The 57,671-nt window shown below is 42.2% G+C and carries 48 protein-coding genes (2 of these 48 running past the window's edge); 17 read left to right on the top strand and 31 right to left on the bottom strand.

Annotation, left to right across the window (positions count from 1 at the left end):
- From tilS to rpsB, 17 genes are all read right to left on the bottom strand, one after another.
- On the bottom strand, positions 1-633 hold the 5' portion of the coding sequence (gene tilS, locus H5123_RS11600) for a tRNA lysidine(34) synthetase TilS (RefSeq protein WP_182698052.1). The gene continues 819 nt to the left of window position 1, outside the view; 633 of the gene's 1,452 nt are visible here — the first part of the coding sequence; its start codon is at positions 631-633; its stop codon lies beyond the left edge, outside the window.
- A 9-nt stretch (positions 634-642) separates the two neighbouring features.
- Positions 643-4,116, bottom strand: coding sequence for a DNA polymerase III subunit alpha (gene dnaE, locus H5123_RS11595; protein ID WP_124016998.1), 3,474 nt, complete (start codon positions 4,114-4,116; stop codon positions 643-645).
- Positions 4,117-4,225: 109 nt separating this feature from the next.
- Positions 4,226-4,873 carry a ribonuclease HII gene (gene rnhB, locus H5123_RS11590; protein ID WP_404948308.1) on the bottom strand — a complete coding sequence of 216 codons (648 nt, stop codon included), beginning with the start codon at positions 4,871-4,873 and terminating at the stop codon, positions 4,226-4,228.
- An 18-nt stretch (positions 4,874-4,891) separates the two neighbouring features.
- Complete coding sequence (gene lpxB, locus H5123_RS11585) at positions 4,892-6,040, bottom strand: lipid-A-disaccharide synthase (protein ID WP_124016997.1); 1,149 nt, start codon at positions 6,038-6,040, stop codon at positions 4,892-4,894.
- A gap of 9 nt (positions 6,041-6,049) precedes the next feature.
- Entirely contained in the window at positions 6,050-6,820 is a 771-nt protein-coding gene (gene lpxA / locus H5123_RS11580; RefSeq protein ID WP_124016996.1) for an acyl-ACP--UDP-N-acetylglucosamine O-acyltransferase, read from the bottom strand.
- Positions 6,817-7,278 carry a 3-hydroxyacyl-ACP dehydratase FabZ gene (fabZ, locus tag H5123_RS11575; protein ID WP_124016995.1) on the bottom strand — a complete coding sequence of 154 codons (462 nt, stop codon included), beginning with the start codon at positions 7,276-7,278 and terminating at the stop codon, positions 6,817-6,819. The genes lpxA and fabZ overlap by 4 nt, the downstream gene beginning before the upstream one ends.
- 31 nt (positions 7,279-7,309) lie before the next feature.
- Positions 7,310-8,335, bottom strand: a complete 1,026-nt coding sequence (lpxD, locus tag H5123_RS11570) for a UDP-3-O-(3-hydroxymyristoyl)glucosamine N-acyltransferase (RefSeq protein WP_124016994.1) — start codon at positions 8,333-8,335, stop codon at positions 7,310-7,312.
- Between the two features lie 5 nt (positions 8,336-8,340).
- Positions 8,341-8,838 (bottom strand): OmpH family outer membrane protein, encoded by a 498-nt coding sequence (locus H5123_RS11565; RefSeq protein WP_124017027.1) that lies wholly within the window; start codon positions 8,836-8,838, stop codon positions 8,341-8,343.
- A gap of 65 nt (positions 8,839-8,903) precedes the next feature.
- Entirely contained in the window at positions 8,904-11,387 is a 2,484-nt protein-coding gene (gene bamA / locus H5123_RS11560; protein WP_182698051.1) for an outer membrane protein assembly factor BamA, read from the bottom strand.
- 31 nt (positions 11,388-11,418) lie between these two features.
- The gene (rseP, locus tag H5123_RS11555) at positions 11,419-12,789 is read right to left on the bottom strand and encodes a sigma E protease regulator RseP (RefSeq protein ID WP_182698050.1); all 1,371 of its coding nucleotides are present in this window, start codon (positions 12,787-12,789) and stop codon (positions 11,419-11,421) included.
- 12 nt (positions 12,790-12,801) lie between these two features.
- Positions 12,802-13,992 (bottom strand): 1-deoxy-D-xylulose-5-phosphate reductoisomerase, encoded by a 1,191-nt coding sequence (ispC, locus tag H5123_RS11550; protein WP_182698049.1) that lies wholly within the window; start codon positions 13,990-13,992, stop codon positions 12,802-12,804.
- A gap of 5 nt (positions 13,993-13,997) precedes the next feature.
- Complete coding sequence (locus H5123_RS11545; RefSeq protein WP_182698048.1) at positions 13,998-14,855, bottom strand: phosphatidate cytidylyltransferase; 858 nt, start codon at positions 14,853-14,855, stop codon at positions 13,998-14,000.
- 19 nt (positions 14,856-14,874) lie between these two features.
- Positions 14,875-15,699 (bottom strand): polyprenyl diphosphate synthase, encoded by an 825-nt coding sequence (uppS, locus tag H5123_RS11540; protein WP_124016990.1) that lies wholly within the window; start codon positions 15,697-15,699, stop codon positions 14,875-14,877.
- 81 nt (positions 15,700-15,780) lie between these two features.
- Positions 15,781-16,323, bottom strand: coding sequence for a ribosome recycling factor (gene frr, locus H5123_RS11535; RefSeq protein ID WP_220487623.1), 543 nt, complete (start codon positions 16,321-16,323; stop codon positions 15,781-15,783).
- 134 nt (positions 16,324-16,457) lie between these two features.
- Positions 16,458-17,195 (bottom strand): UMP kinase, encoded by a 738-nt coding sequence (gene pyrH, locus H5123_RS11530; protein WP_124016988.1) that lies wholly within the window; start codon positions 17,193-17,195, stop codon positions 16,458-16,460.
- 68 nt (positions 17,196-17,263) lie between these two features.
- Positions 17,264-18,115 carry a translation elongation factor Ts gene (gene tsf, locus H5123_RS11525; RefSeq protein WP_124016987.1) on the bottom strand — a complete coding sequence of 284 codons (852 nt, stop codon included), beginning with the start codon at positions 18,113-18,115 and terminating at the stop codon, positions 17,264-17,266.
- 117 nt (positions 18,116-18,232) lie between these two features.
- The gene (gene rpsB / locus H5123_RS11520) at positions 18,233-18,961 is read right to left on the bottom strand and encodes a 30S ribosomal protein S2 (protein WP_124016986.1); all 729 of its coding nucleotides are present in this window, start codon (positions 18,959-18,961) and stop codon (positions 18,233-18,235) included.
- A 350-nt stretch (positions 18,962-19,311) separates the two neighbouring features.
- Here rpsB and map point away from each other — a divergent pair, with 350 nt between their 5' ends.
- From map to dapD, 3 genes are read left to right on the top strand one after another with little or no spacing between them, the layout of a single operon-like run.
- Complete coding sequence (gene map / locus H5123_RS11515; RefSeq protein ID WP_124016985.1) at positions 19,312-20,109, top strand: type I methionyl aminopeptidase; 798 nt, start codon at positions 19,312-19,314, stop codon at positions 20,107-20,109.
- Between the two features lie 23 nt (positions 20,110-20,132).
- Entirely contained in the window at positions 20,133-22,706 is a 2,574-nt protein-coding gene (glnD, locus tag H5123_RS11510; RefSeq protein WP_182698047.1) for a bifunctional uridylyltransferase/uridylyl-removing protein GlnD, read from the top strand.
- Between the two features lie 53 nt (positions 22,707-22,759).
- Positions 22,760-23,584: a 2,3,4,5-tetrahydropyridine-2,6-dicarboxylate N-succinyltransferase gene (gene dapD, locus H5123_RS11505; protein ID WP_124016983.1), complete on the top strand. Its 825-nt coding sequence runs from the start codon at positions 22,760-22,762 to the stop codon at positions 23,582-23,584.
- Positions 23,585-23,751: 167 nt separating this feature from the next.
- On the opposite strand, the gene H5123_RS11500 is transcribed toward dapD, so the two are convergent.
- The 4 genes from H5123_RS11500 to H5123_RS11485 all read right to left on the bottom strand — a co-directional run bounded on the left by H5123_RS11500 (position 23,752) and on the right by H5123_RS11485 (position 28,956).
- Positions 23,752-25,650, bottom strand: coding sequence for an HD domain-containing phosphohydrolase (locus H5123_RS11500; RefSeq protein WP_182698046.1), 1,899 nt, complete (start codon positions 25,648-25,650; stop codon positions 23,752-23,754).
- A gap of 362 nt (positions 25,651-26,012) precedes the next feature.
- Positions 26,013-26,885: a formyltetrahydrofolate deformylase gene (gene purU / locus H5123_RS11495; RefSeq protein ID WP_182698045.1), complete on the bottom strand. Its 873-nt coding sequence runs from the start codon at positions 26,883-26,885 to the stop codon at positions 26,013-26,015.
- Between the two features lie 176 nt (positions 26,886-27,061).
- Entirely contained in the window at positions 27,062-28,540 is a 1,479-nt protein-coding gene (locus tag H5123_RS11490) for a PTS transporter subunit EIIC (protein ID WP_182698044.1), read from the bottom strand.
- Positions 28,492-28,956 (bottom strand): flavodoxin, encoded by a 465-nt coding sequence (locus tag H5123_RS11485; protein ID WP_182698043.1) that lies wholly within the window; start codon positions 28,954-28,956, stop codon positions 28,492-28,494. Before H5123_RS11485 ends, H5123_RS11490 begins: the two co-directional genes overlap by 49 nt.
- Before the next feature lie 171 nt (positions 28,957-29,127).
- Between H5123_RS11485 and H5123_RS11480 the strand changes: the two genes are divergently transcribed.
- Positions 29,128-29,289 (top strand): hypothetical protein, encoded by a 162-nt coding sequence (locus H5123_RS11480; protein ID WP_165870116.1) that lies wholly within the window; start codon positions 29,128-29,130, stop codon positions 29,287-29,289.
- Between the two features lie 17 nt (positions 29,290-29,306).
- On the opposite strand, the gene truC is transcribed toward H5123_RS11480, so the two are convergent.
- Positions 29,307-30,107: a tRNA pseudouridine(65) synthase TruC gene (gene truC, locus H5123_RS11475; RefSeq protein ID WP_371697199.1), complete on the bottom strand. Its 801-nt coding sequence runs from the start codon at positions 30,105-30,107 to the stop codon at positions 29,307-29,309.
- 170 nt (positions 30,108-30,277) lie between these two features.
- The gene (locus H5123_RS11470) at positions 30,278-30,640 is read right to left on the bottom strand and encodes a YqcC family protein (protein ID WP_124016978.1); all 363 of its coding nucleotides are present in this window, start codon (positions 30,638-30,640) and stop codon (positions 30,278-30,280) included.
- Positions 30,641-30,689: 49 nt separating this feature from the next.
- On the opposite strand from H5123_RS11470, the gene H5123_RS11465 reads away from it, so the two are divergent.
- Both H5123_RS11465 and H5123_RS11460 read left to right on the top strand, forming a co-directional pair.
- Positions 30,690-31,703, top strand: a complete 1,014-nt coding sequence (locus H5123_RS11465; protein WP_182698042.1) for a DUF3549 family protein — start codon at positions 30,690-30,692, stop codon at positions 31,701-31,703.
- The gene (locus tag H5123_RS11460) at positions 31,700-32,086 is read left to right on the top strand and encodes a DUF3301 domain-containing protein (protein WP_124016976.1); all 387 of its coding nucleotides are present in this window, start codon (positions 31,700-31,702) and stop codon (positions 32,084-32,086) included. The genes H5123_RS11465 and H5123_RS11460 overlap by 4 nt, the downstream gene beginning before the upstream one ends.
- 119 nt (positions 32,087-32,205) lie before the next feature.
- Here the strand turns inward: H5123_RS11460 and H5123_RS11455 are convergent, their stop codons facing one another.
- Positions 32,206-32,913 carry a hypothetical protein gene (locus H5123_RS11455; RefSeq protein ID WP_124016975.1) on the bottom strand — a complete coding sequence of 236 codons (708 nt, stop codon included), beginning with the start codon at positions 32,911-32,913 and terminating at the stop codon, positions 32,206-32,208.
- Positions 32,914-34,324: 1,411 nt separating this feature from the next.
- On the opposite strand from H5123_RS11455, the gene focA reads away from it, so the two are divergent.
- The gene (gene focA / locus H5123_RS11450) at positions 34,325-35,905 is read left to right on the top strand and encodes a formate transporter FocA (RefSeq protein WP_182698041.1); all 1,581 of its coding nucleotides are present in this window, start codon (positions 34,325-34,327) and stop codon (positions 35,903-35,905) included.
- Between the two features lie 363 nt (positions 35,906-36,268).
- On the opposite strand, the gene H5123_RS11445 is transcribed toward focA, so the two are convergent.
- Positions 36,269-36,727 (bottom strand): LuxR C-terminal-related transcriptional regulator, encoded by a 459-nt coding sequence (locus H5123_RS11445; protein ID WP_182698040.1) that lies wholly within the window; start codon positions 36,725-36,727, stop codon positions 36,269-36,271.
- A 332-nt stretch (positions 36,728-37,059) separates the two neighbouring features.
- Here H5123_RS11445 and H5123_RS11440 point away from each other — a divergent pair, with 332 nt between their 5' ends.
- Positions 37,060-37,689, top strand: a complete 630-nt coding sequence (locus H5123_RS11440) for a heme-binding beta-barrel domain-containing protein (protein ID WP_124016972.1) — start codon at positions 37,060-37,062, stop codon at positions 37,687-37,689.
- Positions 37,690-38,219: 530 nt separating this feature from the next.
- On the opposite strand, the gene msrA is transcribed toward H5123_RS11440, so the two are convergent.
- From msrA to H5123_RS11425, 3 genes are all read right to left on the bottom strand, one after another.
- Positions 38,220-38,813, bottom strand: coding sequence for a peptide-methionine (S)-S-oxide reductase MsrA (gene msrA, locus H5123_RS11435; protein WP_182698039.1), 594 nt, complete (start codon positions 38,811-38,813; stop codon positions 38,220-38,222).
- A gap of 1,114 nt (positions 38,814-39,927) precedes the next feature.
- The gene (locus tag H5123_RS11430) at positions 39,928-40,245 is read right to left on the bottom strand and encodes a DUF962 domain-containing protein (RefSeq protein ID WP_182698038.1); all 318 of its coding nucleotides are present in this window, start codon (positions 40,243-40,245) and stop codon (positions 39,928-39,930) included.
- Positions 40,246-40,313: 68 nt separating this feature from the next.
- Positions 40,314-40,943, bottom strand: a complete 630-nt coding sequence (locus H5123_RS11425) for a GNAT family N-acetyltransferase (RefSeq protein ID WP_182698037.1) — start codon at positions 40,941-40,943, stop codon at positions 40,314-40,316.
- A gap of 177 nt (positions 40,944-41,120) precedes the next feature.
- On the opposite strand from H5123_RS11425, the gene H5123_RS11420 reads away from it, so the two are divergent.
- A complete protein-coding gene (locus H5123_RS11420; protein WP_124016968.1) occupies positions 41,121-41,357 on the top strand; it encodes a DUF2789 domain-containing protein in 237 nt (78 codons plus the stop codon).
- Positions 41,358-41,392: 35 nt separating this feature from the next.
- Here H5123_RS11420 and H5123_RS11415 read toward each other — a convergent pair whose 3' ends face one another.
- Complete coding sequence (locus H5123_RS11415; protein ID WP_124016967.1) at positions 41,393-41,776, bottom strand: DUF3192 domain-containing protein; 384 nt, start codon at positions 41,774-41,776, stop codon at positions 41,393-41,395.
- Positions 41,777-41,935: 159 nt separating this feature from the next.
- On the opposite strand from H5123_RS11415, the gene H5123_RS11410 reads away from it, so the two are divergent.
- Genes H5123_RS11410 through H5123_RS11400 form a run of 3 tightly spaced genes read left to right on the top strand, consistent with a single transcriptional unit; the run spans position 41,936 to position 45,783 of the window.
- Positions 41,936-42,301, top strand: coding sequence for a hypothetical protein (locus H5123_RS11410; protein ID WP_182698036.1), 366 nt, complete (start codon positions 41,936-41,938; stop codon positions 42,299-42,301).
- Positions 42,302-43,075, top strand: coding sequence for a Zn-ribbon-containing protein (locus H5123_RS11405; RefSeq protein WP_124016965.1), 774 nt, complete (start codon positions 42,302-42,304; stop codon positions 43,073-43,075). It abuts the gene before it with no gap.
- Between the two features lie 14 nt (positions 43,076-43,089).
- Positions 43,090-45,783 carry a DEAD/DEAH box helicase gene (locus H5123_RS11400; RefSeq protein WP_182698035.1) on the top strand — a complete coding sequence of 898 codons (2,694 nt, stop codon included), beginning with the start codon at positions 43,090-43,092 and terminating at the stop codon, positions 45,781-45,783.
- Between the two features lie 95 nt (positions 45,784-45,878).
- Here H5123_RS11400 and syd read toward each other — a convergent pair whose 3' ends face one another.
- Positions 45,879-46,529, bottom strand: coding sequence for a SecY-interacting protein (syd, locus tag H5123_RS11395; protein WP_182698034.1), 651 nt, complete (start codon positions 46,527-46,529; stop codon positions 45,879-45,881).
- A 54-nt stretch (positions 46,530-46,583) separates the two neighbouring features.
- On the opposite strand from syd, the gene queF reads away from it, so the two are divergent.
- The gene (queF, locus tag H5123_RS11390; protein ID WP_182698033.1) at positions 46,584-47,441 is read left to right on the top strand and encodes an NADPH-dependent 7-cyano-7-deazaguanine reductase QueF; all 858 of its coding nucleotides are present in this window, start codon (positions 46,584-46,586) and stop codon (positions 47,439-47,441) included.
- A gap of 383 nt (positions 47,442-47,824) precedes the next feature.
- Positions 47,825-49,348: a S10 family peptidase gene (locus tag H5123_RS11385; RefSeq protein WP_182698032.1), complete on the top strand. Its 1,524-nt coding sequence runs from the start codon at positions 47,825-47,827 to the stop codon at positions 49,346-49,348.
- Here the strand turns inward: H5123_RS11385 and H5123_RS20785 are convergent.
- Positions 49,345-50,205, bottom strand: coding sequence for a 4'-phosphopantetheinyl transferase superfamily protein (locus tag H5123_RS20785; RefSeq protein WP_310736139.1), 861 nt, complete (start codon positions 50,203-50,205; stop codon positions 49,345-49,347). The genes H5123_RS11385 and H5123_RS20785 overlap by 4 nt on opposite strands.
- Before the next feature lie 294 nt (positions 50,206-50,499).
- Here H5123_RS20785 and H5123_RS11375 point away from each other — a divergent pair, with 294 nt between their 5' ends.
- The 3 genes from H5123_RS11375 to H5123_RS11365 form a co-directional block, all read left to right on the top strand.
- Positions 50,500-50,637 carry a hypothetical protein gene (locus H5123_RS11375; protein ID WP_165870115.1) on the top strand — a complete coding sequence of 46 codons (138 nt, stop codon included), beginning with the start codon at positions 50,500-50,502 and terminating at the stop codon, positions 50,635-50,637.
- A 369-nt stretch (positions 50,638-51,006) separates the two neighbouring features.
- Positions 51,007-51,888: a helix-turn-helix domain-containing protein gene (locus tag H5123_RS11370; RefSeq protein ID WP_124016959.1), complete on the top strand. Its 882-nt coding sequence runs from the start codon at positions 51,007-51,009 to the stop codon at positions 51,886-51,888.
- Positions 51,872-57,671: the 5' portion of a type I polyketide synthase gene (locus H5123_RS11365; protein ID WP_182698031.1), read on the top strand. The gene runs 2,054 nt beyond the window's last position; the window shows 5,800 of its 7,854 coding nt (coding positions 1-5,800); it begins with the start codon at positions 51,872-51,874; its stop codon lies off the right edge, out of view. Before H5123_RS11370 ends, H5123_RS11365 begins: the two co-directional genes overlap by 17 nt.

Below are 57,671 nucleotides of genomic sequence, written 5' to 3'. Positions count from 1 at the left end.
ACTGTCGTCTTGATTACTTTCATCTTCAATATGAGTTAAACGCTGTTGCAGTGCAAATTGCTCTATTTGCTCTCGGCTGACATCTAATAGTGGCCTAACCAACCAAGCGTGATGATAAGCTTGTATGGCGCCCATCGCACCAAGCCCTTTAGGCCCTTGGCCACGCTTTAATGCCAGCAATAACGTTTCAAGTTGATCATCCTGGTGATGGGCAGTGAGTAAGATATCCCCCGGATTAAGGTAGCGGTCAAACGCTTGATAACGGGCGTCACGCGCTTGTGCCTCAAGGCTTTGCCTTGGACCTTTGTCAACATTAACGCGCTCAATTTGCACGGGTAATTGGTAATAACCCGCGCGCGTTATACAGTGTTGCACCCAAGTGTCGGCATTGGGACTGAGCCCATGATGAACATGGATAAGTAAACACGCAATATGTGGGTATTTTTGGGCGAACGCACTCAAACCATAAGCTAATACTTCAGAATCAACTCCACCACTGTAAGCCAGCACTAACTTAGGTGTGCGCTCATGTTGCAAACTCGTCTGTTGATAAAGTGGCATTACCGCTTGTTCAAGCAAACTAAGCAATTGTTGGCCGCTGAGTTGAGCTAAAGTCGAGTGTTTCACTGTCATGGTATGTACCTAGAAAACAATTTTAACATTGGTTGACCCGAGCATACTTTCGAGTGCTAACATCAACTCATCACTGGGATTAACTCGCCATTCATCACCTAAAGTAATTTTACCGCTAGCATGGTCTTGTGCATAATTAATGGTCACCGGAACCACACCATTTCGCCAAGGGGTTAAGGTTTGTTCAAAGGTTTCCAGCCATGCTTGGGTAACATCGTTGCCATGAACATTTATTGCAACCGCTTTAGCAAAATGACTACGAGCTTCACCAATTTCGATAATATTACGGGCGTTCATCCGGTTACCACCAGAGAAATCATCAAAACTGACATCACCTTCGCAAATTAAAATACGATCTTTTTCAAGCATGTGGCCAAACTTTTCAAACGGTTCGGTAAACAGCATGACTTCTAAACGGGCACTTTTGTCATCTAAGGTGACTAGGCCCATTTTAGAGCCACGCTTGGTGATCATTACCCGCGTAGCGACCACTAGACCAGCAACTTTAACGGTTTTACCACGTTCTGTTGGGTGAATGTCTTTTAAGCGACCGTTAGTGTATTGCTTCAACTCTTTTAAATACTGGTTAATCGGGTGGCCCGTTAGATACAAACCTAATGTTTCACGCTCCCCTTCAAGCCAAATTTTGTCTGGCCAAGGGGTACACTGAACAAAGTTTTGCTTACTGTCTTCTGGCTCAGAGTTGAGTAAACCAAACATATCATGCTGGCCAATGGCTTCGGCTTTAGCATGTTGCGCGGCAGCACTAATAGCCTCTGGCAAAGTGGCCATCATTGATGCGCGATGCGGACCTAAGGTATCTAGTGCACCCGCAAGGATCAGTTTTTCAATCACTCGTTTGTTGAGTTTTTTCAAATCAACACGGGCACAGAAATCAAATAAGTCGATAAATGGGCCGTCTTTTCGGGCCTCTAAAATGGACTCAACCGGACCTTCACCTACGCCTTTAATCGCGCCGATACCGTAAACAATATTTAAGTCGTCATCGACGGTAAATTTAAATTGGCCTTTGTTCACATCGGGCGGAATTAACGGTAAGCCCATGCGCTCACATTCATCCACTAAGGTGACAATTTTATCAGTGTTATCCATGTCGGCAGACATTACTGCCGCCATAAACTGCGCCGGAAAATGGGTTTTTAGCCACAGGGTTTGGTACGAGACGAGTGCATAAGCGGCTGAGTGAGATTTGTTAAACCCGTAACCGGCAAACTTTTCCACCAAGTCAAAGATCTTCATCGACAAATCGCCATCGATACCGTTGTTAATCGCCCCTTCTTTAAACGTGCCGCGCTGCTTGGCCATTTCTTCGGGTTTTTTCTTACCCATGGCACGACGGAGCATATCCGCACCACCTAGGGTATAACCCGACAATACTTGCGCAATCTGCATCACCTGCTCTTGATACAAGATAATGCCGTAAGTTGGTGACAATAATTCTTTTAACGATTCATGCTGATATTCGGCATCTGGGTATGAGACTTCTTCACGCCCATGCTTACGTTCAATAAAGTTATCCACCATGCCTGATTGCAAAGGGCCTGGGCGGAATAACGCTACAAGCGCAATCATGTCTTCAAAACAGTCTGGTTGCAGACGTTTGATCAAATCTTTCATGCCGCGAGATTCGAGCTGGAATACCGCAGTAGTCTCATAACGTTGCAGTAATCTAAAGCAAGCAGGATCGGCAAGTGGAATGGCTTCAATCAGTACCGGCTCTTTACCTTCTTTGGCTAGGCGCGGATTAATCATCTGCAATGCCCAATCAATGATCGTTAAGGTACGTAAACCCAAGAAGTCGAACTTAACTAAACCCGCGGTTTCAACATCGTTTTTATCAAATTGCGTAACCGGGTTTAGACCTTCTGCATCGCAATACAGTGGCGCGAAATCGGTAATCCGAGTGGGCGCAATAACCACACCACCGGCATGTTTACCCGCGTTACGCGTCACACCTTCTAGGCGCCGACACATGTCGATGAGCTCTTTAACATCTTCGTCGCTGTCATAGGCTTCTGGTAGCGATGGCTCAACTTCAAACGCTTTAGCTAACGTCATTCCAGGCTCTGCTGGGATCATTTTAGTGAGACGTTCAACAAAGCCGTATGGATGACCTAAAACACGGCCAACGTCGCGCACAACCGCTTTAGCCGCCATGGTACCAAAGGTAATAATTTGCGATACCGCTTCTCGGCCGTACAGCTCTGCTACGTGATCAATGACCTCATCGCGTCGGTCCATGCAAAAGTCGACGTCGAAATCGGGCATGGATACGCGTTCAGGGTTCAAGAAACGTTCGAACAGTAAGTCGTACTCGAGTGGATCTAAGTCGGTAATTTTAAGTGCGTATGCCACTAATGAACCGGCACCTGAACCACGACCTGGGCCAACCGGAATACCGTTATCTTTACCCCATTGGATAAACTCCATCACGATAAGGAAGTAGCCAGGAAACCCCATCTGGTTAATGACTTTCAGCTCAATCGCAAGGCGTTCGTCATACTCGCCACGCTTTTCGATACGAACTTGTGGGTCGGGGAATAAAAACGCCAGACGCTCTTCGAGGCCTTTTTCGGAGGCCGCGACTAAGAAGTCTTCAATCGATAAATCACCGGTGGGGAAATTAGGTAAAAAGTATTCATGCAAGCGGATGGTGACATTACAACGTTTAGCAATTTCAACACTGTTTTGAATCGCCGACGGAATATCACTAAACAGCGCAAGCATTTCGTCTTCGGTGCGCAGATATTGTTGATCGCTGTAGGTTTTAGGGCGACGGGGGTCAACTAAAGTATAACCATCATGGATCGCAACACGGATCTCATGCGCTTCAAAGTCGTCTTGTTTTAAAAATACCACTTGGTTAGTGGCCACAACGGGTAAACCTTTAATTGACGCTAGCTCAACCGCCATGTGTAAATAGCGTTCTTCATGTGCCCGGCCGGTGCGGATAAGTTCGAGGTAATAGCGGTCTTCAAAGTGTTGTTGATAAAAAGCGATCAGTGACTCAACTTGATTTTGATTGCCCTTTAATAAGGCTTTACCCACATCACCGTCTTTGGCGCCTGAAAGAATGATCAAGCCGCTGTTATATTTGATCAGCCAGTCTTGATCAATCACTACGCGGTTATCGATATGCCCACGAAGATAAGCTTCGCTGATTAATTGGGTTAGATTTTGATAACCGTCATTGTTCATCGCAATAATGGTTAACGCACAAAACTCTTTTTCAAAACCAGGAGTTTGTACCCAAAAATCGGCACCAATAATAGGTTTAATCCCGACGCCATGACAGGCACCGTAAAACTTGACCAAACCACAAAAGTTGTTTTGATCAGTTAACGCTATGGCTGCCATGCCCTGACTTTCAGCAGCAGCAATAATAGGTTTAACTTTGGCAACGCCATCTGACATTGAATAATCACTGTGGACGCGCAAATGAACAAAACGAGGATCGGACATAGATTATTTTTCTTCGAAAAAGATGAATGAAACAACACGAAAATGCGGAATTTAGACTACCAAACTAAGTGATTTTATCCAATGATAAACTCACTTAGTTTGGTGATTATCACAATGGATCCTGAAGTAAAATACGCTCAGCAACAGGTTTAAAACTTTTACGATGTTCAGGTAACACGCCATATAATGCCAAGGCTTCAAAATGTGCTTTGGTTGGGTAACCTTTGTGTTTAGCAAAGCTATACTGGGGATACTGGCTGTCTAAGGCATCCATCTCGGCATCACGAGTCACTTTAGCAATAATAGATGCTGCGCTGATAGCGGCAACCAGCCCATCACCTTTGATGATAGCATGGCTGGTAATACCAAAATGAGGCACACGATTACCATCAACTAATACTCGCTCAGGTAAAATGGCTAAACCTGCCACAGCGCGTTGCATCGCCAGCATAGTGGCATGCAAAATATTAAGCTCATCGATTTCAAGTGGACTGGCACGGCCAATACTGACACTTAACGCGTTATCCATAATCTGTTGATATAAAGCGTTACGGCGCTTCTCACTGAGTTTCTTAGAATCATTAAGGCCAACAATTGGTTTACTCGGGTCTAAGATCACCGCGGCGGTGACCACATCACCAATCAATGGACCACGGCCGACTTCATCAACACCGGCAACCACACCTTGTGAAATCATGGCGACGTGTTCTGGGGTAATATTTTTAATCACCACAGGAAGAGAATCAAGAGATGTCATCTGTTTTATCCTGTAAACCTAAGACGCATGTAACAATGCCACTACAGCATCTGCAGCTCGTTCGCTGGCGTTACATTTAAGTAAACCATGTAATTGCTCAAAACGGGCATTTAGCGGTGCAAAATCTTGATTGAGTTGGTTAATTACCGCGTCTGCAATTAACTGAGGCTGGCAATTTGCTTGCATGAGCTCAGGCACTATGGTCTCGTTTGCTAACAGATTAGGCAACGAATAGTTCTTAATTTTCATCATCCGAATCGCAATGGCATAAGTAATAGGGCTAACACGATAAGACACCACCATTGGGCGTTTTACCAGCATTGCCTCTAAAGTTGCAGTGCCTGACGCTAACAAAATACAATCAGCAGCAGCCATCACCTCACGAGATTGACCTTCAATAAGAGTGACCTCTAAATCGGGCGCAAACTCCTCAAGCGCAGTTAGAAATTGTTGCCGGCGAGCATCATTAACCACAGGCGTGACAAATTTGATGTCCGGATAAGCTTGTTTAACCAACTGGGCTGCTTTGATAAAAGGTTCAGCTAATTGCTTTAACTCACCGCCACGAGACCCTGGTAATACCGCCAAGTATTCAGCATCGGCATCTAATCCTAATAATTGACGCGCTGCCTGCTTGTCGCTGTACATAGGTATATCATCAGCAAGTGTATGGCCGACAAAGGTACAGGGTACTTGATACTGGTCGTAAAAGGCTTTCTCAAATGGCAGTAACGACAACACCATATTAGTGGCTTTGGCAATTTTGAAAATACGCTTTGGACGCCAAGCCCAGACCGACGGGCTAACATAATGGACCGTTTTTATTCCTTTAGCTTTTAACTTAAGCTCTAAGCCAATGTTAAAGTCAGGTGCATCAATACCGATAAAGCAATCTGGAGCTAATTCAGTAATCTGTTTGACTAAACTGGAACGAATATGCATAAGCCGCGGTAAACACGAAAGCACCTCAACTAACCCCATCACTGAAAGCTCTTCCATTGAGAATAAACTTTCAAATCCTAGGGCTTGCATGCGCGGGCCACCAATACCGATAAATCGCGCATCAGGGTAGCGTTGTTTGAGTGAATGAACTAAACCGGCACCTAAAATATCGCCGGAGATTTCTCCGGCGACAATGGCAAATACTTTTGAAGAAGAGTTGGTCATCGTTTCCGTCTATCGAATAATGCCACGAGCAGAGTGGTTTACGAAATCTACTAACATTTTTACATTGGCGTCATTTTTAGCAGACTCAGCCAGTTCAGCATTGGCTTCTTCAATGGTTAAGCTTTTACGAAATATCGCTTTATACGCATTCAAGATTGCACGCTGGCTTTCTTTAGTAAAACCACGGCGTTTTAAACCTTCTAAATTTAATCCACGTGGTGCAGCAGGGGATCCCGAAGCCATCACAAATGGAGGTACATCTTTTAAAATCAGCGAAGCACCGGCAGTGAATGCATGGTCACCAATATGAACAAACTGATGTACACCTGTCATGCCACCTAAAATAACCCAATCACCAACATGCACATGGCCAGCGATAGATGCATTGTTAGCCATAATGACGTTATTACCTACAACACAGTCATGGGCGATGTGAACATAAGCCATAAATAGATTATTTGAACCTATGCGTGTTTCACCATGATCTTGGGTAGTACCTCGGTGAATAGTGACTGACTCACGGATAATATTATTGTCACCAATAATTAACCGAGTTTGCTCACCGGCATACTTTTTATCTTGGCACTCTTCACCGACCGAAGAGAATTGGAAAATACGGTTACCTTTACCAATAACCGTTGGACCTTTAACCACAACATGCGAGCTTATCCATGTGTCGTCGCCAATTTCAACATTTTCACCGATATAAGTCCAAGGACCAATAGTGACATTATGGCCAATTTTGGCTGTTGGGTGAACAAATGCTAATTTATCTATCACTTTTCAATCTCTCTACGTGCACACATGATTTCAGCGGAACAAACCAGTTCACCATCAACCAGGGCTTCACCAATAAACACACCAATGCCACGACGCTCTTTAATCATTTTAACGTGAAAATGTATTTGATCGCCTGGTACAACTACACGTCTAAAACGCGCTTTATCAATACCGGCGAAATAATACAATACGTCAGGAGACGGCTCTGTACTCATGGTTTTAAATGCAAGTAAGCCTGTGGCTTGTGCCATAGCTTCTAAAATTAGTACACCTGGCATCACAGGTTGTATTGGAAAATGTCCCTGAAAAAATGGTTCATTAATAGTGACATTTTTAATCGCATGTAGTTGCTCACCTACAGTAAAGTCTAATACACGATCGATTAACAAAAATGGATATCTATGGGGTAGATATTTAAGTATCTCTTGAATATCCATGGTGTTTAATTGGTTTGACACACTACATTCCTTTAATAAGGCAGAATTACAATTATTCTGTGCCCTTAGCACTTTTCTCGAGATTTTTCACTCGACTAAATAAATCATCTAGTTGGCGGAAACGCACAGTATTTCGACGCCAAAGTTTGTTTTCCATGGCAACTGTAGCAGATGAATACACGCCTTTCTCGCGAATAATACTCGTTATATTGGTACCGCCAGAGACATGGACACCATCCACAATACTAAGGTGTCCTGCAACAGCACTACCACCACCAATAATGCAGTATTTACCGATAGTAGAACTACCTGCAATGATGGAACCACCCGCCATCGCGGTATTTTGTCCAATAACAACATTATGGGCAATTTGAACTTGATTGTCGATAATCACACCATCATGAATCTCGGTATGCGACAGCGCGCCACGGTCAATACTGGTACATGCGCCAATTTCCACATGATTGCCAATACGTACACCACCTGTTTGAGGGATTTTAATCCAATTACCACGTTCATTGGCATAACCAAAACCATCAGAACCAATAACAGAGCCTGAATGAACGATACAGTGGTGACCAATATGCACATCATGATAAATCGTTACATTCGCCCAAAGACGTGTATCTGAACCAATAATACTGGTTTCACCGATCACACAACCTGGACCAATCTGAACATTTTCACCTAAAATAACATTGGCACCAATCACCGCATTTGCACCAATAGCAACACCGTCACCAATAATGGCTGAGGCTTCTATTTGGGCTGAAGGATGGATACCAAGGCTTTCTTTTGGTGTGGTATCAAGTAATTGCGCCACGCGAGCGAACCCAACATAAGGGTCACTGACAATTAGGGCATTACCTTGATAATTGCTTGCTTCTTTTTCGCTAAGTAAAACCGCGCTAGCTTGAGTTGCCTCAAGCATTGCACGGTATTTACTATTGGCTAAAAAAGAGAGTTGGCCTTGGACTGCATGTTCAAGAGTAGCCACACTGGTAATTTCCAGCGTATCGTCACCTTTGACTGTTGCACCCAATAATTGGCTAAGCTCTTTTAAAGTCACTTTTTGCATACTTATTATTTGCCTTTGCTTAAGGCTTCTACCACTTTGCTGCTGATATCAGCTTCTGGCTTAACAAAAATTACCGCGCCACGTTGAAGAACCATGTCGTAGTTTTCTTTACCAGCAATGGTATTAATTGCTTTTTGCACTTGAACTAATAGCTTGTTCTGCTCTTCACCTTGACGGCGACGCATGTCTTCGTCTAAAGCTTTGCCTTTCAGTTGGAATTCAGATTTCAATGATTCCATTTTACGGACTAATTCAGTTTTTTGTGTGTCGCTCATTAACGCGCCATCACGTTGTTGCTTTTCAACCATAGAACGCATGTCTTCTTGCATTTTTTGGACTTCAGCAACACGATCACCAAACTCAGCTTTTAACGATTTAGAAATTTGTTCGCGCTGTGGCAACTGCTCGAACACTTGACCCATATCCACTACAGCAAGCTTTTCTGCTTGAACTAGCATAGGGGTAGCAAACAATGCCAATGTAATTAATGCGCGATTTACCATCTTTTTCAAAGTAGACTCCTTGTTGAACTTGTTGTTGTCAGCAAAACTTGCCGAGTGTATTTGTTTTAGAACGTTTTGCCAATATTGAACGAGAAAATCTCTGTCTCATCATCTTCGTATTCTTTCAGCGGCCAAGCTAAACTGAATACCATAGGACCCATTGGCGATAGCCACTGAACGCTCATACCCCATGAGGCACGTAAACGAGCTGGATCACTGTAATCTTCTAACTTAGAGAACTGATCCGCAGGCAGATTTCGATAAGATTCATAATCAAACTCTGTATCCCATACGTTACCGGCATCCACAAAGAAACTGGTCCGCACTGAGTTGGTGTAAGCTTCATCAAGGAATGGCGTCGGAACGATCATTTCAAAGCTTGCGGTTGCAATAGCATTACCACCAATTGAGCGACCTGAACTGACCTGAATCGTATTTGGGTCACCAGGTAAGCTACAACCATCACCAGAAACATCAGGCGCACATTGCTCACTACCACGGTATAAATAGAACGAGCGTGGACCGACAGAATTTGACTTGAAGCCACGTAACGAACTGCTACCACCTGAATAGTAGTTTTCCCAGAACGGTAAGATTTGGTCATTGTCGTTATATTGACCATAACCGTTTGAGTAACCTAAACGGGCGCGAGCCAATAATACAAACCCATGCTGAGGTGTCAGCGGGAAGTAGAAATTGGTATCAAAATCCGTTTTAAAGTACTGCAAGTCAGAACCCGGAACCGTCATTTTACCGCTTAAACGTTGCGATGAACCATCTGTAGGGAACGTACCACGGTTAAGTGTGCTGCGGTACCAACCAGCATTCAATTCAAAGTTATCAAAACTTAAGTCTGAATTTGGATCGTCCGTTTCACGATACACATTGTAGAAACGCAATGCTTGTTCATAAGCAGAGATTTCTGAAATGGTATTATGACGATAACCAATACCACCGTTCAAACGGTTATATTCGTTGATCGGGAAGCCTGAGTTTAACGCCACACCATAAGATTTATTCTTATAGCGTTCAAGGTTAGCCTGGTTAGCATCAAACTCGTTCCAGTAAACGCTACCACCTAAACTAACACCATCTTTGGTGAAATAAGGGTCAGTGAAAGACAAGTTAGCGCTACGGGAATATTTATTAGTGTTAATACTAATACCCGCTTGGTTACCGGTGCCAAGGAAGTTGTTTTGCTCAACGCCAAACTGCAAACTCACGCCAGATTCAGTACCATAACCGACACCCGCGTTAAACGAACCCGACGGCTGTTCTTTCACAGTTACTGCAACATCAACTAAATCGTCACTGCCCGGCACTTGAATCGTTTCTGCATCAACTGTTTCAAAATAACCTAAACGGTTAAGGCGAAGTTTAGACTGCTCAATTTGGGCTGAGTTTAACCATGCCCCTTCCATTTGACGAAGTTCACGACGCATAACTTCATCTTTGGTAACCGTGTTACCGGTGAAGTTAATTGAGCGAACATAGACGCGTTTACCCGGTTTAACATTAATGTTAAGCACCACTTCTTTGGTGTCATCATTAATTTCAGGGTAAGTTTTCACTTCCGGATAAGCATAACCGAAACGGCCCAGGTATTTACTGTACATTTCTTCGGTGAATGTGACATCGGCACCGTTGTACATATTACCCGCTTTGATAGGTAAAATAGATTTCATTAACTCTTCGCGGCCCATAAGGTCACCAATTAAGTTAACTTCTTTTACTTTATACTTTTCACCTTCATTAACATTGATAGTGATGTACAAACCTTTACGGTCCGGTGTCATCGCCACTTGTGTTGAGGTGACTTCAAAACGAATATAACCTTGGTTATGGTAATAGGTTTTGATGGTTTCTAAGTCGGCTTGTAGCTTTTGCTTTTGGTAGCGACGCTCACCAAACAAATCCCACCAAGCCACATAATCTTTGAGTTCCAGCATACTGATGATCTCAGAATCTGAGAACACAGTATTACCTACTACGTTGATTTGACGGATTTCAGCCGCTAACCCTTCGGTAAATTTAAACTTAAGTTCAACACGGTTACGCGGCAAGTTGATGATTTGCGCTTCAACTTTCGCCCCATACTTACCCACACCGTAATAGAAATCTTGCAGGCCTTTTTCAATGCCTGTCAACATGGTTCTATCAAGTGACTCGCCCGCTTTAACACCAGAACCGTCAAGACTTTCTTGTAACTGTTCGTCTTTAATATCTTTATTACCTTCAAACGAGATAATACTGATAGTTGGACGCTCTTTAACCGTTACAAAAAGTATACCGTCTTCGTGACTGACACTGATGTTTTCAAAATTGGTTGAACCGTATAGGCTCTTAATCGCTTGCTGTAATTTAACTTCATCTACCGTGTCACCTACTTTCACAGGTAAACTCAATAGTGCTGCACCGAGAGCAACTCGTTGCAAACCTTCTACTTGGATGTCGGTCACTTCAAAAGGTTGGAAAGACTCTGCCCAACCATTCCCTGAAAAAGACGCGCCGACGAATAACATCGAGGCAAAAATTTTATTAAATCTCATAGAGCACTTCTAATTATTAGTCTGTCCTTGCTCAGAGTCGGGCAAAATCATTGAATAAGGCTACGCCCATCAACATTAGCAGCAAAGCTGCGCCAAACCTGAAACCTATTTCCTGAACCTTTTCGGGTACAGGCTTACCAGTAATCACTTCAATAAAGTAATACAGCAAGTGTCCACCATCGAGCACTGGCAAAGGCATTAAGTTAATAATGCCTAAGTTAACGCTGATGAGCGCGATAAATCCTAGAAAGTACACTAAACCGTAACTCGCACTGGCGCCTGCGCCCTGTGCAATAGAAATAGGACCACTAAGATTTTTCACCGACACATCGCCGGTAAATAATTTTCCAATCATCTTGAAGCTGACCACAACAAGTTGCGATGTTTTATCAGCTGCAGCGACAACAGAATCTACTATGCCATACTCAAGTTCAAAGCGCATATTATCAGGCCATGGAGCTTGAGTTGGGCTAATTCCGACAATCCCGATAGTCTTACCTTCAGGATCTTGTTGTGCTTTTGGCACAACATCAACATTGATAAGTTCGCCTTGGCGCAGCAATGTCATATTAATATTTTTGTTAGCAGAGCTTTGTATCACATCAACAAACGCATTCCAATTGCTGTATTGTGTACCGTTAATGTTGACCAGTTTATCGCCAGCAATAATGCCTGCTTGCTCAGCTGCGCTGTCTTTGCTCACTGCAGCTATAGTTGGATCAATACCTGGGCGAAAAATGCCTAATCCAAGAGCTGTAATCGGTGATTCTTTTTCAGGATCAAATACCCAGTTACGCGTATCGAGCTTGAACGTGCGAACTGGCATGTCCATCCCAGATAACTCAGGTAGTGACGCCAAGGTTAATTCAATACTGTCATCACCAATATGCCCCACTAGGGCCAAGTTAACCTCTTCCCAAGTGCGCACTTTTTGTCCTGACACCGCGATAATCTGTTGCGGCTCAACCAATTGAATAACACTGGCAGGACTGTCTAATTTAGTAGTATCAATCACAGGCTTAATCGACGGAGTGCCAATAAGGTACATGAGATACAAGGCTGCAAAAGCAAAAATAAAGTTAGCGATAGGGCCGGCTGACACAATCGCAATCCGTTGCCATACAGTTTTACGGTTAAACGCTTGATCAACTAACTCGGCGGGGACCTCTTCAACACGCTCATCGAGCATTTTGACATAGCCACCCAGTGGTATCATCGCAACCACATATTCAGTTCCGTCTTTACCGACTTTTCGCCAAATTGCTTTACCAAAGCCAATAGAGAAGCGCTCTACTTTGACACCACAGCGACGGGCAACCCAAAAGTGTCCGTACTCATGCGCGGTAATCAAAATACCTAATGCAACAATAAAAGAGCCTAGGCTCCACAAAAAATCTATCATTATTTCCCTGAACTAATTAAGTGCTTTAATGGCAGACATTGCTGTCGCACGGGTTTGAGCATCAAGCTGTAATATATCGTCAATACTCGCTAAGCGCGTCTGTTGTACCAGTTCTAAACAGCGAGCATTTACATTGGCAATATCAGTGAAGCGCATCTGGCCTTTTAAAAACGCATCAACAGCGACTTCATTCGCTGCGTTCAGCACAGTAGTGGCTTCTTGCCCTTGCTCGCAAGCCTGCATCGCTAAGCGTAAACAGGGAAAACGGTCAAAGTCAGGTTCACAAAAGCTTAATTGTCCGACTTTGAAAAAATCCAAAGGTTCAACGCCAGCGTCAATTCTTTGCGGATAGCTCATACAATGAGCAATCGGCGTACGCATATCGGGGTTGCCCATTTGCGCAATAACAGAGCCATCTCGGTATTGCACCATAGAATGAATGAGACTTTGAGGATGAATCACCACTTTCAGTTGCTCAGCTTGAGTATTAAACAACCAGCGAGCTTCAATAAACTCTAAGCCTTTGTTCATCATAGTGGCGGAATCAACAGAGATTTTAGGGCCCATAGACCAGTTGGGGTGATTACACGCCTGAGTCGGCGTCATCGCACTTAACGTGGTTAAATCGGTGTTTAGAAATGGCCCACCGGAACCTGTTAATAAAATATGAGCAATACCTGAAGCGGCTAAATCACAGTAACCTAATTGGGCTTGAACTTGTGTGGGTAAACACTGGAAAATCGCATTGTGTTCGCTGTCGACAGGTAACACAATTGCGCCCGATGTTTTTGCCGTGTGCATAAATAACTCACCCGACATCACTAAGGCTTCTTTGTTGGCTAACAACACCCTTTTGCCAGCTTTAACAGCATCAAATGTTGGCACTAAACCCGCCGCACCAACAATGGCCGCCATCACGGTATCGGTTCGACTGTCGGTCACTAAAGCGTTTAACGCCTCAGCACCGGTTGTCACTTGAGTAATACTGTTGCTCGGCAATAACGACTTAAGCTCCATAGCGGCGCGCTCATCGACCATGTGAGCATATTCAGGTTGATGACTGATACACAAGGCCAGCATGTTATGCACGCTGGTATTAGCCACTAATCCATAGACATGAAAATCAGCAGGATTGTTTGCCACCACACTTAAGGTGCTTGCACCAATCGAGCCTGTCGCCCCTAAAATCACCATATTTTGCATTGGCATCACATCCACATAGTTATGTAGATAAACGTAAATACAGGTAATGCAGCCGTTAGACTGTCGATGCGATCTAAAATCCCACCGTGTCCGGGTAAAATGGTGCCAGAGTCTTTGATATTGGCTGCACGTTTAAACATACTTTCAGACAAGTCACCAAATGCAGATGCAAGTGCTGTAATTAAGGTAACTACAACAAGTAAACCCAGTTCTTGCTCTGGGGCAACATACATAATACCCGCGACCACAACCATAGTGGTCACCAAGCCACCAACTAAACCCTCAAGGGTTTTAGCAGGACTGACACTTGGCATTAATTTACGCTTACCTAACTTACGGCCAGCGAAATAAGCTCCAGTATCGGTAGCCCACACCACTAACATGACGATAAACACTAAAGCACCGCCATAATACGGATGCACATTGCTGCTTAACGATTTGAGGGCAATCAATGAAGCAAAGCACGGAATAAGCGTTAACTGACCAAACATGGATTTCAGCATTGGGCTGTCTTTCCATATTTTAGCGCTTTTGGGGAAACTGAACACCAATGCACTGCTCACTATCCACCAAAATACCCCGATGGTGATAATGGCGAGGTACATAGGGTGTAATTGCCCTTTAAACCACAACACATCAATTGGTACCGCCAAATTAAGCGCGATAAGTAACAAGCCCAGTGTTGCAGTAAAAGACCACTGCGTAACGTTACAGCTTGGGTCAATAAAACTGCCCCACTCTTTTGCTGCAATTAAAAACACTGGGACTAACACCCAAGCAAAAATATTTGCTGGGAGTAAAAATATTGCCCCGAGTACAATTGGGATTAACCACAATGCTGTTATTATTCGTTGTTTTAGCAAAAACTAATCCTCTTAATATTTATATTGCGCGTATCTCTTCAATTTGACTCCCGGTCAAACCAAAACGGCGCTGCCGACTGGCAAAAATGGCAATAGCATCGCGAAATGCTCGCTCATCAAAATCAGGCCATAAGGTGTCAGTAAACACCAATTCGGCATAAGCGGCCTGCCATAAAACAAAATTACTAATGCGGTAATCACCGCCAGTACGGATCATTAAATCAACTTCGCTCTGATTTTGCATGCACAAATGTTCATTTAAGGCCTCTTCGGTCATCTGACTGCTGCTGATTTCACCACTTTCCACTTTTTCGGCTAATTTCTGTGCAGCTTGTAAGATATCCCAACGGCCACCATAGTTCGCCGCCACATTTAATATCAATCCAGTATTGTTTGTGGTTTTCTCTTGGGCTGCGGCAATTTGTTTCTGCAAACGAGTCGAGAAGCGACTCGTATCACCAATAATATTGAGCCTAACTTGGTTTTTGTCGAGCAATTTTAATTCACGATGTAACACGGTAAAAAACAGTTCCATCAACAAACTGACTTCTTTATCTGGTCGGCGCCAATTTTCACTGGAGAAGGCAAACAAGGTTAATGATTCAATACCCAGTTGACTTGCTGTGCTAACTGCACGGCGCACCGCTTTAACACCTGCTTTGTGACCAAAAACCCGAGCTTTACCCTGCAGTTGCGCCCAGCGGCCATTACCATCCATAATAATCGCAACATGCTTGGGCAGAGATTGTTTTACTACATCAGATAATTGTCCCGGCAAAACTTGCGAAGTCATATGCTCCGAATCGGCTTTAGGGTCTGATCCAAACTCAACTGTAGACGACATCTACGACAATCCTTTATAAAAACAAACGCCGTGTAGTATACCCTTACACGGCGTGTTAACTCTAGCGTCTAAATTGACAGATTATACTTCCATCAACTCTTTTTCTTTCGCTGCTAAGATCTGATCAATATTTTTGATTGATGCATCAGTATGCTTTTGCACCTCATCTTCACTACGACGGACATCATCTTCTGTGCATTCTTTGGCTTTTTCAAGCTTCTTAACTTCACTAATAGCATCACGACGAACGTTGCGAATTGCAATTCGGCCGTTTTCAGCTTCGTTACGAACCACTTTGATGAAGTCTTTACGACGTTCTTCAGTTAACGAAGGTAATGGAATACGCAAAGTAGCACCCGCTGTCATTGGGTTTAAGCCCAAGTCAGAGCTCATAATAGCTTTCTCTACCGCTTGAACCATAGTTCTATCGAACACACTAACCGTTAAGGTACGAGAATCTTCTACGCCTACGTTTGCCACTTGCTTAAGCGGTGACATAGAGCCGTAACAAGACACTTGGATAGAATCTAATAAACTTGGGTGTGCGCGACCGGTGCGAACTTTCGCCATTTGATTTTTAGTCGCATCTACACATTTACCCATGCGCTCTTGCGCATCTAACATAATAGTATCAATCACAATAGTTTCCTTTTTGTCACAAATTCACGTGTGTTTGAGCATTAGCCTAAGAATGACACATGCAATAAAACCGCTCAAACAGTTAAATGATATAATGTAAATATTTTCTGTGTCTGTGATTAAGCAGATTGTTTACTGCTAATAATCGTACCTTCTCTCTCACCCATAATCACGCGGCGAAGTGCTCCTGGCTTATTCATATTGAATACCAGAATAGGCATATTATGATCACGAGCCATAGTAAATGCAGCAAGATCCATTACTTTAAATTCTGATTCAAGAACTTCAGCATAACTAAGTGCGTCATATTTAACCGCTTCAGGATCTTTCATTGGGTCAGCAGAGTATACACCATCGACTTTAGTGCCTTTTAATACCACTTCAGCTTCAATCTCAATACCACGTAAACAGGCTGCAGAATCAGTTGTACAAAAAGGATTACCCGTACCCGCAGCAAAAATCACTACTCGGCCAGACTTTAATAAACTAATTGCTTCTGTCCAGGTGTAATCATCACACACACCTTTAAGCGGGATAGCAGACATAAGACGAGCATTAACATATGCACGGTGCAAGGCATCACGCATGGCTAAGCCATTCATTACGGTTGCTAACATACCCATGTGATCGCCCACCACGCGGTTCATACCAGCTTTTGCTAAGCCTTCACCACGAAACAGATTACCACCACCAATAACCACGCCAACTTGGATACCAAGTTCAACAAGCTCTTTCACTTCTTGAGCCATACGATCAAGTACTTTAGGGTCAATGCCGAAGCCTTCTTCACCCATTAATGCTTCACCGCTTAATTTAAGCAGAATGCGTCTAAACGCTGGTTTTGGATTGGTGCTCATAATTTTCATCCTGATCATAACAAAACCGCAGCGGTTGCTGCGGTCTTAGGGTATTTAGATAAAAGCGATTACGCTTTTTTAGTAGCAGCAATTTGCGCAGCTACTTCAGCAGCAAAATCTTCTGCCTTCTTCTCGATACCTTCACCAACTTCTAAACGTACGAAGTTAGTTACTGTTGCGCCTTTAGATTTCAGTACTTCGCCAACAGTTTTCTTTGGTTCCATGATGAAAGCTTGACCAGTAAGAGAGATCTCACCAGTGAACTTCTTCATACGACCAACAACCATCTTCTCAGCGATATCAGCAGGCTTGCCTTCATTCATCGCGATTTCGATTTGAAGTGCTTGCTCTCTTTCTACAAGTTCAGCAGGAACATCTTCAGGGTTGACGAAATCTGGCTTAGAAGCAGCAACATGCATTGCGATGTGCTTCAATGTTTCTTCATCAGCTTCACCGGCTACAACAACACCAATGCGCTCACCGTGGCGGTAAGAAGCTAGGTTTGCACCGTCGATGTACTCAACGCGACGAACGTTGATGTTTTCGCCGATTTTAGTCACTAGAGCAACACGAGTTTCTTCAAACTGTGTTTTTAACTCTTCAATAGTCACTTTAGATGCAGCAGCAACGTCTAACACTGCATTAGCAAATGCTAAGAAGTTTGAATCTTTTGCAACGAAGTCAGTTTGGCAGTTAACTTCTAATAGTGCAGCGAAACCTTCGCCATTCTTGATTAGAATTGTACCGTCAGCAGCGATGTTACCTGCTTTTTTAGCAGCCTTCGCAGCGCCGCTTTTACGCATGTTATCAATCGCTAGTTCGATGTCACCGTCAGTTTCAGTCAGTGCATTCTTACAGTCCATCATGCCAGCGCCAGTGCGGTCACGAAGTTCTTTAACTTGGGCAGCAGTAATCGCCATTGTTAAATCCTCTAATTTAATTCGTCTAATATTGCATTTATAAAACAGGGGCCAATAGGCCCCTGTTCACCAATTATCTTATTGGCAAATAAGGGGGATGCTAAGCATCACGCCTTATTAAACAGCTTCTACGAAACCGTCTTGCTCTGCTTGAACAGCTAAATCTTGACCACGGCCAGCGTTAGCAGCTGCAGCAACAGAAGAAGTGTACAAACGGATAGCACGCATAGCGTCATCGTTACCAGGAACGATATAGTTAACACCGTCTGGTGCAGAGTTGGTATCAACAACTGCAACAACTGGGATACCTAGGTTGTTAGCTTCTTTAATAGCAATATGCTCATGGTCAGCACCGATAACGAATAATACGTCAGGTAAACCGCCCATGTTTTTAATTCCGCCTAAAGACTTTTCTAATTTGTCTAATTCGCGTGAACGCATTAACGCTTCTTTCTTAGTTAACTTGTCGAAAGTACCGTCTACAGACTGGCTTTCTAGCTCTTTAAGACGCTTGATTGACTGACGAACAGTTTTCCAGTTGGTTAACATGCCGCCTAACCAACGGTGATCAACATAATACTGATCACAAGAAAGTGCAGATGCTTTGATGGCTTCGCCAGCAGCGCGCTTAGTACCTACGAATAATACTTTACCTTTCTTAGAAGCAATGTTGCTAATGAAAGCTAGAGCTTCGTTGAACATTGGTACTGTATGCTCAAGGTTAATGATGTGTACACCATTACGAGCACCGAAGATGAAAGGCTTCATCTTTGGGTTCCAGTAACGAGTTTGGTGACCGAAGTGAACACCAGCTTGTAGCATTTCGCGCATTGTAACAGTAGTCATTGTATATACCTTAATGTAAGGGGTTAGACCTCCACGCATCCCATGTTTTCGACTTTCTAACTTCCGTTAAGAATGAGAAAGCACCCCGAAAAATGTGTCGATACGTGTGTGATTTAGTATTTAAGTTAATTGCCATGTATAATAGCCGCCATATTTTACGATTTGCCGAACATGATGTACATCTCGCTTAAAAAGCGTCGATTGACATTATATTTACTCGAACCGTACAACAACGAACTTACACATAACGGCGCGCTTTATACCATAAACGGCAAGTAAATACAAATTTTTGCCGTAAAATCCTTGGATAAAACATGCCTATTTTGACCGTCAAAAGATAGAGAGTTTTCATGAGTATAGTGATCAAAAATGCAGACGAAATAGAAAAAATGCGCGCAGCGGGTAAATTAGCAGCGCAAGTCTTAGAAATAGTCGCTCCATATGTTAAGGCTGGAGTCACCACAAATGAATTAAATGACATTTGTGCTAAATATACCGAAGAGCAAGGTGCTATCTCTGCACCACTGAATTATCACGGATTTCCAAAGTCTATTTGTACCTCGGTAAACGAAGTCGTCTGCCACGGTATTCCTTCTGACTATGTGTTAAAAGAAGGCGACATGATTAACCTCGATATTACGGTTATTAAAGACGGTTATCATGGTGATACCTCTAAAATGTTTCTGATTGGTGAAGTGTCAGCAAAAGACAAACGTTTAAGTCGCATTGCCCAAGAAAGCTTATATTTAGCCATTCGCAAAGTGCGCCCTGGGTTAAAATTAGGCGAAATTGGCACGACTATCGAAAAATTCATCAAAACAAGCAAAACAGGGCTTGATAAGTATTCCATCGTGCAAGATTATTGTGGTCATGGTATTGGCACTGGATTCCACGAAGAGCCTCAAGTTGTTCATTATAAAAATAATGATAAAACCGTGCTAAGACCAGGGATGTGCTTTACGATTGAACCGATGATCAATGCAGGTCGTCATACCACCGTATTGAATAAAAGTGATAATTGGACCGTCACCACCTCAGATAGTAAAAATTCGGCACAGTGGGAACACACGCTTTTAGTGACCCAAACAGGTGTAGAGGTGTTAACTTTGCGTGAAGAAGAAGACTTTCCTCGTATTATTAATCACTAAAAATTAAAAGAGTAAGGACATCAATGAATACTGCGCTGGCCGCCAAAAACACATTAATTGACCTAAACCAGCGCTTAGTTGAGCAGTACACTGCAAAACACCCAATTGCTGATATTGTTAAACACCGTAGTCAATTTGTTGATGCTTTACTCATACAAACTTGGCAAGATTTTGGCCTCAATAATGGCCACATTGCCTTGGTTGCTGTTGGCGGTTATGGTCGCGGCGAGCTGCACCCTCATTCAGACGTAGACTTACTGTTTTTGGTCGACGATGAACCATTATCGCCAGAAACTGAAACTCTGCTGAGTCAATTTATTACCTACCTTTGGGATACAGGGCTTGAAATAGGCCACAGTGTTCGCACCATAGCGCAAACCATTGAACAAGGTAAGTCAGACATCACCATTGCCACGAATCTGATTGAAGCCAGATTACTTACCGGCAGTGAATTTCTGTTTGACGTATTATATGACGCCATTCGTCAACAAGACTTTTGGCCCTCATATGACTTTTATAACGCCAAAAAAGACGAACAATCGGCACGCCACAGCAAAGCCAGTGCCTTTGATTTAGAACCTAACATCAAAACCTGCCCTGGCGGATTACGCGATATTCAGACCATAGCCTGGGTCGCGATGCGCCACTTTGACGCAGCGACATTAGAAGAACTGGTCGAATACGACTTTTTGTCACCGGCAGAGTTAGCCGAACTCATTGAGTGCCAAAATTTTCTGTGGGAAATTCGCTTTGCCCTGCACATCACAGCTAATCGCAACGAAAACCGCCTACTCTTCGACTTGCAACGCCAAATAGCCAGTTTATTAGGTTACGAAGATGCCACTCAATTAGCTGTTGAGCAAATGATGAAACGCTATTATCGCACGGTGCGCCGCGTGATGGAGCTCAATCAAATGCTGTTGCAATTGTTTAAGCGCGCGACTTTGGGCCATACAAAAGCGCTTGAGATACAGCCTATTAGCGATGTTTACCAACGTCGCGGGCGTTACATCGAAGTATTGAATGATGATTTATTTAGTCTCCACAACGAAGAGATATTACGCTTATTTCTGTTGGTGGCTAAAAACTCTAATATTCAAGAAATCTACGCGCCCACTCTCAGGTTATTACGCAATGCCCGTAGAGCCTTAACGACACCGTTACAAGAAAACCCTGCCTGTCGCAAAGTGTTTATGGAGATCTTAAAACATCCTCGCGGCATAGCGGCATTTTCATTAATGCATCGACACGGCATTTTATCGTCTTACCTACCTGCTTGGCGCAAAATTGAAGGCCAGATGCAGTTTGATTTATTTCATGCCTATACCGTTGATGAACACACCCACAGATTACTGCTCAATATTGAACGTTTTTCACAAGCAGAACAAAAAGATGAATTCCCACTGGGTGCCATCTTAATTAATCAATTGCCGAAAAAAGGCTTATTGGTGCTCGGGGCCATTTTTCATGATATCGCCAAAGGCCGCGGCGGTGATCACAGTAAACTGGGCTCCAAAGATGCAATCGATTTTTGCAAATTGCATGGCATGAATGATCACGACGGACGTTTAGTGGCATGGTTAGTTGAAAATCATCTAGTAATGTCGATCACTGCGCAACGAAGAGATATTTCAGATCCAGAGGTCATAGCACTGTTTGCTGAAAAAGTACGCGATGCCGCACATTTAAGTTATTTATACTGCCTTACCGTTGCCGACATTTGCGCCACCAATGAAAAAACGTGGAATAATTGGAAAGGATCATTGCTGCGGGATTTGTATTTTGCCACCCAACGGGTATTAGCTCGGGGTAAAGAAAAACCTATCGACGTAAAAGCGCGAGTCCAAGAGATCCAAGCCAAAGCGAAAAAAGAACTGATCCGCCGCGGATTGAAAGAAAAAGATATGGATACGCTGTGGTCACGGTTTAAGTCGGAGTATTTTTTACGTCATCAACCAACCCAAGTTGCTTGGCATGCAGAAGCGATTTTAAAACATCATCACGATGATCCATTAGTGTTAATGTCAAAACATACTACTCGTGGTGGCACTGAACTGTTCGTCTACAGTAAAGATAAACCAAAACTTTTTGCTACTGTAATGACCGTTTTAGACAATAAAAACATTAATGTTCATGACGCCAACATCATGACATCAAAAGATAATTATGCACTCGACACCTTTGTTATTTTAGAACAAGATGGCGAACCTATTGTGCAATTATCTCGCATTCAAAGTATCCGCAAGGCGCTCGAAAAAGCCCTAGCCAGTGAAAACCCTAAATTACCAAAATTTAGAAAATTAGCGCGGATCATGAAACCTTTTAATGTTGCGACTCATGTGAGTTTCTTACCCAGTGCCCGTCATGGTACAAGTATGATGGAATTAATTACCTTAGATACGCCAGGTCTGCTGGCCAAAGTCGGTGATACCTTTTATCGTTGTAACGTTACACTGTTAGCGGCAAAAATTACCACTATCGGTGAACGTGCAGAAGACTTCTTTATTTTACAAAACCAAAATGCGACAGCCCTAGATGAGCAACAGCAGCAACAATTATCTGATGCGCTTACACTGGCGCTAAAATCATCTAACTAATTTTTTTAACCTTAATTTTTACGCTACTAATCATTTAATACCGGGAGAAAACAATGGAGGCTTTACGCCAACGCATTGAAGCAGCATTCGAAACACGTCAAGACATCTCACCTTCAAGTGTTGAACCTAGTGTTCGCGCCGATGTGGAGACAGTGATCAGTATGCTCGATAAAGGCCAAGCACGTGTTGCAGAGAAAATTGATGGCGAATGGCATGTGCATCAATGGCTTAAAAAAGCGGTGCTACTGTCTTTCCGCATTTTTGATAATGGCGTGATTGAAGGTGGCGACACTAAGTATTTCGACAAAGTCCCACAAAAATTTGCCGATTATGATCAAGCTCGTTTTCAAGCTGAAGGTATTCGCGTTGTGCCACCAGCCACCGTTCGTAAAGGGTCATTTATCGGTAAAAATACCGTATTAATGCCATCTTACGTTAACTTAGGTGCCTATGTTGATGAAGGCACTATGGTTGATACATGGGCAACGGTAGGTTCGTGTGCGCAGATAGGTAAGAACGTTCATCTATCAGGTGGTGTGGGTATTGGTGGCGTATTAGAGCCATTACAAGCCGGACCAACCATTATTGAAGATAACTGCTTTATTGGTGCTCGCAGCGAAATCGTTGAGGGTGTGGTGGTTGAAGAAGGCAGTGTGATTTCAATGGGCGTTTACATTGGCCAAAGCACACGGATTTTCGACCGTGAAACCGGTGAAGTACATTATGGTCGAGTGCCAGCAGGTTCGGTTGTAGTATCAGGTAATTTACCATCAGCTTGCGGCACATACAGTTTATATGCAGCCATTATTGTTAAAAAAGTCGATGCTAAAACCCGTGGTAAAGTGGGTATTAATGAACTATTACGTATTGTTGATTAATCTTGCTCAACAGCGATAAATAGATAAAAGGCTCCTAGGAGCCTTTTTTATGGCGTTGATAATATTTACTGAACAAATTCACTTAACCAGTCAAATTGACAGAAAGCATCGACTCTCATCAATAACCTAGATGAATTAAATCTGTAATAAGTTAATGCATCGGCGTATTAGGCGTTAACCAATAATGCATTAGCTAATATTTTCCAGGTGAGCATACCGATAACCTGATGCTTGTCATTGTGAACAATCAAATAGTTTGCATTGGTTGTTTCCATCATGAGTTTGGCATCATTCAAAATCGTACTGTCAGATATCATATCGACCTTATGCATCATTACCTGATGCACACGCTTATTAAGCAGGCTTCTATCCACTGCGCGCTCTGCCGCGGTATCTAAAAAAGGGCTGTGCCAAAATGCCAAGGTATTGTTATCGATGACACCAATGGGCGTACGATGTTGTTCTGACAGTACCACAGCCACATCCATTTTAGCCTTTTTCATCATCGCTTCTGCATGCTCAAGAGTATGGTACTCCTCAAGAAATACAACCGGAGCTAATAGCAAACCGCTCACGACTCCCGCGTCTTTAAAGTCTTTACTCGCTAAAATATCCAAGCATGCATCAACAACAACCTCATCGTATATTTTACCTCTGCCCTTTAGTAAATCTTGGGTTAGCACTGCCATGCCAAGGGCGGGGCGATAAGGTCGATGGCTAAGTATTGATTCGGCAACGTCGGCTACGGCAATGATCTTAGCCTCAAGTATAATATCATCAGCTTTTAATCCTTTAGGGTAACCAGAGCCATCTAAACGTTCATGATGCTGGAGGATCATTTGTTTGATCGGCCATGGGAAATCGACTTCACTAACAATCAGCGCCCCTTGCTCGGGATGCTGTTTAACCAAGCCAAATTCAGCATCACTCAGTTTTGATGTTTTAGACAGGATCTGACTAGGGATGGCCAATTTACCAATATCATGGATCAATGAGCCCAGTTTAAGTCCTTCTAAACGATCTGGAGGTAAACTCATTTTCTCACCAATAAGATAACTTAATTGTGCCACTGACTTTTGATGCCCTGCGGTGTAAGCATCTTTAAGCTCTAGCGCCTCGGAAATAGCCCCTATAAGTTGGACTAAAATCGAGGTCATCTTTTCTTTTTGGATTTTAATGATGCTCGACTGCCGAGAGACGGCCTTCATGGTGCGAGGTAATTCGATACAGTGCCATAAAATTGTAGCAAAAATACTCAAGGATTTTGCATCAACTTGGGTATAGGTGGTGTCCCGATTACCCACCCCAATAATACCGACTAATTTTTTGCGATAATGAATAGGGACGCATAAATGGTTTTTAAAGGCAAAAAAGCCATCTTCTTGGGTGTTATTTTTAGACAACACAGTTAAATCATTATGAATAACGGGTTTGCCAGAACGAATAGTTTCGGCCCAAATACCAGAATTGGCTTTGTACTCTTGGCCCTTGGAGAGTGTAAAATAATCAGCTACCGCTTCATTCCACGCAGTGCTAACGATTTGATTCTTTTTTTCATCAAATTTGTGTAAGTAACCCACTTTAGAATGGGTTAACGACAAGCCTTGGTTTATCGCAGTGGTAAATACCAAATCAGGACGAGCATTAATGACTTCTTCTATTTGATTAAGCCAATCATCACTTGAAAGTATCGCTTGATGATAATCAGGATGGAGCTGTGACAACCACGCTTTGTCTAACTCGATTACAATCACCGTTATACACCAATGCTGATCACTTTCTTCTATAGGAGTCATGGTAGCTTGAAGTGCATTGCCTTTATCATCAACAAAATTGATAACATGATCGATATGGCGATTGTTAAAATCGATGTTGTCTAATGTAAGAGCGGAAAAGGCATGCGAAAGCGGTTGTTTTAAAATAGCCGCTATAGGTTTATTGACTAATTTATACAATGGCTCACTCAGCTTAATTAATTCAAGCCTGTCATTAAAAATACCCCAACACAGTTTGGCTGTTTTAGGCAATTCAGATGGTTTTAAGAATAAGTCAGCTTTGTGTAGCATGGTGGGCCCTATTTAATATTTTCAATCGGCATAGGAAGTGGTTTAACTTAGCGAGGTCGAGGATTTCAATATGTCTCCCTAAAATTGACCTTACGCTATGACGCATATTGTTTAAATAGCGTATCGCCCTTCAACACCAAATAGATACAATAGCGACAGGAATTACGACAGCATACCATTGATAATATCAAACAATCCTAACGATTATCTTTGACTAGTTCAAAGCGTGTTACTCGCTTAAACTGAATAACTGCAACATCCATATTCCGCTCTGTAAGACCAACACTCAAGTAAGGCTACACAGTTTATGTAACGCCTTACTTGGGCGCTTTTTTGTAGTATATGACCGATAAATAACGACGTTAAAAGACTACCGTTTTATTACCGTACACCACAACTTGTTCATTTAATACTAATTGTAGCGCTTTGCTTAATACGCTTTTTTCAACATCACGACCGTTATGTGCTAACTCTTCAGCACTGTAACTATGATCAACTGAAATCACATCTTGTTTGATAATCGGCCCTTCATCTAAAAGATTATTCACAAAGTGTGCTGTTGCACCAATAATTTTGACGCCGCGATCCCAAGCCTGCTTGTACGGAGATGCTCCAATAAAAGCCGGCAAAAATGAATGATGAATGTTAATAATCTTATCTGGAAATGCTGACACAAATTCAGGCGTTAACACTCGCATATATTTAGCCAACACTAAAAAGTCAGTCTCATAAGGCTGAATTACCGCCAACATCGCCTGCTCATGTTCCTGACGATTTAACCCTTCGTGGCTAACATAATGAAATGGAATATCAAATTTTTCAGTCAACGGCTGCAGCACATCATAATTCCCCACTACAGCAGCAATCTCAACGTCTAAGCCGCCGTAATAGGATTTCATCAAAATATCACCTAAACAATGGGCTTCTTTTGTCACCATGATAACAATACGTTTTTTACCCATATCGACCAATTTCATCCGATTCTGGGTAGGCAATACCGCGCGTAACTCACTTAATAGCCGTTCATCATCAAACTGACCTTCAAGTTCTGCGCGCATAAAAAAGCGCCCTTGTGTGTGGTCTACAAATTCGGTGTTTTTAATAATGTTTAATTGATGAGCGAAACATACACTGGTAATTTTGGCAATCAAGCCTTGGGCATCGGCACAATCGGTTATCAGCACTTTTCGCTGTAAAACAGGTGGGTTATTAATGGTATGATCTTGTTGGCTCACGCGTACAACTCCTCTTTAAAGACTGTTCAACAGTGTGCCATTTAAAAAGATTTTTGGGTGAGGTTTTTAGTGATAAATTTTCATAAAATGAAAATTATCTCCTTTTAATCCCATGTTCTAAAAAATGGCCGCCAAATTAAGCCAAAATGCAACACAACTACATATAACGGCTATCATTAGCGTCGAGAATCTAAATATTTTTGCAGTAATTTACGCAGTGTTTCCGCCTTAGTCCCATAGACAACTTGAACACCTTTACCCATTACCACCACGCCTTTAGCGCCCAAGCGCATCAGTCTGGCTTTATCAATTAAATGCGCTTGGTTAACACTAATACGTAAGCGGGTTAAACAAGCGTTAATTTCAACTATATTATCGCGCCCACCTAATGCCGAAATCATCGCTCTTAAGCTCTCTTTGGGTTTTGCGGGTATATCGCTTTGTTCTATTCGCCCTGGGGTTTTTAAGTTAAATGCTAAAATGCTGGCCCTAAAAATAGCGTAATAGATCACAGCTGTGAGCGGACCTAATACCACAATCCAATGCGTATTGGCAGAGCGAGAAAACAATAACGTAAAATCCACCAATCCATGAGAAAACACAATACTGTGATGAATGTCGAGCAAAATGCACACGCTATAGGCAATACCAGTGAGTAATGCATGGACAATAAATAAGATAGGCGCAACAAACATAAAGGCAAATTCAATCGGCTCTGTCACCCCAGTTAGCCAGCTGGCCGTGGCAGCGGATAACATAATACCTGCCACTCTATTGCGCTCAGCTTTATCAGCACAACGCCAGATAGCTAATGCGGCGGCAGGTAAGCCCCACATTTTTATCAAATAGCCGCCAGCGAGATTTCCTGCTAATGGGTCACCAGCGAGATAGCGAGCCACCTCACCTCGCACTACTGTACCTTGGTTAATGTATTGGCCTATTTCAAGATAAAATGGCGCATTCCAAATATGATGTAACCCAAGCGGAATTAATAAACGTTCAACCGTACCATAGACCCCAAAAGCAATAGCAGGATCTTGATACACGGACCAATCAGAAAGATGTTCGATAACACGAGATAACGGTGGCCATACATGGATTAAAAGATAAGCCAACGCCATAGAGAGAGGAATAACAATGATGGGCGCACTGCGGCGACCTTCAAAAAATGAAAAAATAGCTGGTAATTTAACATGATGACTAATGTTTACCGCTAAACAAGTGATCGCACCAACTAACATACCGCCAGCGATGCCAGTATCAATGGTTTGCATCCCCCACAATGGCCGCGAAACCAGGCCATAAATATCTGTGAGGGCCCCCATGGTAGATAAAAACACACCAAAACCAAAGACTGCAGAAAAAGCAGCAATACCTTGATCACGGCAAAATCCAATGGCTACTGCGACGCTAAACAACAATGGCATCATGGTAAACACTAAGTTACCGACTGCAGACAAGACAGTATTTAATTCTGTTGGGATAAATGGCAGCGGATTAAACGTTAACCCTAACATCACCCCAGCAGCAGGTAAAATAGCAATTGGAATCAGCAGAGCTTGACTAAGACGCTGGGCAAATTTAAACCATTGTTGCGTAATAAAACTTACGCTACGTTTACCGATATAACGGTGCTGTGCCAAGTGGCTATCCATGTTTTAGCTTCTATTTCGGGTTCCATCGTTTCACAGGCATCGATCTCTAACCGTTCAGTCAGGGGTTTTGCACCTAATTCAGTAAATAATTCATCAAATTGTTTTATCGCACCACAATAGGTTTCGTAGCTTGAATCACCTAAGCCAATAAGGCTGTATTGCAATGAGGGCAGATACGGTGCATTGGATTTAAGTTCATTAAACCAAGGCGCAATATCTTCAGGTAAATCACCTTGTCCAGTTGTGGACGATACGACTATTAGTAGCTCATTCTGTGGTGGCACAAAACCTAATAATTCATTAGGTTGCCAAAGTTTAGCGGTAAAACCTAATTTTGCAATCTCCTTAGCCACTGTTTCAGCAGTAAATTGTGCACTACCATAAACGGTACCAAAAACAATATTGACCATTTTCATGGTATACTTTCCCCTTAAATTAAATACTATGTAAAATACCTTGAGTGTTAATGACTTACCTTACTGTATTCTTTTAGTCTCTCGCAAGTGTCTTTATGCTGCTAAGGTTAAATCAATAGGGTCAAAGCGGGTTGGCTCAAAGTGAAATAACGCCACAATGGAATCTAGACCATGCGACAAGTGAGCCGAAAGCGAAAACTCAAACTCCAGCATAAATCTGCCCACATACGCCGTAATTACTATTTTCATATTGAACAACAAAATCATAAGCTTATTCCCCCTATTGCTGAGTTCGAAAAGCTCAAAAAAGCGATTGCCGATCACATAGAATAAATCAGCGTCTTAGGGTGTTAACTAAGTAACATACTTGGCATAGATGATAATTGATCATCATCCCAGCCAAATGCAGCGAAAATATCTAGCCATTCTGCTTCTAACTCAGTTTCTATATGCATCGGTTGCTGTGTCACCGGATGGGTAAACTGCAAACTTTTTGCTATCAACCATAAACGATTAATACCGAAATGCTCACGAAAAAACTTATTTTGTTTACCATCACCATGGGTAGTATCACCAATGATGGGATGACGTAAATGCGCCATATGACGGCGTAATTGATGCTTACGCCCAGTATGAGGACTTAATCTTACTAATCCGAAACGGCTAGAAGGATAACGACCTGAGCTAAAGGGGATTTCAGCATTCAATAGTGGTTGGTAATCCGTTACCGCTTGTTGTGCTGCTTTATTGGGATCGACATGCTTGTCTCCCAAATCATCAAATTCTTGTTTCAAGGCATAATCTAACCTGCCAGACTCGTGCATATTGCCACGAATAATGGCTAAGTATTGCTTCTTAATACTGTGATCGGCAAATTGGTCACATAATGCCCGAGCCACCTCACTCGATTTAGCAAACAGCAATACGCCAGATGTCGGACGGTCTAAGCGGTGCACTGGAAACACATGACAACCCACTAAATCACGGGTCATCTGCATCGCAAAAAAACGCTCTCTTCGAGCTAAATAACTGCGATGGACTAATAAACCTGCGGGTTTATGTATTGCAACAATATGCTCGTCTTCAAATAATATCTCGACATGAGGAGGCTGTACGTCGTCTAAGTCAGTGTCTTCAGCACTATAATTCATGTCATCAGAGCTTATTTGCCCAAATAAATCATCATTATCCAATGAGTATTCAGCATCGTTATCTTTTGTCATCTTTATCACTTTACTTATTTTGTATTGGGCTAGGCCTATTGGGTCAAGCTTTGTTGGCATAGGGTATAGGATTAATGTGGCTGACGTTTATTGTTCGCTTAACGCTGGCTGAGCAATATATCAAATTGCCGTAACTGGGCAATCATCACCTCACCATGGGGCTTACTTTGCCATACGTGCTCAGCCATAGGGGCTAACGCCATATTGCTTGGCAAAGGATGTCGTTGTACAACAAGCTCGGTCATCTTTGGAATAAAAATAAACTGCAACCATTGCTCAAATGCCATTACATCACAGCAAAATGGTGCCGTACTGGTCATTGCTGATACAGGAGGTAAAATATCAGACCACAGCTGAAACTCCTTAAGCAATTGTTCTAATTTAATTAAATGATTTTGGCTGGTTAAATAAAGCATAAAAGTGAACGACAACATCAAGGCTAAGTCGGAATATGATATCATTTAGCGCATTGAATACCCATCCAACATATGTGATTTAGTGACAACACCCATGACCGAGATAACTACCCTAAGCCAGTTTCTGACGACCGCAAATACTCAATTCCAAATATACGATTTAGGTCGCCGAGTGCAACATATCGATATGTTAGCCTTTCAGCAAATTGACTCTTTATTGGCGCCGTATCCTTATCCCATTCAAGGCCATGCGCAGTTTGCAATCGTATTTTGGCAACAAGCACAATTACCCTATATCTGGTTTGTAAAATTACCTTTAGATGAGCAAGGTTTATTATCACCTGCGCCGCGAACTCAGTTTATTAAAATGATTTTAGAGGCCTTGGGTCGTAACCCAACCCAAGCATTAACTGATGAACAGCAAGAGCAATTAGCCAATCATCCATTTAGCTTTAAGCCAAATCAACATAAACTGGCATTATTTAATGCCTTAGTGAGGCTTCAGCTTAATCAACCGGCATCGAGTCAATACGAATTTGCCGCACAGTATTTGTCTGGGCAAGCAGCGCATGACACATGGCCACAACTGGGTGTTCAAGGTTTAGCAGATCTTTGCGTTCGCGCACACCAATTTAATCATCTTGATGACATAATCAACGCCCTTGATAATGCTCCTATTGAAGTAAAAGCTGCACTTTGCCAAAGTTTGGAGCACATTAATCTTGATAAGCGCCTTGCTGAACACTTGTTTAGTCAACTACAACAAGCTGAAGATCATCTAAAGGTCATGTATTTAGCGGCATTAGCGTCCAATGTGCACTACAGCATGGCAGCGATTAATCAGTTAAATGACCAGCAAGCTCTGGATGAAAACACCTTAATCACCATTGCGGCTCGTAACTGGTTAGCCCTAAAAGATGATGACACTCGTAAACACTATTTAGAAGCACTTGCAAAGCAGCCGCAGCACTTCTTTAATCAAGTATTTGCTGATATCGTGGCAATACCCAGCTTGCGTCCGGGATTATTAGCTGACTTAAGGCATCCAGACAGAAGCATTCAACTAGCGACCGCTATCGGCGGATTATTTAGGGCAACCAGCCTATGATGAGTGATTTTTTAATATTTGTTGCTTTAATTGTTGTTGGCGCTTTTTTTTGGCAATTAAGACAAATGGCCGAACTTAGCCGAACTGTCGTAGAGCAGTCGTGTAAAAAACAGAACGTACAATTGCTCGCCATTGCAATGGAATCGGCTCGTCCGAGTATTGGTGGCACGACAGGCATTTGTTGGAAAGCAACTTTTATGTTCGAATTTAGCACCGACGGTTTAAACCAATATCGTGGACACATCATGATGCATGGTAATCGTGCGACTAAGATTGAATGGCCTATTTTCCCGGAGCCAGAATGGATGGATGCCCCTATGGCCAGTGGTAAATTTGGCGGATGCGGCAGCAGTAAAAGTTGCGATTCAGGCAAATGCCATTAATGAGGTTAACTTGACGCTATTTTGCACTCTTGAGCAAAATAGCGTTTTATTGTTGTTCAATGCCCGAGAACTAAACATTACTGTTCATCTATTTGTTAATAGCATTGCTCTTACCTGCATTAAGCTTGAGGTTTGTTAATCATTTTATAATCGTGATAAGTCACCGTTTGGATACTATCAAGCGATTTAAAAATTGCCGCCGTTCCTTCGATGGTGGTTGATGTATGTTCTGGCATCGCTAAACCTTCGAACACAGCAAACCCTAATTCTAATTCAAATTTTGTCAAAGTGACTGAAAATGCCGGATTCAGATCATCGGTATTACTGATCAGAATTTTTTTCAGCTGTTTGGATGCTTTATCTAAATAAAGCATTCCAGTAAGAGCAGCATTATCAAGTTCTTCAATATTAGGAACAAATTTAAACGCTACACTCGTTTCATCTTCAGCCACCAAAACAAGTGTGGTTAAATCAATAAGATCAGAAAATGCTAACTCATGGCTGTTCTCATCTTTATCCTCTTTAAGATCTTGTTGATGTTGCTGATATTTGTCTGTGCGCTTTTTATCAGGTTTTTCACCATTTTCAGACACCAAGGTCCATCGCTGCATTTCAGGCTGTGACGCATCAAATCGTTCAACTCGTGTTAAGTCAGGCATAACAGTATGCTGAACATATTGCCAACGTACATTTGCATCATCTGTGTTATGGTTAATCTCACTTAATGCCTGCTCAACCCATTGCAACTCCTCAGGAGTCACCTCGGCATTAGCTTTGTAACACGTAAAAGCAATACTGATCACTAAAGCCAACGTAAACACATTCATACTATTCCCTCTTATACTAAACTCACATCAACTGTTTACAATTTGACAACATTACCAAGATAAGTTCCGATTATAGCGAAAAAAACACAAAAGAAAGGCCGCGACATTAACTGCCGCGGCCTCTTGATCTCTTGTTAAGCTTTCCAGCTATAAATGTGCTCCCTGCACCATCCATGCGTATCGCTTGCTTCCTGCTATGTCCTTGTTCAATCCTTGATGTTCCTTGTACAATTAAGTACTTTCCATCTTACTCGATTATCCTTTTACCGAGCCTGCTCCATCCTGAGCGTGTCCTTATATCATCCATGAAATTCTTAACATATCCTGTCGCAAATCATTTGCGTAGCATCTTGCATCCACTGCACATTATCGTCCTGATAATGTTATAAAACCTGCTTAATCCGCTAGTGCGTCCATTGAGCAAGCTTAGCGTTTCATCCTGAAACTTAATATCGTCCGTTATGTCCGTATAGTCATGGTCTTCCTAGACCTATTTACTACCTTGTAATGTCCCCTTCCTAGGTACGAGATAAATAATAGTTCATTTACCTCAACCTAAACAGGTACCTCTAAATGATTAAAATATCCCGCGAATAATGAAAAATAAACTTTATAACAAAATCATAAGCTTAGATTTAAAAAAGAAATATTCACCATTAATTAGGTGATTCATCTCACATGCTTTGTGAGATATATCTCACAAAAATGCAGGCTAAAAAGGTAAACACCAGGTTAACGTTTAACACTAATTAAACATTTATTCTGAGTAAATAGCACGAATACTCGCCACAACTCGCTTTTATGGTCATTTTACCCAAATAGCTTCATTTCAAGACTCGCAGATAATACCTGAATAGTTCTATACGTAAATGACCACATTGACACTGGCTGATGCCAATTTATGAGCAATATTAGCCAATCTCAATAGATAGGTTTTAAGCATGAGTGGATTAAAATCTAAATTTTAACATCCTATTTAGATTTTGCTTATATGGGCTGTTTGTATGTTGAACGGTGACAGTTTTACTACCTAAATAATCTTAAAGCCCAATGGCAACATTCTCGCTCCGAGTAAATTGATACTCACTATCAATTTTTATTTTTTGTGTATAGCAAGGCTTAAACGACCATACGGCCTGCTCCCCATAATGGCACAGCGTGTCATATGTGAAGGACAAAAAGCGGTTCTAATCAGCCTAAAACGGCTAAAAAAGTACGCTCATCAACGACAAGCAAGCTATCAATTTAATTGATAGCTTGCTTAAAAAAGTCTCAATATTATTTATGCGATTTATTGTGTAATTTAAATTTGCACTAACGACACAATAAACACATTCAAGGAGTTATCGATGTACATAGCATATTTAAGTCCACCTCGATTTGGAGTCCGTAACACATTACGGAAGACATCATGAGGGAGGATCACGCCCAAGAGGCGAACCCATACTTATTAACAGCCAAGCAAAAAAACCATTTCTGCGTGGTAGATGAACATATTGTAATCAGCCCTTTTGAAAAGGCTGCGGAATATGGACACGCTAAAGTCACTAAGCACTTTGGGCAGTCATTTGGTCTATCTGTATTTGCAGGCGCCTTCATTGCTCTGGCATTTGTATTTTATCTTACGGTAACGACTGGTTCATCAGCGGATTCATGGGGCTTAGTCAGATTTAGTGGTGGTATCGCTTTTAGCTTAGGACTCATTCTCGTAGTTGTTCTGGGTGGAGAACTGTTTACCAGCACGGTATTGAGTGCGATTGCTTGGGCACAAAAACGGGTCTCGACCAAACAATTACTGGGCTGTTGGACGCGCGTCTATTTAGGCAACCTATGTGGCGCGATGTTGATACTGCTACTGGTAATGATGTCAAAAATGTACGCAATGGACAGTAATCAATGGGGACTTAATGCACTGCATGTTTCACAACACAAGATCCACCATGATTGGAGCCAGGCTTTTGCTCTTGGGATACTGTGTAATTTGTTAGTTTGCCTAGGTGTGTGGATGACCTTTAGCTGCAAAGATGCTTTAGCTAAATCGTTACTGCTCATATTACCAGTTGCTATGTTCGTCTCCAGCGGTTTTGAACATAGCATTGCCAACTTATTCATGGTGCCACTGGGTATTGCCATTCAACACTTTGCTGGAAATGAATACTTCAGTGCATTGGGAGTAATGCGACAAACTTTTGCAGACCTTACCTTAAGTAACTTCCTATTTAACAACCTTATTCCGGTAACGCTGGGCAATATAGTCGGTGGTGCTGTGTTTGTGGGTCTTGGTTATTACTGGATAGATAATACCGCGATGAAAGTCCCTGGCGAAGCTGCATCACAACACATTAGCACCATCACAAAAACTCCGATGCAAATTTCAAAAAAGTACCAAGATTCAAGTATTGCTCAACAAACTCAATATCAACCAAGTCAAGAGGACTTAGCCATGAAAAATAAAATCCAAAAACTTATTGTCAGTGAACTAATGGACACTAAACCGACCACTCTTTCAGTTGATACAAGTATTTATCAAGCGCTTACCCTGCTAGCAAAAAATAATGTCCGCAGTGCACCTGTGATCGATAAAGATAATCAGCTATTAGGCTTTGTATCAGAGCAAGATCTTATGCGCTCACTTTGGTCTGAGGAGTTTGCATCTACATTGCCTATTTCAGTCAAAGATATTATGCAAACTAAAATGCTCACTGTCGCACCAACAGAGAAAATTGTTCAATTGCTAGAGTTTATGGTGGTTGATAAAAACAAACTATTCCCTGTGACAGATTCAGGTATGTACATTAGCGGTGGCTATCAGAGCTATGAAGAACGTCTGCGTGATGCATCTGCAACAGTACCAAGTACTTATCCAGTTGTTGAAAACGGTCGTTTATGTGGGGTTATTCGTCGTGAAACCTTCATGCAAATGTTCGCTAAGCTTTATAGTCCAGAGCACGATGGCATTACCCATCCGGTTGAACAGCAATCAGTAGCATAATCCCGAGGACACAATGCCGATGCAAATACTGATTTCATAGTCAACTCACAAACACTTTGCTTAAGTTGATATCACCAGGAACAAGTTAACAATATCGTTAACTTGTTCCTATATAAGATTGACTCTCTTGGTTTATGCGCAGGGTAATGCTGTCTATAACAGTGCGAAACAGTTTGTCAGCCGATTAAGCTTATTATTCATCAACAACATCGATAAACCATATTGATTGTCATTTATACAACCAAGGCTGACAAATTCATCACACTAGATTATTCACCAAAGTGAAGCTAGCGTTATATTTCTTTTCACATTCAAGTCCCATTAAACAAACATTCGTATTGAGAGCTTTTGAGATATAGAGCGTTACAACGAGCCTTCCATGAACCAAGCAATAAAGCTAACTTTACTCGTAGTCGCAGATTTTTTATATACACTCGTTAACTGATTGCGTACGGTTTTATCTGAAGCGTTTCTAAAATTAGCGATTTCCTTAGCGCTATATCCCTTGAGAGTAAACAAAGCAATGTCAGACTCGCTATCAGTTAACCCCCATCTAGAAAATTGTTTTACTATTTCCTCGCCAAAATGTCGCTTGGCACTTATCAATTCTTTCGATGCCTGCATTGAGTAAATGATCGCTTGATCACGCTCTTTGAGCAACTGTGCGTTTCTTCGTGTGGTCACTTTCGCATTCCATAGCAACATTAACAGTAAAGATAGCGAAAAAACAGAAACTGTAGCTTCTTGTAATATATGCAGTATATTAGCCCCTCGCCCCATATCGGCAAAAAAATCCGAAATACTGGTGATGATAACGATCAAAAAAACAGCATAGTTAGAAATTTTAACTTTCCAGCGTCAATCATCACATTTCGAATATAGTGCATCATTACTTCCCTAAAATTAGTTCCTTGTTAATTGTCTCACTCATTGCTTTGTTGGGTATGCGACATATGTCCTACGTACTGAAAATTAACCCTTATTTTTATACAGAAACAAAGCTCGGGACATTACGCCCATATAACAATGATTCAACCAGGCCTATCATCGGCGTTACCTGAGGTGATGATGACTTGAGTTCATCTGTGCATATTGACTCAAGCCTAACGGATCCCAATCGACACTTGCTGTTAATAATATAAATGGAAACATCGATGAAAAATCTTAACTATCTACCCGCAATCATTCTGACATCAATCGCCCTTTCATTATCTTTTACTGGGCAAGCTGTAGCTCAAAATGTTGATTTTGGTCCACTTCAGCCGTTAATTGGATCGTGGAAAACGGTTAGTCCCGGCGTTGACATCGCACCTGGAAGAACAGGGTCAAATGTTGGTGAAGGTGGCACAGCTGTAGAAGCTTTCTATGAAATAAGAACATATGAAGCCGCTGCCGACGCTGTTAATGCCAGTGATCAATCTCTAGTCGCTATCTATTACAAACTAGAGGTGTTTAGACAAAGAGACGATGCCAAATTTCATGATCAGCGTGGTTATATGATTTACGACCAAAAGAATCAAATGGTATATAACTCATACTGTGTGCCAAGAGCGGTATGTGTGATCGCAGAAGGAAAAGCAGGCAAAAAAATGACCCTGACAGCGCCAAGTAGAGGTATAGGTGAATCGACATATATGACCGAAAATGCGACGACCCAAGGATTCTCTATGACAATGGAAATTGGTGAAAAAACCCTGTCATACTCACAAACCACCAAACTCAATATCTACGGTAAAGATTTCTCACATACCGATGCTGCGACGTTAGAAAAAGTGAATGAGTAAGTTAATACGACTTCTCGCACTTAAATAAAACAATGGCAAAGAGTAGGTCATTGATTAGACGCTGCAGATAACAGCGTCCTTCTACTCAGATAACGAGAAGGCATCAGCAACGCATGGGTAGCATAAAGGGCATCAGTCATAAACTTGGTTTATTAACGGCTTAAATCAGCTGATGTCCGCCTATTACTCCAAACTATATTTTTTGATAGCGGAATTAAACAAATAAACAGAGCAGGTTATCGCCAAAATAAGCTAAACAATCATCGACCGCCGAACACAATAAAGCTCTTATCCTGATAAAGGAAACAGTTGCAAATGGGGTAAATCAACTTGTGACTAATGGTTATTGATTTTCAAATAATTAATCGTCTCAATAGCCACAGTCAAATAATCCACTTTATTTAATAGTTACAATTTTTACGGCATTAACATCAACCAATACCTACTAAAAATCGTTACTTTATTCTAAATATAAGCAGTGAATAGCTGATTCACTTTCAATCTCATATGTGCTTTGCCAAACAACCTGATTAATGTGTCGCTTTATCTCCCCAAATTTCCTCTAACCTTTGGTCACGACCGCAATTCCAGCGATAAGCATGGTAGCGAATAGGATTGTTCTTATAGTAATCTTGATGGTAACTTTCATCGCCTTTGATAGGGTAAAAAACACTCGATGCTAAAATTGGCGTAACCACTTTCTGGTTAGGAAATTGTTTTTCAATATCGCTTTTAGACTGTTCGGCAATTTGCCTTTCTTTATCATTTGCCACAAAAATTGCGCTTAAATAGCTAGTACCTTTGTCACAGAACTGCCCTCTTGCATCAAAGGGATCAATATTTACCCAGTAATAATCTAATAACTCTTTGTAGCTCACTTTATTAGGATCATAGGTTATCTGTACCGCTTCAAAATGACCTGCATGGTTACCGTTATAGGTGGGATCTTTTAAGCTTCCACCAGTAAACCCTGATATCACATCGCTAACACCATCAAGCTTTTCAAAATCGGACTCCATACACCAAAAACATCCTCCGGCTAAAATGGTCTTATCTGCAGTGGCGTTAGAAGCATAGGACAATAAGCTTGCTGCCAATATTGTTAGCATTAATGTACTTTTCATAACACCCTCCTTATTTTTCGAGATGATGGCCTGCTTGCATCAAACATATGTGCACTACGAAGTTAATAATGTGAAGGTTCACTATGGCAGAAAGCTGTCACTATTACATTGAGTTTGTTATTTATACAAAAGGTTATTGAGATAATCATCAGCATTTTTCAGAGTATCAACGACATGCTTGAACATGCCCTCGGGATAAATTGAGAGTATCAATATAGGCATTAGCAGATTCAGTACGATATTGGGTCAAATTGGAGAACATTAGGTATCACAAAGATGACGAGATAATCGTTCAAATAAGTGCTCAATTACATCACAGGATTATAAAAAAATCGCGAAAACTGAACGATATCGATAGGACTTATTATGAATATTGAGATTAGCGATTTAGATAAGCTAAAGCTAGCTAAGCTAGCACATCATCAACCCGGTCCGACCATAGAATTCCGCAGCGACTCAAATATGAGTTTTAGATGCAAAAAGGCACAACCTTAAGTTATAAGGTTGTGCCCGTTAACGCTTTTGTCAGCATCCTGCTGAATATTTGCTCCCTGCACACCATCCATGTAAACATGCTTCCTGCAGTCCTTTTCCCTGTTCTCATTTCCTTGTCTATTTGTGTAATACAAACAAACTCATGAGTGTCACTCCTTTGAACAGCCTATCCATTGGCTGAGCGGTAAATCTATTCAATCCGTTGAATCTATCCATGCTGCATCCTGCAGCCCTATCCTTGTTATCCTTGTGTCAACAGCATGACTGTTTTCACTCATCCTTGATTCGGCTATCCATTTGCCGAGCTTATGCTCAATCCGTGAGCGTGTCCTAATAACATCCATGATATTCTTAAGCATTAATTGTCTTATTTCTCATCCTAAGAAAACCAACAAATAACTCGCTTTCGATAACTACATTCTAATCAAAACCAGCTCGATGAAAAGTCACTCAACATCATTGAAATAGATGCTTAACATACCGACACTCAAGAAAAAACATGTAATACTATGATTTTTATATATTAAATATAATTAATAACGTTAAACGCTGACAACTTTAGATAAGATCCCTTACATGCTTGTAGGATATGGCTTACAAAAGCATGAGCAGGTTATTACTATCGGATTGATTTTCGCCACAGGCGCATTATCATCTGCCCAAACATGACCCAATCAGCCCACAAACTATAAAGCGGATAAGTGAATGTAGCAGGCCTATTTTTTTCAAATAGAAAATGCCCTAACCATGCAAAGCCATAACCCACAACGGGCAGCCACAATAATTGCCACCAATGCTGATTAAACAAGGTATTCACAATAATAACCAAAATAATGCCACTGCCAATATAATGCAGCCTTCGACAAATAGGGTTTTGATGTTGCGACAGATAAAATGGGTAAAATTCTGTAAATGAAGAGTAACGTTTAGGTTCCACTATTCACTCCTTAATTGATAATCCGCAAATGATATGGCCGATGAGTATTCAATTATTTTTCGCTGGCGTTACACTTTACTGTAAAACAGAATTTCACCTTCTATATTACCGATGCTAACGTTAGCAATACTGCTAAACCCTTGTGTTACCAAAGCCCGATGATGTGATGGATTACTAACAAACACGCCGACTCCATCGAGATCAGGTTGTTCATCACACCAACTCAATACCGCTTGAATTAACTTAGCCCCATAACCTTTTTGCTGCTCATTTGGTGATATAGCAATAAATTGTAAAACACCACACTTTTGAGAAGGCAGATGTTCAAGAATGCAGGTTTCTTTTTGCATTAATCCTTGGGTCGATTTCCATCCGGTACCCAGCATCATTTTGAAACGCCAGTGCCAATATCGTCCCTCACCCAGAGGAATGAGATCAGAAATGACACACGCAATTCCGATTAAACGCTCACCATCAAATAAACCGATTAAAGCTTGTTCTTGTTGCCATAACTCATTTAACTCTTCACGAATGGCTGCCCGAAGCTTTTGCTCATATTGTTGTTCATCATCTTGAGCAAGCACGTCAATAAAATAGGGGTCATCATGATATGCGTTGTAGAGAATGGAAGCTGCGACTCTCAGGTCTTCTGCGGTCAAATACACAGCACGAATAGTTTCCAAGGTGTGATTGTCCATTTTGATTCCTTGTTATTGACTCTCTAAACTCAATCTAACTTAACAAGTTTGAAACATTCTACAAGTTTTGTTTACGCATTTAGCCTGTTCGCAGTTGTCATTGCCAGTTGTTTGCTATTTACCTCATCAACACTGATACTGAATTTGTTTACCACACCATTACAAGGAATCCTTTAAATGGACACTACATCAAATGATCTTAGCCATTTATTTATGCAACTAGGTTTACCGCATGATCAAGTGGGTATCGATGACTTTGTTATGCAAAATAAGCTTGCTAAGCATACGTTAATAACCGATGCAGATTGCTGGAATCCAGGCCAAAAAGCATTTTTAAAAGAGGCTTTACGAGAAGACGCCCAATGGTCAGAAGTGATTGACCAATTGGACGTAATGATGCGCGCTGAAATGTAATTAATTTTTGACCTTATAACAGCGCCATTATCTCATCAGATTTGTTTGTAGGCGGTGTTACCCCAACCGACTAAAACATCATCACGAAACACAATGGGCGTGCATTCATCTTTGGTTGTTTTACCATCGCCTTGCGCCCATTGCGTTCGGTAAAACATCACCTTGATAGACTGTTCCCCTTGGTTTTCAGTCGGCTTAATATAAGCTTCGCTGAAATCGGCGGTGCCCATTAGAGTTATCACTTGATCACTCGTCATCCCCATAGACAGTTTGCTCAACAGTTCACGATTCTTATCTTGTTGAACTTGCCAATAGTCAGCACTTTTAGCCGATTCATGATCACCGACACTGATAACACAACCACTTAGCCCTACTGATGTGGCGATAATTAATCCTGCTGTGATAAGTTTTAATTTCATGTTGCATCCTTTTTGTTAAAATAAAATCCGCATTGTATTTACAGTTCCTTTAAGCCAGAATCGTGCCAAAAATTAAAACGCTGATTTATATATCTTTATTTTTATATTTAATGAGAATTAGTTAATCTCACACCACCGAATTAAGGAATTTAACCAACAATGAGTCCAATTGAGCAAGTACTTGCCGCGGCTAAATCGATTGCTAACAATGGAAATACTCCCTGTTTGGCACTGATTAAAAGCCGTTTAGGAAATAGCATCCCAATGCCTACCCTAATCCAAGGTTTACAACAGTTTAAGGCGTTGCCAAAATCCGAGTGGCAACACATACCAGAATTAGCCGATATTGCCGCTGTGGCTGACCAACCTGCAGATAATAATGTGGATCTTACCAATGTTATTCAGCAGGTCATGAGTCTGCAACAACACGTCACACTGCTCACTAAGCGAGTCGAACAGCTAGAAAATCAATTACAAGACAATGCCATTCAAAGCAATATCATTATTAATAAGGCAGACCAATAGATGTTTGTTACTGAACTGCGCTTTGAATGTTTTGCCGACACAACAATTGATACCGTAGAAAAAGCCATCAACGCTTTTCTTGAAGCCCTAAGGGCGAATGGACAAATTTTAGGCAGGGAGTTTGCCGTCGCTTTTAATGATGGTGAATTTAGAGTTCGCCTGTTGTTACCCGAAAAAACCAGCCTGGCAAATCGTTATCATAGCCCGTGGGTAAAGGTAACTTTAGCCGGATTAACCGCGGCCAAACTATTGGCTCCTAGAGAAAAGTTCATCGGCCAAGACATTAACTCTGAAGTTAGCAGCACAGAGACACCATCATGGCAGGTGTTGTATACCAGTTATGTTCATATGTGCTCACCGCTACGTAATGGCGATAATCTCTTGCCTATCCCCCTGTATCAATTACCTGCGACCTTCAATGGCGATCATAAACGCATTATAAAATGGCAAACAGAATGGCAAGCATGTGATGAGCTACAAATGGCGGCTGCCACTAAAGCTGAATTTGCCGCATTAGATGAAATCACTCGGGTAGACAGCGACCTGTTTAGACGAGGTTGGGATTTACGTGGCAGAATAGAGTTTTTAACGCAAATACCAACTTACTATTATCTGTATCGTGTCGGTGGTGAGTCGTTAGAAAGCGAATTGAACCGAGCTTGCCCACGTTGTGGTTCACATCATTGGAAACTTGAACAGCCTTTGTTAGACATGTTTCACTTTCGCTGCGAGCCATGCCGCATAGTGTCTAATATATCTTGGGACCATCAGTAAATGGAATTACTTCATTGAGTTACAAACAAATTATTTCTTATTACCGAGATTGCTACAAGGAAGATAGTGCCTCCATTAATCTTTGGAACGTCAATAAACTTAAACAAGAAGACCGTTTAATTCTTCAAGGTAAAGATGAACTAGGCACAGGTTTTTTACCTCGGCTACCTATCCCCGAAGAATTTGCCGCCCCAATGTTAAAACGGGTAGCAATGTATCAAAGAGAAAGAGTATTACTGTATGCACGGTTCTTGTTTGTCGGCAAAGTCACCATAAAAGGCGAGCTTAAAACGGTGGTATCGCCTTTGCTCTTTAGCGAAGCCACCATTGAGCAGGATAATGGTAATTGCTATTTTTCTACCCAAGCCGATGAAACTGAAATCAATGAAGCTTTACTGCAACAATTACTCCCAGAAGATAATGCGCTAGCAGAATCGCTTTTTACTGAAGATACTCGATCCGCATCATTTTGGACCTCATATTTTAGTAATAATCATATTGAAATAAGCTCGCTTGAATTACTCCAATATCCGAAGCTTGCTCAATACAGTGACATCAAAAAAGCGCTGACAAAAAAGATCCCCAGCATATTACCCATTTCCATGTTAATTTTTGTTGAAAGATCAAAAAGTAGCCGCGGCGTACTTCACGAATTAGACACTATCATCAATGCTAATCAGCTATCAGCCCCTATCGGTAAGCTCTTTAACCATACAATGGCAAAGTCTAACAAGGATTCCAAACCTGCGAAGCTCAAGTACGACTTTTTGCCTGGACTATTATCTGGCCCACAAAAGAAAGTCATCGCTATCGCCGCTAACAACAGTCTAGGTTGTGTGTCTGGCCCACCCGGCACAGGTAAAAGCTATACTATTGCTGCCGTTGCAGCGGAACATATGGCTCGCGGAGAGTCGGTGTTAATTGTGGCCAATAATGAAGTGGCCCTTGATGTTATTGCAGACAAATTGGCGAGTAACTTTACCTTAGGCGATGTTTCAATTAAGGCCGGACAAAAAGCCTTTTTAAAGCAGCTAAAAGACTATACCGCTGATTTGTTAGCCGGTTACTTTGCAGATGACTTGGACAACAGCCCCAAAGCAAATGAACAAGAAATTAACCAGCTAAATCTATTGCTAGGTAAATTAGAACATCGTTTTATGGCTTTCAGCCAAAAAGCCATCAGCCGAGGCTTGCGGTTGCACCAACTTGAGTTACAACAATCGAAGTGGTTAAAACGCGCTTATCTGTTTTTTATTCAAGGATCAATAAACCAATGGCATCATCAATGGCATGCATTAGATACCATTAACAAACGCACCATTGAACGTGAAACACTTGCTTCTGACTATCTCAATGCACTTAAAAAAAACAACTTAAAAACATTAGTCAGCCAACACCGAAAGTCTCTTCAAGCATTTAACCAAGCAATACGCAGTCGAACCTCCAGTAAACAACTCGCCCAGTTTGCGAAGATTGAATATGCCAAGTTATTTGCTGCATTTCCCATCTGGTTGGTGAGCTTAAATAGCCTGCACAAAGTATTACCGCTTAACAGTGAAATGTTTGACTTAGTGATTATTGATGAAGCCACGCAATGCAATATTAGCAGCTGTTTACCGGCCTTATATCGTGCAAAACGAGCACTGATTGTTGGCGATACCAAACAATTAAAACACTATTCATTTTTAGCTAGAGCTAAGCAGAATCAATTATTAAGCAAAAACAACGTGCCTGAAAACAACCAGAGCGCCATCAGTTATCGAGATAATTCTATCTTAGATTTAGCCCTAAAAACCTTAAACACCGATAAAGAGCTGGCCTTTCTAGATGAACATTTTAGAAGTAAACCTGAACTCATCCATTTTAGTAATCAGTCTTTTTATCATTCAAGATTAAAAGTCATGCAACACCGACCTTGTAATAGCTCAGGCCATTTGCACCTTCATCGACTAGAGGGGATCCGCGACACATCCGGCGTAAATCATCAAGAAGCACAATGCATCCTAGCTGATATTCAAACTCAAATAACAACCGACAATAACACTGGCATAGCCCACAGTATCGGAGTCATCTCACCTTTCAGCGCTCAAGCAGAACAGATTGCCGCACTGATTGAACAGCATATTCCTCAAGCCGATATCATTAAACACAGTATTCGCGCTGCTACGCCGTTTGGTTTTCAAGGTGAAGAACGAGATATTATGTTGATTTCGTTTGCAATTGATAATAACAGTAAACATGCAGCAGCCTACCTAAACAAGGCCGATGTATTTAATGTCACCATTACCAGAGCACGCCAAAAACAGTCGTTATACCTATCAATTGATGACTCACAATTGCCAGAAAATAATCTACTGCGGCGCTATATAGCATCAATGACCACTTTTCATGCCGAGCATAGCGTCACCTCAGAAATAGACGCATTTCAACAACAAATCATTGCAGCATTACAAGAGCAACAAATAGAAACATGGCCGGGTTATGCCATTGTTGGCACAGAAATAGATATTTTATGTCGTTATGCTAACAAGTACCTTGCCATCGATCTTATTGGCTTTCCTGGACCATGGGCTAATTTTTTCGAACTGACAACCTACAGGTTATTTGAAAGAGCAGGAGTTGAAATATTGCCATTAAGCTATGGTCTGTGGGTTGTCGATAAGCAAGCATGTATTGATAAAATAAAGTCTACGCTGTTATTACCATGATAAGAAAAGCTAAGCGGGGATGATTTATAGGATTAACCACTGTGGATGCATTAAGTATTGAAACACTCAAAAGAGCATTTCAATACTGCTGATGGTTATTTTTTACGTAAAAAATGTTGTCCCATGGTTTTGATCCGCAGCCAGATCCCAGGATGCTCAGCAACAATCTCAGCTTCTTCTATGGGCTTAACTGGTGGGGTTATTAACGGAGAGAGTTGCTGCAGAAATTCTGTTAATGATGGTGCAATCTGAGTAGTTTGTTTTTCGCCTGGTATTTCTATCCATACGCTGCCATCATCATTGTTTACGGTTAGCATTTCGTCACCATCACCTAACACGCCGATAAACCAAGTTGCTGGTTGTTTAAGCTTTTGCTTCATGATCAAATGACCAATTACATTTTGTTGCAAATTTTCAAAGTCAGCTTGATTCCACGCTTGGATTAATTCACCTTCGCCAAACGATGCAGTAAACGCCAATGGCGCTGAAAAATATTGCCCATAAAATGCATGAATATCTTGGTGTAACTGAATATTTAATGCATGCTCTACATTACTAAAGTCGCCTGTATCATCCCGTTTAACAGGTTGCCAGAATACGATTTTATCGTTATTCGCATCAAATGCACCTTGAATACATACCGAATCCTCGCCCAAAGGATAATAGCGCGGAAATTCAGATAGGGTATCTTGATAAGAATTAAGATATTTTTTAATGAAGCAATCTAATGCAGATGAACAAGACACTTAAGCCACTCGTAGTTTATAATAAAACCATATTTTGACACGGAAACCGATTAGATGACACACAATCACGACCCTTATAGTGACGCTGCAGCATTAAAAGGCCTAACATTAGGCCGTGCAACTGCTTATCAAGCTGAGTATGACGCGTCACTGCTGCAAGGGGTTCCTCGTAAACTTAACCGAGATGCTATTGAATTAAGCGGTGAACTGCCTTTTCATGGTACCGATATTTGGACAGGGTATGAATTGTCTTGGCTTAATGCCAAAGGCAAGCCTATTGTTGCTATTTTGGAAGTTCAGTTAGATATCAACAGTGTCAATTTGATTGAATCTAAGTCTTTTAAACTGTACTTGAATAGTTTTAACCAAACTAAATTTGACAGTGTAGAAGACGTACAAGAAACCTTAAGCCGTGACCTAAGCACTTGCGCCCAAGGTGAGCTAAGCGTAAAAGTCATTGAGCCTAAGTTTTTTAATCTTGAACGTATCATTGATTTACCAGGTAGCTGTATTGATGAGCTAGACATTGAAGTTAATGAGTACGCCTTTAACCCAGATCATTTATTAGACAGCACAGACGCAGATAAGAATGTCGCTGAGACACTAAATTCTAATCTATTAAAGTCTAATTGTTTAATCACCTCACAGCCTGATTGGGGCAGCGTGATGATCCGTTATCAAGGCCCTAAAATTGACCGTGAAAAACTGCTGCGCTACTTAATTTCTTTCCGTCAGCATAATGAATTTCATGAACAATGCGTTGAACGTATCTTTGTCGACTTAAAGAAATATTGCCAATGCACTAAGCTAACCGTATATGCACGCTATACCCGCCGTGGCGGCTTAGACATCAACCCTTATCGCAGTGATTTTGAAAATCCACCAGAGTCGAACCGTCTAGCAAGACAGTAATTGCTTTTGAACTGACTGCAAAAAAGCCTTTATCTTTGATGAAGGCTTTTTTAATTAATCTACCGATCTTTTTAAGCCATACGATCATTCCTCGCCATTCTCAGTGAGGTGTTAATACTTGCACTAGGTTCTTTTTAATAACACTTTTCGAGCAGTACTCAATGTTATTAAGCCTAGGTTTAAATGAATATAAGGCCTAAATCGATCGGTATATCATGAGCATAATACCTTCTACACACATTGATAATACACATCACAGACATCACTTAATATGGCACAAACTTTTACAATATAGCCTTGTTGTTCGCAACACATTTGAACAATCGCTATGCTAATCTGCAGTCTACTCGACCACAAATGACTAACATAACCAGAGAGTTCTTATGCTCAAATCACTTTTACATACAGGTTTAATCGTGCTTTTTTTACAAAGCGCCTGCATCTCATCAAACGCTTTTGCTAACGATATCAGACAAATACCCATTGATGAAAAAGTAGTGACCGAGCATAAGGCGAAGATCAATGGTAAAACCATCCCCTATAAAGCCACGACAGGAACTCAACCCGTATGGGATGAAGAAGGTCATCCGACCGCGACCTTGTTTTACACTTATTACCAACGTACTGACGTTAAAGACGACGCTAAAAGACCGTTAATTATTTCATTTAATGGTGGCCCAGGATCTGCCTCGGTGTGGATGCACATTGCCTATACTGGACCTAGAGTATTAAATGTGGATGACGAAGGTTACCCACTACAACCTTATGGCGTCAAAAATAACGACAGCTCAATACTGGATATTGCCGATATCGTTTACGTTAATCCTGTTAACACCGGTTACTCAAGAGTATTGCCAAATGATGAAGGCAAAATGCCTTCAAAAGATGAGCAACAAAAAATGTTTTTTGGAGTAAAAGCCGATATAAAATACTTAGCAGAATGGGTCACCACATTTGTGTCTAGAAATGAACGCTGGCGCTCACCTAAGTATTTAATTGGTGAAAGTTATGGTACTGCAAGGGTTTCCGGTTTAGCCCTTGAACTGCAGAACAATCAATGGATGTATCCTAATGGGGTTATCTTAGTCTCACCTACAGATCTTGGTATTGAGCGAAATGGTCCTGTAAAGGCAGCTAATCGCTTACCCTATTTTGCCGCTGCAGCTTGGTACCACAAAGCACTTGATACTGATTTACAGCAACAAGATTTAACACCGATTTTAGCTGAGGTAGAGCAATTTACCTTAAATCAATATCTACCAGCACTCGCCAAAGGCAGTTTTATTGATCCAGATGAAAAGCTGCGGATTGCCCAACAAGTTGCTCATTATTCAGGGCTTAGCCTAACGGATGTACTGCAAAGTAATTTAGATATCGACACTGATTACTTTTGGAAATCCTTATTGCGTGACCGCAAGCAAACCATAGGCCGTTTAGACTCACGCTATATTGGTATCGATGAAAAAGTCGTTGGCGCAAGTCCTGACTATAATGCGGAGCTTACCTCTTGGCTTCACAGTTTTACTCCAGCAATTAATGATTACCTGCGTACCGAACTGAACTATAAAACTGATATAAAATACAATATGTTCGGACCAGTTCATCCGTGGGATAGAAGTGGTAATAAAACCGGTGAAAATTTACGCTTGGCAATGGCGCAAAACCCATACCTCAATGTGATGATCCAATCCGGTTATTATGATGGTGCAACTAATTATTTTGATGCTAAATACACCATGTGGCAGCTTGACCGCAGTGGCTTAATGAAAGATAGGTTATCATTTAAAGGCTATCGCAGTGGCCACATGATGTATCTTCGTCACGATGACTTAAAGCAATCAAATCAAGATTTGCGCCAATTTATTAACTCCACATTACCAACAGAACAACAAGCGGCAAAATACTAGTCGTGTGAAGAAGGTATTAATTGCGCCAACGAAATTATCGACATCGTTGGCGCTTTTATCTGCAGCAAAGACTGAGATTGCATATCACCAATACACACGCTGAAGCGGTAATATGGGCTTAATCGGCCAAAGTAAAACTGCCATTGCGGCTCGTGATAATCGAGCGCTGAAAAATGGATATAATCACTGGCTGCGATAGTAGGATATTGTTCATTAACAGCTTCAAACACGCTATTAGCAGCGAATGTAAACCCAAAAGAGGTTAACGACTGCGCCAGCCCTTTGCCTGTTGCTTTAATAAAGGCCTCTTTCAACGCCCATAAATCAAAAAAACGCTGGCGCTGTAACTCAAGCGGCAATGCCATCAAATCTTCTATTTCAACAGCAGAAAAGTAGTGATTCAAAATAGCTTCTATTTTGGTACTACTGCGTTCACGCTCAATATCAACACCAAATGACAAGGCTGTTTCAGCGGCATATGCTTGCTTATTACTGACAATGCCGATCATTAGCCAATCGCCGCTATGGCTCAAATTAAAATGCAGCCCAGTTTGAACCAATAAGTCTTCGCTAAGCGCCGGTTTACCTTTAGCACCATAGCTAAAACGCCACTCAAAAGGTTTTAGATCACTATGAAGTGACATAATAGCCCGAAGCGCTAAACGCACTTGTAAACCAGTATTGCGCGCCGATTCACTTCTGTAACGACTAACCTTAGCAACCTCGTCATCGGTTAACCAATTTAAGGCTAAACCAGCCTCGTAATCTGCAGCACAAAGCGCGCCATCCAGTGGCACAAAATAAATATGTGGCTGAAAAAGCGGCTGAGATGAGTTTATAGAAAATGTAACAGACATTAAAACAAACAAGGCTCTATTAAACGTTAATACCGTTAAATTACCTCAATAAGCTCGATCCAGCGAGGAATTTGTCAAACTCCCTATATCACGGCGGGTACAAGTCAGTATAGTTAACCTGATAATCGTTATGTTAACTTTTACTGTTGATGATTAGTGCTAATTCATCAACAATCATCACGACCACAACATCGAAAGCTTGAACATTTATACGCATAGTCAGCCTAGTCATTATATTATTGTTATCGTTATTCAGCTCAAACGCTGCATTTGCCCAATGGCACCATCAGCAAAGTGGCGATTAAATCAAGCGAACTCAATAACCCCAAGTTAGAGCGTCAATTAACCTTAGTATTGCGTTCAATCAACTTCCCTGCCGAAAGTGTCGCTGTAATGACCACCATCTGGGCCATTGATTTCTTTCCAAGTTAATTGGCTTTAAAAACCGATGAAATTGTTCCCAAGCCGGTAATGAGACAGCTCGTTAGCGGCTTTTTACTCAAATAATATACCGTTTAATTGACGGCTAAATAATTGCCATAATAACGCGGTTTCAGGGCAATTACAGCGACGATGTAAGCATTGAAACATAGCATTAATAGTCGTTTTTACCGCTCAGATCTTGTTTTTAGTCTCGGGTGATTGTATCGGAGTGAAACCTCAGGTAATCTGCTTTGTGCTAAAAAAAGCATAAATGGATATTTGGACTCATTTTTTAGCTTATTTAAGTATGAATTAAGTAAGTATGGGTAAGTTTAAATGCGCTAAAGTCCCAATAGATTATTTGGAATACCGGTCTAGATGACAAAAAAGATAACCACACATTTAGCACCTGAACTATTGAAGAGTAAGCCTCGCCCAAAATCGGTTTATCACCGTAATGCGACCACGACGCCGGAAATGCGTCAATTTATTCAGCAATCCGATTATAGTGTCAGTCAATTATCCAAAATCCTTAATATTAGCGAAGCCACCGTTCGTAAGTGGCGTAAACGTGACTCCATCGATAACACGCCAAATACCCCGCACAAACTCAACACAACACTCTCTCCGATGGAAGAGTACGTGATGCTGGGCTTGCGTTATCAATTAAAAATGCCTTTAGACAGGTTATTAAAAGTTACCCAAGAATTTATCAACCCTAATGTATCCCGATCTGGCCTAGCTCGCTGTTTAAAGCGCTTTGGAGTATCAAAACTCGACGAGTTTGATACTCCTTTTGTGCCAGAAAAATTTTTCAATCAGCTGCCGATCACTCAGGGAGCCGATATTCAAACCTATACCGTTAACCCGCAAACCTTAGCCGATACTTTAGCCCTGCCAAGTCCAGATCCGGACAACGTAGTGCAAGTGGTGTCGTTAAGTATTCCGCCTCAATTAACAAAGCAGCAAGCCTATTCTGTTTTGCTTGGCGTTGATTTTAAGTCTGACTGGGTTTACCTCGATATTTATCAAGACAGCCATACCCAAGCGAGTAATCGCTATATAACCCATGTCTTAAAGCACGGGCCATTTCATTTACGTAAGTTATTGGTTCGCAACTATCACACTTTTCTTGCTCGTTTTCCTGGAGCAAGTCAACCAGCCGCAGTATCTACTAGCACCATTGATGCAGCTGGATCCCAACACCAGATAACTGAACCTCAGTTATCAAACGGAGACTCATATGAGCCAATCCAGTAATAAAGATAAGCGTTTAAACAAACGCTTAAAAGATATGCCAGTCGCGATTGTCGGCATGGCGAGTATTTTTGCTAACTCACGTTACCTAAACAAGTTTTGGGATTTAATCAGCGAAAAAATTGATGCCATTATCGACGTTCCAGAAACCCATTGGAACGCTGAAGATTACTACAATGCCGATAAATCAATGGCCGATAAAACCTACTGTAAACGCGGTGGTTTTTTACCCGAAGTCGATTTCAATCCAATGGAATTTGGCTTGCCACCGAATATCCTCGAACTGACAGACACCTCACAACTCTTATCTTTAGTGGTTGCCAAAGAAGTGCTGGCCGATGCAGGTATTGATGCGCAGTACGATACCGATCGCATCGGTATTACATTAGGCGTCGGCGGTGGTCAAAAAATCAATCACAGTCTCAGCGGTCGTTTACAGTATCCTATACTCAAAAAAGTATTTAAAAATAGTGGTCTAAGCGACGCAGACACTGAGATGTTGATTAAAAAGTTTCAAGATCAATATATCCACTGGGAAGAAAACTCATTTCCAGGCTCACTTGGTAACGTGATTGCTGGGCGTATTGCTAACCGCTTTGATTTAGGCGGCATGAATTGCGTGGTTGACGCGGCATGTGCAGGTTCTTTAGCGGCGATGCGCATGGCGATAACAGAATTAGTTGAAGGCCGCAGTGACATGATGATCACCGGTGGTGTGTGTACCGATAACTCACCATCTATGTACATGAGCTTTTCAAAAACACCGGCATTTACCACTAATGACACCATTCAACCTTTCGATATCGATTCTAAAGGCATGATGATAGGTGAAGGCATTGGTATGATGGCGCTTAAACGCCTTGACGATGCTGAGCGCGATGGTGACCGAATTTATGCTGTTATTAAAGGGATTGGCTCATCATCTGATGGTAAGTTTAAAAGTATTTATGCCCCGCGCCCAGAAGGCCAAGCTAAAGCATTAAGACGCGCTTATGATGATGCGGGTTTTGCACCGCACACGGTTGGCTTAATTGAAGCCCATGGAACAGGCACTGCCGCTGGCGATGTGGCAGAGTTCAATGGTCTTAAATCGGTGTTTACCGAAGATAATGATACCCAACAGCACATTGCTCTTGGGTCAGTAAAATCACAAGTCGGCCACACTAAATCGACCGCTGGAACCGCTGGGGTCATTAAAGTTGCTTTGGCTTTGCATCATAAAGTGCTGCCACCGACCATTAACGTCAGTAAACCCAATCCTAAATTAAACATTCAGGACTCGCCGTTTTATTTAAACACCGAAACCCGTCCATGGTTACCTCGTACAGACAATACGCCGCGCCGCGCGGGTATTAGTGCCTTTGGTTTTGGTGGCACCAACTTCCACATTGTGTTGGAAGAATACCGCCAAGAACATGTTCGAGGCGATAAATATCGTCAACGTTCCGTGCCGCAAAGTCTGTTAATCCATGCTGAAAATAAAGCTGCATTACAGACTCAATTAAGCGCACTGCAAGCTGAAATTAGTGCTGTTGATACCACACAGCAAAATCGTCAAGAAATTGTGTTGGCTGATTTTGGTAAACGTTTTGCCTTAACGACCATAGCCCCTAAAGCCGCGCGCATAGGCTTAGTGGTAGCATCATTAGCAGACTTAACCATTCAGCTGACTCAAGCGCTGGCGCAATTGAGTTCGAATACTGCCGACAGCTGGCAATTGCCTTCTGGCACCAGTTATCGCTCAGCAGCATTAATTCATCCAGAATCGGCAAGCCATAAAGTGGCGGCATTATTTGCCGGACAAGGGGCGCAGTATCTGAACATGGGCGTCGATTTAGCCTGTTTTTATCCAGAAATGCGTCAACAATTGATGCAAGCAGATAAGGTATTTGCGCAACATAAACAAATGCCACTATCGCAAATAATGTACCCTACCCCGGCTTTTGAAGCCGAAGATATTGCCGCACAACACGCAGCATTAACCAATACTGCCAATGCCCAAAGTGCTATCGGTGCGGTGAGCATGGGCCAATATGCATTATTGACTCAAGCAGGTTTTAAAGCCGATATGGTGGCCGGTCATAGTTTTGGTGAACTGTCAGCATTATGTGCTGCGGGGGTCATTAGCCAAGCTGATTACTATCAATTGGCCTTTGCTCGTGGCCAAGCAATGGCTGCAACGCCTAAAGATCAAGATGCTGGCGTGATGTACGCCATTATTGTCCCCGCTCAAGCTGTTGACCAAGGTGTTGAAAAGCTTGAACAGTGCATTAGTGCATTTGAGGGCGTCAAAGTGGCTAATTACAATGCACCAACCCAACTGGTTATTGCAGGCCCAACAGCATCATGTACTTTAGCGGCACAAGCAATCACCGCTGAACTTGGCTTTAAAGCAATCGCCTTGCCGGTTTCTGGCGCATTCCACACGCCATTAGTGGCGCATGCGCAACAACCCTTTGCTGCAGCCATCGATAAGGTTAAATTTGCTAAGCCAAAACTAAGCCTTTATGCCAATGGCACAGGTAAAGCACATCCAAATGATCCTAAAGCAATCAAGGCAGCATTTACTGATCATATGCTGCAGTCAGTTCGTTTTAGCGAGCAATTAACCGCTATGTACGACGCTGGCGCACGAGTATTTGTTGAGTTTGGTCCTAAAAACATCCTCCATAAATTGGTTGAGGCGACCTTAGGCAACAAAGCCGAATCAGTCAGCATAGTGAGCTTGAACCCAAATCCTAAAGGCAATAGCGACACTCAACTGCGTCAAGCAGCGTGTCAGCTTGCGGTATTAGGGCTGGCATTAACCGAGGTTGATCCTTATCAAGCGCCCATCGCTGAACTTGCAAAAGTGTCACCGATGAACGTCAAGTTAACTGCGAGTAATTATATTAGCGCCACCACCCAAGCCAAAATGAACAAGTCGCTGCAAACTGGCACAGTTACCAGCAAAACAGTAGAAGTACCGGTCGAGAAAATTGTGGAAAAAATTGTGGAAAAAGAAGTGATTAAAACTGAATACATTGAAGTGCCTGCAACATCAGCACAAGCGCCAGCCTCTGAGGTTGCCGCACCTTTGGCGGCAACGACGGCTGCAGCGGCTAAACCAGTTAGCGCAAATGTGCCTGCGTCGGCCGATAGTATCGGTGCATTTTTTGCTGCGCAGCAACAAACGGCGCAATTACATCAGCAATTTTTAGCCATACCACAGCAATATGGTGACACGTTTGCTCATTTGATGACAGCGCAAGCACAAATGGCATCATCGGGATTAGCCATTCCTGAAAGCTTGCAACGTTCTATGGAGCTGTTCCACCAGCATCAAGCACAAACATTGCAAAGTCACAGTCAATTTTTAACCCTGCAAGCGCAAGCAAGTCAAGCTGCATTAGCCATGTTACAAGGGCAAACACCAATGCCAGCAGCGACGTCAGCACCAGTAGCTGCGGCATCTATGCCGCCTGCATTTGTGCCCCAAAGCCAAGTTGCTCAGGCCACAACGACGCCTTCGACTGTGGTAGCTCCTGTTGCTGCTGCTCAAGTTCAACCAGCTCAAGCGGTTCAATCTCAACAGACTGCCAGTAAACCAGTCCAGGCTCCTGTAGCTCAGCAAGTGAGTTCGCTTGCAGTTTCAGCCCCAACAGCAGGACTATCGCAGCAACAAGTGTTAGACACTATGCTCAATGTGGTCGCAGATAAAACCGGTTACCCAACTGAAATGCTTGAACTTGGCATGGACATGGAAGCCGATTTAGGTATCGACTCTATCAAACGCGTCGAAATTTTAGGCACAGTACAAGATGAGCTACCAGGTTTACCTGAACTAAGCCCAGAAGATTTAGCCGAATGTCGCACCTTAGGTGAAATCGTTAGCTACATGCAAACTAAACTGCCTGCGGCAAACACAACTACTGTAGCGTCAACAGGATCAACATCGGTAGTTACTGCAGCACCAGCATCAACGAGCTTAACCGCTGAAAAGGTTCAGCGCACCATGTTAGCTGTGGTTGCCGATAAAACCGGTTACCCAACTGAAATGCTTGAACTTGGCATGGACATGGAAGCCGATTTAGGTATCGACTCTATCAAACGCGTCGAAATTTTAGGCACAGTACAAGATGAGCTTCCAGGTTTACCTGAACTGAGCCCAGAAGATTTAGCCGAGTGTCGCACCTTAGGTGAAATCGTCAGCTACATGCAAACCAAACTACCTGCTGCCAATGCAGTTAGTGTAGCGTCTTCGGCACCAGTAGCGGCAAACACTGCAACTGCATCAACTGGCTTAACAGCTGAAAACGTTCAGCGCACCATGCTTGCCGTGGTTGCCGATAAAACTGGCTACCCAACAGAAATGCTTGAACTTGGCATGGACATGGAAGCCGATTTAGGTATCGACTCTATCAAGCGCGTCGAAATTTTAGGTACAGTACAGGATGAGCTACCAGGCTTACCTGAACTCAGCCCAGAAGATTTAGCCGAGTGTCGCACTTTGGGCGAAATCGTCAGCTATATGCAAACAAAATTACCTGCAGCCATTACAGTTTCATCGGTAGCAACCGTCTCTTCATCTACAGCACCAACAACGGGCTTGAGTGCTGATACGGTATTAAGCACTATGATGTCAGTCGTCGCCGACAAAACCGGTTACCCTGCTGAAATGCTTGAACTGAGCATGGACATGGAAGCCGATTTAGGCATCGACTCAATCAAACGTGTTGAAATTCTAGGTACAGTGCAAGATGAGCTGCCAGGCTTACCTGAACTCAGCCCAGAAGATTTAGCCGAGTGTCGCACTTTGGGCGAAATCGTCAGCTATATGCAAACCAAACTGCCTGCAGCCATTACAGTGGCACCAGTAGCAACCGTCTCTTCATCTACAGCACCGACAACGGGCTTGAGTGCTGATACAGTATTAAGCACCATGATGTCAGTTGTCGCCGACAAAACCGGTTACCCAGCTGAAATGCTTGAACTGAGCATGGACATGGAAGCGGATTTAGGTATCGACTCAATCAAACGGGTCGAGATTTTAGGCACAGTACAAGATGAGTTGCCTGGCTTACCTGAGCTTAGCCCAGAAGATTTAGCCGAATGTCGCACCTTAGGTGAAATCGTCAGCTACATGCAAACCAAATTGCCTGCAGCGACCTCAACCGCGATTGCGGCTGTCGCCCCAGCATCAACGGCAAACAAGGTTGAGGTTAACACCGCAGCATTACCGCCACACAGCGAGGTAGCGCTAAAAAAGTTACCCGCGGCGGATAAACTCGTAGATTGTTATTCAGCGAAAAACTGTATTGTCATCACAGATGATGGCCATAACGCCGGTTTACTCGCTGAAAAACTCACTGCAAAGGGATTAACCGTCGCCGTTATTCGTAACCCACAAACCATCAGCGTAGCGCATTCACCATTAAGCAGTGATATTAAAAGCTACACCTTGAGCAGCATTGATGATGCGAACATTGCTCAGGTGATTGCCGATATTAAAGCCGACTTGGGCGCTGAACATGCCATTGCAGGTTTTGTTCATTTACAGCCGCAAACGCTAGTAAATAATCACCCATTAATGTCGTGTACTCTTGCTGCAAAAGCCGCTGTCGACAACGCGTTCTTATGGGCTAAGCATCTTCACCCAGAATTTGCTAAACCAACGTCTTCGCGTCTGTGCTACTTTACCGTGAGTCGTTTAGACGGTGGATTTGGCTACTTAGATAATGACCAATTAGCCACAGCGGAACTGAATCAAGCGGCCTTGTCTGGGCTGAGCAAAACCTTAAGCCATG

The sequence above is a fragment of the Shewanella sp. SR43-4 genome (assembly GCF_014163845.1).
GTDB classification, from domain to species: Bacteria; Pseudomonadota; Gammaproteobacteria; order Enterobacterales; family Shewanellaceae; genus Shewanella; species Shewanella vesiculosa.
The sequence above is the reverse complement of the archived record's forward strand: the minus strand, read 5'-3'. Positions and strand labels throughout refer to the sequence as shown.

Coding starts and splice junctions, on each gene's coding strand:
- H5123_RS11480 (WP_165870116.1), top strand. CDS start 29,128: ATGCGACAAGTGAGCCGAAAGCGAAAACTCAAACTCCAGCATAAATCT.
- H5123_RS11565 (WP_124017027.1), bottom strand. CDS start 8,838: ATGGTAAATCGCGCATTAATTACATTGGCATTGTTTGCTACCCCTATG.
- truC (WP_371697199.1), bottom strand. CDS start 30,107: ATGAATTATAGTGCTGAAGACACTGACTTAGACGACGTACAGCCTCCT.
- frr (WP_220487623.1), bottom strand. CDS start 16,323: ATGTTAGATGCGCAAGAGCGCATGGGTAAATGTGTAGATGCGACTAAA.
- rnhB (WP_404948308.1), bottom strand. CDS start 4,873: ATGACATCTCTTGATTCTCTTCCTGTGGTGATTAAAAATATTACCCCA.
- H5123_RS11440 (WP_124016972.1), top strand. CDS start 37,060: ATGAAAAATCTTAACTATCTACCCGCAATCATTCTGACATCAATCGCC.
- map (WP_124016985.1), top strand. CDS start 19,312: ATGAGTATAGTGATCAAAAATGCAGACGAAATAGAAAAAATGCGCGCA.
- uppS (WP_124016990.1), bottom strand. CDS start 15,699: ATGTCGTCTACAGTTGAGTTTGGATCAGACCCTAAAGCCGATTCGGAG.
- tsf (WP_124016987.1), bottom strand. CDS start 18,115: ATGGCGATTACTGCTGCCCAAGTTAAAGAACTTCGTGACCGCACTGGC.
- H5123_RS11500 (WP_182698046.1), bottom strand. CDS start 25,650: ATGCTACACAAAGCTGACTTATTCTTAAAACCATCTGAATTGCCTAAA.
- focA (WP_182698041.1), top strand. CDS start 34,325: ATGAGGGAGGATCACGCCCAAGAGGCGAACCCATACTTATTAACAGCC.
- H5123_RS11465 (WP_182698042.1), top strand. CDS start 30,690: ATGACCGAGATAACTACCCTAAGCCAGTTTCTGACGACCGCAAATACT.
- H5123_RS11425 (WP_182698037.1), bottom strand. CDS start 40,943: ATGGACAATCACACCTTGGAAACTATTCGTGCTGTGTATTTGACCGCA.
- H5123_RS11385 (WP_182698032.1), top strand. CDS start 47,825: ATGCTCAAATCACTTTTACATACAGGTTTAATCGTGCTTTTTTTACAA.
- glnD (WP_182698047.1), top strand. CDS start 20,133: ATGAATACTGCGCTGGCCGCCAAAAACACATTAATTGACCTAAACCAG.
- H5123_RS11370 (WP_124016959.1), top strand. CDS start 51,007: ATGACAAAAAAGATAACCACACATTTAGCACCTGAACTATTGAAGAGT.
- H5123_RS11405 (WP_124016965.1), top strand. CDS start 42,302: ATGTTTGTTACTGAACTGCGCTTTGAATGTTTTGCCGACACAACAATT.
- ispC (WP_182698049.1), bottom strand. CDS start 13,992: ATGCAAAATATGGTGATTTTAGGGGCGACAGGCTCGATTGGTGCAAGC.
- H5123_RS11410 (WP_182698036.1), top strand. CDS start 41,936: ATGAGTCCAATTGAGCAAGTACTTGCCGCGGCTAAATCGATTGCTAAC.
- rpsB (WP_124016986.1), bottom strand. CDS start 18,961: ATGACTACTGTTACAATGCGCGAAATGCTACAAGCTGGTGTTCACTTC.
- H5123_RS11490 (WP_182698044.1), bottom strand. CDS start 28,540: ATGGATAGCCACTTGGCACAGCACCGTTATATCGGTAAACGTAGCGTA.
- H5123_RS11455 (WP_124016975.1), bottom strand. CDS start 32,913: ATGAATGTGTTTACGTTGGCTTTAGTGATCAGTATTGCTTTTACGTGT.
- dapD (WP_124016983.1), top strand. CDS start 22,760: ATGGAGGCTTTACGCCAACGCATTGAAGCAGCATTCGAAACACGTCAA.
- queF (WP_182698033.1), top strand. CDS start 46,584: ATGACACACAATCACGACCCTTATAGTGACGCTGCAGCATTAAAAGGC.
- H5123_RS20785 (WP_310736139.1), bottom strand. CDS start 50,205: ATGTCTGTTACATTTTCTATAAACTCATCTCAGCCGCTTTTTCAGCCA.
- H5123_RS11460 (WP_124016976.1), top strand. CDS start 31,700: ATGATGAGTGATTTTTTAATATTTGTTGCTTTAATTGTTGTTGGCGCT.
- H5123_RS11420 (WP_124016968.1), top strand. CDS start 41,121: ATGGACACTACATCAAATGATCTTAGCCATTTATTTATGCAACTAGGT.
- bamA (WP_182698051.1), bottom strand. CDS start 11,387: ATGAGATTTAATAAAATTTTTGCCTCGATGTTATTCGTCGGCGCGTCT.
- H5123_RS11415 (WP_124016967.1), bottom strand. CDS start 41,776: ATGAAATTAAAACTTATCACAGCAGGATTAATTATCGCCACATCAGTA.
- rseP (WP_182698050.1), bottom strand. CDS start 12,789: ATGATAGATTTTTTGTGGAGCCTAGGCTCTTTTATTGTTGCATTAGGT.
- dnaE (WP_124016998.1), bottom strand. CDS start 4,116: ATGTCCGATCCTCGTTTTGTTCATTTGCGCGTCCACAGTGATTATTCA.
- H5123_RS11470 (WP_124016978.1), bottom strand. CDS start 30,640: ATGATATCATATTCCGACTTAGCCTTGATGTTGTCGTTCACTTTTATG.
- lpxD (WP_124016994.1), bottom strand. CDS start 8,335: ATGCAAAAAGTGACTTTAAAAGAGCTTAGCCAATTATTGGGTGCAACA.
- msrA (WP_182698039.1), bottom strand. CDS start 38,813: ATGAAAAGTACATTAATGCTAACAATATTGGCAGCAAGCTTATTGTCC.
- pyrH (WP_124016988.1), bottom strand. CDS start 17,195: ATGAGCACCAATCCAAAACCAGCGTTTAGACGCATTCTGCTTAAATTA.
- H5123_RS11485 (WP_182698043.1), bottom strand. CDS start 28,956: ATGAAAATGGTCAATATTGTTTTTGGTACCGTTTATGGTAGTGCACAA.
- lpxB (WP_124016997.1), bottom strand. CDS start 6,040: ATGACCAACTCTTCTTCAAAAGTATTTGCCATTGTCGCCGGAGAAATC.